Origin of the sequence: Mesorhizobium sp. CA6 (assembly GCF_020165035.1) — a bacterium.
In the GTDB taxonomy this organism is placed as follows: Bacteria; Pseudomonadota; Alphaproteobacteria; order Rhizobiales; family Rhizobiaceae; genus Mesorhizobium.
Window position 1 is genome coordinate 1 of record NZ_JAIUHI010000030.1, and the last position, 40,959, is coordinate 40,959.

Below are 40,959 nucleotides of genomic sequence, written 5' to 3' on the forward strand. Positions count from 1 at the left end.
CGTCGCGGAGGTCGTCCCCCGCTCCGTCCCGGCTTCGCCGGGCCACCTCTCCCCCGCTTTTCGCGGGGGCGAGGAACTCGCGCCAAGCTTACTCACACCACCTCGAACACAAACGTCTTCACCAGCGCGTCCGGATCGCCGATGGCATAGCAGCGGAACCACGGGCTCTCCTCGACCAGCCGCCATTTCCCCGCCTCTGCCAACTCGTCGAACACTGCCTGGAAGCCTCCGCTCTCGAAAACCTGGTCGCGCACGGTGAAGATGGCGTGGCCGCCGCTTTTGGTGATGCGCACCAGTTCATGCAATCCCGAAGCCGGCGCGTGGCCGATGGTGAAGACGCCGGTCGAGAAGAAGGCGCGGAAATGCCGGTCGGGCCAGGGCAGCGGGCCGCCGAGCATCGCCTTCTTCAGCTCGCTATAGGCCGGCCTGCCATTGGCCTGACGGCTGCCGGCGATCTTCAGCATGTCGTCGGAGAGGTCGAGCCCGGCGATGTCGCCATAGCCCAAAGCCTTCAGCGACGGCCCCGACAGGCCCGTGCCGCAGCCGGCGTCGAGCAGCGGACCTTCGCCCGCCGGCACGTGCCGCGCCACCCAGGCGGCGATGAGGAAAGGCAGAAGGTAGCCCAGCGAGGCGGTCTCGCTGTCGTAAGTCGCCGCCCAGTCGGCATAGGCCTTTGCGAGCCCTTCCGGCGAATCGGCCGAATAGACGGAATCCAGCGCCGCATTGGCTTTGTCGAAATTCATGGGCGTCTCCTCCGCCGGATGCACATGACCCAAGCTAGAGCAATTCCAGGAAAAGTGGGAACCGGTTTTCCGTCCGGAATTGCGTCAAAAACAATGAGGGAGCGCGGACTTTGCTTCCGGCTATTCCTGATGCTGGCGGCGCAGCCGCTGTTCCAGCGCCCGCAGTGCCAGCGACAGGCCGACGGTGAGGATCAGGTAGATATAGGCGACGATCGAATAGGTCTCGAAGAAGCGGAAGGAGCCCGCGGCATAGACCTTGCCCATCTGGGTGATGTCGGCGACGCCGAGCACCGAGACCAGCGAGGAATCCTTGACCATGGCGACGAAGTCGTTGCCGAGCGGCGGCAGGATGGTGCGGATCGCCTGCGGGAAGACGATCAGCCGGAAGCGCTGGACTCGGCTGAGCCCGAGCGCCTTGGCCGCCTCGATCTGGCCCTTCTCGACCGACTGGATGCCGGCGCGGAACACTTCCGAGATGAAGGCCGAGTAGCCGATGGTCAAAGCCATGATGGCGCGCCAGAGCAGCGAGACGTCGCGCACCAGCAGCTCGCCGATCAGGCCGGCGCCCCGCAGCGGCGCGGTCAGCGCATTCCAGGCGGCGACGAAGGCCGGCGCGCCGGCAAAGGCGATCCAGAACAAAAGCACCAGGATCGGCACGCCGCGGATGATCTCGACATAGAAGCGCGCGGTCTGGCGCAGCCACTGCGATCCGGATAGCGCCATCAGCGCGATGCCAAGCCCGAAGGCGGAGGCTAAAGCGAAAGCGACCGCAGTGACGAAGATGGTGATGCCGATGCCCTTGGTGACGGTGGCGAAGACTTGCGCATAGAGGTCGCTGGAGGCGATGGCGACAGCGGCGGCCAGTGCCAGAACGAGGGCGGCCGCCAGCCACCAGGGGAATTCGGGTTTGGATGTGGGTGTCGGCATCAGGTGTTGCCGGCAAGATAGTTGCGAAGGTCGCGTTCCGGCACACCCCCCTCTGCCCTGCCGGGCATCTCCCCCGCAAGGGGGGAGATTGGCAGCTTCCGCCACGGCGATTTTTCTTCAGCGCTGGCGATTAGCGAAGGTCTGCGAGATAGTCGATCTCCCCCCTTGCGGGGGAGATGTCCGGCAGGACAGAGGGGGGTGCCTGGGCGCAATGTCAGCGTGATTTTTTGTACACGCACTATTCCCAACAACAGCGCCTACTGCCCCATCTTGTAATCGAGGAACCACTTCTTGTTGAGCTTGTCCAACGTGCCGTCCGCCTTGAGCGCGGCGATGGCGGCATTGACCGGCTTCACCAGGTCCGAGCCCTTCGGGAAGATGAACCCAAAATCCTCGGTGCCGAGCGGTCCGCCGATCAGCTTCAGCTTGCCTTCGGAGGCATCGACATAGCCCTTGCCGGCGGTGCCGTCGGTGAGCGCCATGTCGACGTCGCCCGATTTCAGCGCCTGCACGGTTGCCCCAAAGGTCTCGAACAGCTTTATCCGCGGGTTCTGCTCATTGCCGTCGAGCACGCTGTAGACGGCGGTGTAGAAGGGCGTGGTACCGGGCTGGGCGCCGATCAGCCCGTCCTTGAAGGCGGCGAAGCTCTTGGCGTCGGTGAAGCGGCTTTCGTCGCCGCGCACCAGCATGAACTGCTCCGAGCGCATATAGGGATCGGAAAAGTCGACCTTCTCCTTGCGGTCGTCCTTGATGGTGATGCCGGTCATGCCGATGTTGTACTGGTTGTCGGAGACCGCCTGGATCATCGCGTCCCAGGAGGTGTTCTGGTATTCGACCTTGAAGTTCAGCCGCTTGGCGATCTCGTCCATCGCGTCATATTCCCAGCCGATCTGCTTGCCGGTCTTCTTGTCGATGAACTGCAGCGGCGGATAGGCGTTTTCCGTCACCACCACGACCTTCCTGCCGCCGAGGTCCGGCAAATTGTCGGCGAGCGCCGCGACAGGCGCGAGAAGCCAGGCCACCATGGCGGCCAGCAGCAGTTTCGACTTGGTCATGACAAACTCCCCGAAGATGATTGGCGGCGCGATGTTCACGCGCCAAGAGAAAATCCGGCGCCGACTTTAGCTTGCCGCAAGCGCCTTGCAAGCCGCTCCGCACTGCCGCGGCGCGTGAATGCGCAATCCAGTGCTCTTCAAGGATGGTTTCGAAACGCGAAGGCTTCGATCAAATTCCGCACGCTTGCGACAGCTGCACAACGAAAAAGGCGGCCGAAGCCGCCTTTCCGAAACCTGTCTCGCAAAACCTTATTCGGCCGAAGCGGCCTCGGCGGCAGCCTTTTTCTCGGCGGCTTCCTTGGCGGCCGTCTCGGCGGCCAGCGCCTGGGCGGCGGCGACCTTTTCGGCCTCGATGCGGGCGCGTTCGGCGTTCAGCGCATCGCGCTCTTCATCGTTCAGCTTGCGGGCGCGTACGCCGGTGTTTTCCGAAATGCGGGCCGACTTGCCGCGACGGTCGCGCAGGTAATAGAGCTTGGCGCGGCGAACCTTGCCGCGGCGCACGATCTCGACGCCCTCGACCATCGGCGAGTAGACCGGGAAAACGCGCTCCACGCCTTCGCCGTAGGAAATCTTGCGTACGGTGAAATTCTCCTGGAAGCCCGAGCCGGCGCGGGCGATGACGACGCCCTCATAGGCCTGGACGCGGGTGCGGGTGCCTTCGGTGACGCGCACCTGGACGCGCACGGTGTCGCCCGGCTGGAATTCGGGCAGCTTGCGCTTGGCTTCGATCTTGGCGGCCTGTTCGGCCTCGAGCTGACGGATGAGATCCATCTCAAATATCCACTTCTTGTTCTTCCGACAGTCAGAGCGTCCTGCGCTCGCCTTGCAGTTCCAATGACCGCTCGGCTATGCCCTTTGTCGAAACATCGGGCAGGGACGGCTACACCGCACTTGTTGACGGGTCCAGAAGATCGTTCTTCCGGTTCGGGCGGGCACATACAGCCATTTTGCCGCTTTGTCACGCCCTAATGCATGTCGCGCGGACGTGTGCGCGGTTCCGGGACGACGTGCACCGAAACAAGGGCGTTGCGGCATATTCCTGCGTCCATGGCCCCACGTTTACGCCGCCGTGCCGGGTTGCGCGCGGCTCGCAAGCTTCCTAAGCGGGGAAAATGACTTTTTTCGATGCCGCCTTGCTCTTTCTCTCGGGTTTTGTCTCCGGCGCGGTCAATGCCGTCGCCGGTGGCGGCACCTTCGTCACCTTCGGGGCCATGAGCTTGGTCGGCCTGCCGCCGATCGTCGCCAATGCCACCTCCTCGGTGACGCAATTTCCCGGCTACATCACCTCGACGCTCGCCTATCTCGACGACATCAGGCATTTCTGGCGCCAGGCGCTGCTGCTCTGCGTCATCTCCGCCCTCGGCGCGGTGGCCGGCTCGCTGATCCTGCTTGCGCTCTCCAACCCGTCCTTCCGCGCGCTGGTGCCCTGGCTGCTGATCGCCGCCACCGCGCTGTTCGCCGCCGGGCCGTGGCTGAAACCGGCGCCCAAGCCTGGGGCCGAAGCCAAGGTCGGCTCATTCGCCGGATCGCTCGCCCAGTTCGCGACCTCCGTCTATGGCGGCTTTTTCGGCGCCGGCATGGGCGTGATGATGCTGGCGACGCTCGGCCTGACGCAGGCCGGCGACTACCACCGGCTCAACGCGCTGAAGAACATGCTTGCCGTGGTGATCGCAGCCATCGCCATCCTGGTCTTCGTTTCGGGCGGCGTCGTCGCCTGGCCGCAGGCGATCGTCATGATCCCGGGCGGCGCGCTCGGCGGTTATGCCGGCGTCTGGATGGCCAAGCGCGTGCCGCAAAATCTCGTGCGCGGCTTCGTCGTCGCCGTCGGCCTGTTCCTGGCCTTTTATTATTTCACCAAGGGCTGAGCAGCCCTCAGCAGATCCGGCCGCCGTTCCCGCGTCAGCTTCTCGGCCTCCGCGCGACGCCATTCGGCAATCTTCTTGTGGTTGCCGGAAATCAGCACGTCGGGAATCGGTCTGCCTTCGAACTCCTGCGGACGCGTGTAGTGCGGATGCTCGAGCAGGCCGTTCTCGAAACTTTCTTCCTCGCCCGACACGGCATTGCCCATGACGCCCGGCAGCAGCCGCACCACGGCATCGAGCAGCACAAGTGCTGCCGGCTCGCCGCCCGACAGGATGAAATCGCCGACCGAGACCTCCTCCAGCCCCCGCGCCTCGATCAGCCGCTGGTCGACGCCTTCGAAGCGGCCGCACAGGATGACCGCTCCCGGCCCGGCGGCGAGCTCGCGCACACGCGCCTGCGTCAGCGGTTTGCCGCGCGGGCTCATCAGCAGCCTTGGGCGCTCGTCGCCCGGCGGCGAGGCGTGGTCGATGGCTTTGGCCAGCACGTCGGCGCGCATCACCATGCCGGCGCCGCCGCCGGCCGGCGTGTCGTCGACGGTGCGGTGCTTGTCGGTGGCGAAATCGCGGATCTGGATCGCTTCGAGCGACCAAGTTCCGGCCTCCAGCGCGCGGCCGGCCAGCGACAGGCCGAGCGCGCCCGGAAACATCTCCGGATAGAGCGTCAGCACCGAGGCGGCAAAGCTCACCGGTTGCCCCCGGCATCCTTCGGTCCGCGCGGCCGACCCTTCGGGTCGAAGCCGGCATCCCTAGGCGCTTCGTCGCCTTCTTCGTCTTCGACCAGCCCCGCCGCCTGAGGGTTGACCTCAACGAATCCGTCGGCGATCGAGACATGCGGCACCGCGGCCTGCGTGAACGGAATCAGCACGCCCTTGCGACCGGCAAGCGTGACGTCGAGTATGTCGCCGCCACCGAAATTATGCACGGCGACGACCCTGCCGATGACGCCCGTATCATCCCTGACATCGAGGCCGATGAGATCGGCGTGATAGAACTCGTCCTCCTCGCCGTCGTCGGGCAGCACCGAGCGGTCGACGAAAAGCTCGGTGCCGGCCAGCGCCTCGGCGGCGTTGCGGTCACCGACGCCTTTGAAACGCACGACCACCACAGTCCCGGCCGGCCTGATATCGGTGATCTGGAAGACGCGGCCGTCCCTGGCATAAAGCGGGCCGTAATCGGCCAGCGCCAGCGGGTCTCCGGTGAAGGTTTTCACCCGCAATTCGCCCTTGATGCCGTGCGCGGCACCGATCACGGCCATCTGTACGGGGTTTTCGAGCTTCGGCATCGGCGGCGCTTCCTTTGCCCTGCTTTAATCCCCTCAAGCCGTCATTTCAATGACGGCCTCTTCACCGCTTCCTAACCCGCACGTCCGAAACTGCCAAAAACGGAAAAAGCCTATGCAGGAATTCCTCATCCCGGCAAAACCCGACCTTCAGGCGGCGCGCGAGACCTGGCTGAAAGGGCTGGCGCATGAGCGCCGCCTGTCGCCGGAGACGGTCGAGGCCTATGAGCGCGACACCCGCCAGTTCCTGCATTTCTTGACCGGCCATTGCGGCGGCGCGCCGGGTATCTCCGACATCACGGACCTGCGGCCGGCCGATCTGCGCGGCTTCCTCGCTGCGCGGCGCAATGAAGGCGCTGGCGCCCGCACGCTGGGGCGCGGCCTTGCCGGCATCCGCTCGCTGCTGCGCTTTCTCGAAAAACGCGGGATGGTCAACGCGGCAGGCGCCGCAGCCCTGCGCGCGCCGCGCCAGCCGAAATCGCTGCCCAAGCCGCTGACGGCAAGCGACGCCAGGCAGGTCGTGGCGATGGAGGGCCAACTGGCGGAAGAGCCGTGGATCGCCGCACGCAACGCCGCCGTGCTGACGCTGCTCTACGGCTCCGGCCTGCGCATCTCCGAGGCGCTGGGCCTGACCGGCGCCGACCTCGCAACGGAAGCCGACAGTGTGCTGCGCGTCACCGGCAAGGGCGGCAAGACGCGGCTGGTGCCGGTGCTGCCGGTGGCCCGCAGGGCGGTGGCGGAATACCGCAGGCTCTGCCCTTTCCATATCGGTCCTGACGGCCTTTTGTTCCGCGGCGCCCGCGGCGGCCCGCTCAACCCCGCCATCGTCCAGCGCGAGATGGCGAAGCTGCGCTCGGCGCTGAACCTGCCCGACACCGCGACGCCGCATGCCCTGCGCCACTCCTTCGCCACCCATCTGCTCGGCCGTGGCGGCGACCTGCGCACCATCCAGGAGCTGCTCGGCCACGCCAGCCTGTCGACCACGCAGATCTATACCGGCGTCGACACCGCAAGGCTGCTCGACATCTACGAGAAAGCGCATCCAAGGGCGTGATCGCTTCTGAGGCCATTCGGAGCCCTCCGAACTCGTCATTCTAGGGCGAAGCAAGGAGCGGAGCGACGCGCGCAGACCCTGGAATCCATGCCGTGCACTCGGCCGTGGGGTGCAACGGTGCAGAATTCTGGGCCGCAGCGGCGCTTTGAAGGCACGGCATGGATCCTCGGGTCTGCGCGCGTCGCTTCGCTCCTTGCTCCGCCCGTGGATGACGACGTGATGGGCGTTTCCGCTAACCACCAAGGCGCGCCATGTCCATACGCGTCGCCAACCCGCAGAACGTCTACGCCGCAAACCAGAACCGACCGAAGACAATTTCCCCGATCCGATTAACCGTTTTGCCGCTTTTCGGCGCTAAGATGCTTCTTCATGAAACGCGTCATCGCCATCGCCGACCGCGCGGCCCTTGTCTCGTTGAAGCTGCTTGCGGCGCTCAACCTGCTGTTTTTCCTGTCTTTCCTCGTCGTTATGCTGCTCGCTGGCCGGGCGCATGCCGAAATGGCCAATTGCGTCGGCACCGATCTGTTGACAGCGCTGGAAAAGAACGATCCCGCCGCCTTCAGGAAGGTCGAGACCGAGGCGGCGGCCGTACCCAACGGCAAAGGGCTGCTGTGGAAACTGGAGAAGCCGGGCGAAAAGCCGTCTTACCTGTTCGGCACCATGCACATGACCGACACGCGCGTCACCACGCTGCCGGCCGCCGCGCAAAAAGCCTATGACGGCGCCGACACCATCGTCATCGAGACCACCGACGCGATGGACAAGGCCAAGATGATGGCCGCCATGGCCAGCGAACCCGGCCTGATGATGTTCACCGACAGCACCACCTTGTCGTCGCTCTTGTCGCCGGACGATGCGGCGGCGCTAGACAAGGGGCTGGACGCGCGCGGCATCCCGCCGGCGACGGTCGCCAAGATGAAGCCGTGGATCCTGTCGGCGATGATGGCGTTGCCGGCCTGCGAGGTGGCGCGCCAGAGCGCCGGCGAACCCGTGCTGGACGTCAAGCTTGCCTCGGACGCCAAGGCTTCGGGAAAGGACGTCGAAGGGCTCGAAACCGCCGTCGATCAATTGCGCGCCATGGCTTCGCTGCCGATCGAATTCCACATGAAGAGCCTAGTCGAGACGATGAAGCTCGGCGACAAGGTGAACGACGTCAACGAGACGATGATCGTGCTCTACCAGCGTGGCGAGGTCGGCATGTTCTGGCCGCTGTTCCGCGCAGTGCTGCCGGAGACGGCGGACGACAAGGCCGGCTATGCCGTCTTCGAGCAGACCATGATCACCAGCCGCAACAAGGTGATGGCGGCGCATGCCGGGCCGATTTTGGCCAAGGGCAATGTCTTCATGGCCGTCGGCGCCATGCATCTGCCCGGTCCGGAAGGACTGGTCGAGGATTTTCGCAAGGCAGGGTATAGTGTTACCGCCGTCAACTGAGTCGTCTGGCGGCTGGCGGACCTGAAAACGCCGGTTTTTCAGCGCTTTCCGTCCGTTCGCGTGAAACCCGATGCGGGCTCAGCGCGTTGATGGCTGTTATTTTGATGACTTTCATCCAAGGAGGACACGTTTCATGGCGAACCCTAACGATCCCTACACCCCTTCGAGCACGCCTCCCACATCGCGTGGCGGTGGTGGCGGCAGCGGGTGGCTGATCGCCCTTGTTGTCATTATCCTGGCCATTGTTGCGTATTATGTCTTCGGCAGAAGCGGCGGCGAGCACGCCCCCGCCCCGTCTGAGCCGCCGGCGGCCAGCACGCCCGCTCCGGCGCCTGCAACGCCTGAACCAGCGCCGGCAACTCCGGCTCCTGCGCCTACGCCCACTCCGGCGCCAGCCCCAGCTCCTGCACCCTCGCCGGCCCCGACTCCGGCTCCGGCGCCAGCTCCGGCTCAGTGATCGGGCTGCACCTAACAACAAACGGCCCGCCGAAAGGCGGGCCGTTTCGTTTGCGAGCTGCGTTCGCCGCCTATCGCGCGGTCAGATATGAATCGGCTTGAAGAACGTCGCCAGCGCCGCTTCCTTCACCGCTTCCGACATCGTCGGATGCGCGTGGCAGGTCCGCGCCAGGTCTTCGGACGAACCGCCGAATTCCATCAGCACCGCCGCCTCGTGGATCATCTCGCCGGCGCCGAAGCCGACGATATGGACGCCGAGCACGCGGTCGCTCGCCTTGTCGGCCAGGATCTTCACGAAGCCGTCGGTGTGCAGCATGGCGCGCGCGCGGCCATTGGCGCTGAACGGGAATTTCCCGGCCTTGTAGTCGATGCCGGCCTTCTTCAGCTCTTCCTCGGTCTTGCCGACCGAAGCGATTTCCGGGCTGGTGTAGACGACGCTCGGGATGACGTCGTAGTTCACATGGCCGGCCTGGCCGGCGATCGTCTCGGCCACCGCGACGCCTTCGTCCTCGGCCTTGTGCGCCAGCATCGGCCCCGCGATGACGTCGCCGATGGCATAGATGCCGGGAACATTGGTCCTGAGATGTCCGTCGGTCTTGACGCGGCCGCGCTCGTCCATCTCGACGCCCGCTTCCTTCAGCCCCAGGCTGTCGGCATAGGGCCGCCGCCCGGTGGCGACCAGCACGACGTCCGCCTCGATGGTTTCGGCCGCGCCGCCCTTGACCGGCTCGAAGGTGACGCTGGCGCCCTTCTTGACCTTGGAGACGCCGGTGACCTTGGCGCCGAGCTTGAACTCGAAACCCTGCTTGGAGAGCAGCCGCTGGAACTGCTTCGACACCTCGCCGTCCATGCCGCCCAGGATAGTGTCCAGGAACTCGACGACCGTGACCTTGGCGCCGAGCCTGGCCCACACCGAGCCGAGCTCCAGCCCGATGACGCCGCCACCGACCACCACCAAGCTGGCCGGCACCTTGGCCAGCGACAGCGCGCCGGTGGAGGAGACGATCACCTTCTCGTCGAAATCGACCTTGACGCCGGGAATGCCGGCGACATCGGAACCGGTGGCGATGACGATGTTCTTGGTCTCGATTTCCTCGACCTTGCCGTCCTCGCCGGTCACCGAAACCTTGCCGGCTCCGACCACTTTGCCGGTGCCGCGGAAGGAATCGATCTTGTTCTTCTTGAACAGGAAGGCAACGCCGTTGACGTTGGACGCAACCGTCGCGTCCTTATGCGCCATCATCTTCTTCAGATTGAGCTTCGGCGCGGGTAGCTCGATGCCCAGCGTATCGAAGGTATGGCCGGCTTCCGCGAACATCTCGGAGGCGTAGAGCAGCGCCTTCGACGGGATGCAGCCGATGTTGAGGCAGGTGCCGCCGAAGGTGGCGTTCTTCTCGACCACCGCCGTCTTCAGCCCGAGCTGCGCCGCCTTGATGGCGCAGACATAGCCGCCCGGGCCCGATCCGATGATAACGACGTCATAAGCCATGATGGTGTCCTTCTGGTCTGGCCCTCAGCGGCCGCCGCTCACATTCAGGATCGCGCCCGTTATATAGGAGGCAGCATCCGACAAAAGATAGAGAACCGCGCTGGCGACTTCGTCGGCCGTTCCTGCGCGTTTCATCGGCAGCAAATCCTGCATCCGCGCCACGCGATCGGGCTGGCCGCCCGAGGCATGGATTTCGGTCTCGGTGATGCCGGGGCTGACCGCGTTGACACGAATACCTTCGAGCACCACCTCACGCGCCAGACCGATGGTCATGGTGTCGATCGCGCCCTTGGAGGCGGCATAATCGACATATTCGCCGGGCGAGCCCAGCCTAGCCGCCGCCGAGGACAAGTTGACGATGGCGCCGCCCTGGCCGCCGTGTCGCGCCGACATGCGCTTGACCGCTTCGCGGGCGCAGAGAAAGGAGCCGACGACATTGATGCGCATCATGCGCTCCAGCCGCGCCGCGCTCATCTCGTCGACCCGCGCCTTGGCGTCGACGATGCCGGCATTGTTGACGAAGGCGTCGAGCCGGCCGAAGGCCCGGTCGACGGCTTCAAACATCGCCAGGACATCGGCCTCGTTCCCGACATCGCCTCTGACCGCGAAAGCATCGCCGCCGCCGGCTTTGAGCTCGGCGACCAGCATGTCCGCCGCCGCCTGGTTGGAGACATAGTTGACCGCCACCCGGTAGCCGGCCTGGCTCGCCTGCCGGCAGATGGCGGCGCCAATGCCGCGGCTGCCGCCAGTGACCAGCAGCGTCTTCCTGTCCGCGCTCATTCCTGGCAGCCTTTCAGCACGAAAATGTCCCATGGCACCTTGGAGAATCCGGCCGGACCATAGGCGGCCGACATCTCCAGCGACGCTCCGAGATCGGGAAAGATCAGGCTTTTCGGTGCGTCGGCGCCTTCGGCCGGCAGCAGGCCGATCGTGCCCTTGTCGTCGGCGCTGTAGACGACGCCTTCCCAGACCGTGCAGGCGGCAAGCTCCTCGCCGGTGACGTCGCCGGTCGGGCATTTGTACATCAGCGACCCGTGCGGCCGCGCGGCGCTGCCTTCAGTCCACATCGCGATGCCGTCGAGCACGACATTGTTGTCGAGGATCATGCGGAAGGCGTTGGTGATCGTCGCCGAGCTGCCGGCCGGCGTGAAGTCGATCTCGGCGCCACTCCGGGCCTCGCCATAGACGGCAAGCTGGATAGGGCAGGCGGCCTGGGCGCCGGAAGCCGACAACAAAACCGCCGATCTAGCCATCCACCGGATTATGGGTGAGGCAAGTATCCTCATCGATCGGCCTCGTTACGGCCATCGGCGTTTTCGAGCACTTCGAAGTCGGTCATCAGGAGCAGTGGTTCGCCGGATGCGTCCAACCCCCAGAAAGACCGATACGCGCCGTCGCCATAGCCAGTGTCGAACATGGCTACATTGATCGGGTTGCCTTCAATCGGACTGTCGATACAAAACCTGTCGATAGTGCACGCGACGTCGGCGAGATAGTCGTCAAGTTCCTCTTGGTCAGACATTATCGTCAGGAACGACTTGTCCATAAACGACGCAACCGCGTCATCAACGATAAATTCAAACTCATAGCCCGATGGACGGTCTCGAGCAAAGGTGGCCAATTCCCAACGCACCGGCAAGCCAGAGCCGAAACGCAATGCCGCCACGGCAATCTTGGTCCGAACCTGAAGCAATATGACCGGGTAGCGCCCCGGCTTTACCTTGCGGCTAAATGGCGGCCGTCCCAGTCCGGTGATGAGCGGATCGCAGGCAACGATTTCGCCGGTGGGCAATTCAAGCTCACCGATCGTGGTGACGGTGATCTTCCGTTCCGCCATCTCGGCAGAGCTGAGAGCGAAGACGCCGAGATTGCTGCTGATCTCGGAGGCCTCCCAATCGGCGGGCGAAGCGACCACGGGCAAGTCGGAGAAAAGCCAGACGCGTCCACGCCGAAGGAATCGGCGTAAGGCATCTGACCAGCCGCTCATTGCGGATCAGCTCCGATCACAGATCGAGCACCAGCCGCTCGGGATCCTCCAGGCTTTCCTTGACCCGCACCAGGAAGGTCACCGCTTCCTTGCCGTCGACAATGCGGTGATCGTAGCTGAGCGCCAGATACATCATCGGCCGGATGACGATCTGGCCGCCGACGACCATCGGCCGCTCCTGGATCTTGTGCATGCCGAGAATGCCCGACTGCGGCGCATTCAGGATCGGCGTCGACATCAGCGACCCGTAAACACCACCGTTGGAAATCGTAAACGTCCCGCCTTGCATATCCGCCACCGAAAGCTTGCCGTCGCGCGCGGCAAGGCCCAGGCGGCCGATCTCCTTCTCGATCTCGGCGATGGACATCTGGTCGGCGTCGCGCACCACCGGCACCACCAGGCCCTTGTCGGTGCCGACGGCGACGCCGACATGGGCAAAGTTCTTGTAGATGATGTCGGTGCCGTCGATCTCGGCATTGACCGCCGGGATCTCCTTCAGCGCATGCGTGACAGCCTTGGTGAAGAAGCCCATGAAGCCGAGCTTCACGCCATGCTTCTTCTCGAACACGTCCTTGTATTTGGCCCTCAGCGCCATCACCGCGCTCATATCCACCTCGTTGAAGGTGGTGAGCATGGCGGCGGTCGACTGCGCCTCCTTCAGGCGGCGCGCGATGGTCTGGCGCAGCTTGGTCATGCGCACGCGCTCCTCGCGCGGCGCATCATCGGCGGTGGACGGCGCGCGGGCCGCGGCGGGCGCCGGAGCGGCCTTCGGCGTCTCGGCCGGCTGGGAAGGGGCGCCCTTGGCGATGGCGTCGAGCACATCGCCCTTCAGCACCTGGCCGCGCTTGCCGGAACCGGACAGCTGGTCGACCGAGAGATTGTGTTCCGCGATCAGTTTGGCCGCGGCCGGCGCCGGCGGCATGGTGCGCGGCTCGACCGGACCAGCGTCGCCGGCCATCTTGGCGGTTTCGGCCGCCGCCTGCTTGGTGGTGGACGCGGCGTCCGGGCTGGAAGCCTGCGCCACCGCCTGCGGCTTGGTGGCGGGCGCTGCAGCCGCGCCGCCGGCCGAAATCGAGCCGAGCAGCGCGCCGACATTGACCGTCTCGCCCTCCTTGACCGCGATCTCGGCCAGCGTTCCGGCGCCCGCGGCGGGCACTTCCACCGTCACCTTGTCGGTTTCGAGCTCGACCAGGGGCTCGTCGGCGGCGATCGCGTCGCCGACCTTCTTGAACCACTTGCCGACAGTCGCCTCGGTGACGGATTCGCCGAGAGTGGGGACGCGGATTTCGGTAGCCATTGTGCCTGTCCGTTGTCTTCTTGAGGTCTGTTTCGTCCGGTCTGCTTACGCGCCCGGCCCTATTCGCCGAGCGCGTCGTCGAGCAGCGCCGCAAGCTGGCTGAGATGCTTCGACATCAACCCTGTCGCCGGCGAGGCCGAGGCCGGCCGTCCAGTGTAGCGCACCCGCTGATGCTTGGCGTCGATATGCGCCAGCACCCATTCGAGATAGGGATCGATGAACGACCAGGCGCCCATGTTCTTGGGCTCTTCCTGGCACCACACCATCTCGGCGTTGCGGAAGCGTGACAGCTCGGTGATCAGCGCCTTGGCCGGGAACGGATAGAGCTGTTCGACGCGCAGCAGGTAGATGTCGTTGATGCCGCGCTTCTCCCGCTCCTCATAGAGGTCGTAATAGACCTTGCCCGAGCACAGCACGACGCGGCGTATCTTGGAGTCCTTCACCAGCTTGATCGGCTGGTCGGCCAAGAGCTGCGCATCGTCCCAAAGCAGTCGGTGGAACGAGCTTTCGCCCGACATCTCCGACAGCGTCGACACCGCGCGCTTGTGGCGCAGCAGCGACTTCGGCGTCATCAGGATCAGCGGCTTGCGGAAGTCGCGCTTCAGCTGTCGGCGCAGGATATGGAAATAATTGGCCGGCGTGGTGACGTTGGCGACCTGCATGTTGTCTTCCGCGCAGAGCTGCAGGAAGCGCTCCAGCCGCGCCGACGAGTGCTCCGGCCCCTGGCCCTCATAGCCATGCGGCAGCAGGCAGACGAGACCCGACATGCGGAGCCACTTGCGCTCGCCCGATGAGATGAACTGGTCGAACACCACCTGGGCGCCATTGGCGAAGTCGCCGAACTGCGCTTCCCAGAGCGTCAGTGCCTTGGGCTCGGCCAGGCTGTAGCCGTATTCGAAGCCGAGCACCGCCTCTTCCGAGAGCATCGAGTTGATGACCTCGTATCCGGCCTGCGCCGCCGAGAGATTGTTCAGCGGGATATAGCGGGTCTCGTCGCGCTGGTCGTAAAGCACCGAATGGCGCTGCGAGAAGGTGCCGCGTTCCGAATCCTGGCCGGAAAGCCGGATCGGATTGCCGTCGAGCAGGATGGCGCCGAAGGCCAGCGCCTCGGCCGTCGACCAGTCGATGCCTTCGCCCGACTCGATCGCCTGGCGGCGGTTTTCGAGGAAGCGCAGGATGGTCTTGTGCGCCTCGAAATCCTTCGGCACCTCGGTCAGCTTCTTGCCGATCTCCTTCAGCGTGCGCACCGGCACGGCGGTCTTGCCGCGCCGCTGTTCGTCCTGGTTGTCGGCGGTGCGAAGTCCCGACCACGCGCCGTCCAGCCAGTCGGCCTTGTTGGGCTTGTAGTGCTGGCCGACTTCCCATTCGGCTTCCAGATGTGCGCGCCAGTCGGCCCGCATCTTGTCGACTTCGGCCTGGGTGACGTGGCCTTCGGCGATCAGCCGGTCGGCATAGATCTGCACCACCGTCTTATGGCTGCGGATGTTGCGGTACATGATCGGCTGGGTGAAGGACGGTTCGTCGCCCTCATTGTGGCCGAAGCGGCGGTAGCAGAACATGTCCACCACCACCGGCTTGTGGAACTTCATGCGGAATTCGGTCGCAACCTTCGCGGCATGCACCACCGCTTCCGGATCGTCGCCATTGACGTGGAAGATCGGCGCCTCGATCATCTTGGCCACATCCGACGGATAGGGCGAGGAGCGCGAGAAGCGCGGATTGGTGGTGAAACCGATCTGGTTGTTGATGATGAAATGCAGCGTGCCGGCGACGCGATGCCCGCGCAGGCCCGACAGGCCGAGGATTTCCGCGATCACGCCCTGGCCGGCAAAGGCGGCGTCGCCGTGCAAAAGCAGCGGCATGACCTTGGCGCGCTCAGACAGCGGCACGATCTCGCCGCGCTCACGGCCGGACAACTGATCCTGCTTGGCGCGCGCCTTGCCCATCACGACAGGGTCGACGATTTCCAGATGCGAGGGATTGGCCGTCAGCGACAGGTGCACCTTGTTGCCGTCGAACTCGCGGTCCGACGAGGCGCCGAGGTGATACTTGACGTCGCCCGAGCCTTCGACTTCGTCGGGAGCCGCCGAGCCGCCCTTGAATTCGTGGAAGATGGCGCGGTGCGGCTTGGCCATTACCTGGGAGAGCACGTTGAGGCGGCCGCGATGCGCCATGCCGAGCACGATTTCCTTCAGGCCGAGCTGGCCGCCGCGCTTTACGATCTGTTCCAGCGCCGGGATCAGCGACTCGCTGCCATCGAGGCCGAAACGCTTGGTGCCCTTGTACTTGACGTCGATATATTGCTCGAAGCCCTCGGCCTCGACCAGCTTCGACAGGATCGCCTTCTTGCCGGTGGCGGTGAAGGTGATCTCCTTGTCGGCGCCTTCGATGCGCGCTTGGATCCAGGCCTTCTCTTCCGGGTCGGAGATGTGCATGAACTCGACGCCGAGCGTCGAGCAATAGGTGCGGGTCAGGATATCCAGCATCTGCCGGATGGTGCCGAATTCGAGGCCCAGCACATTGTCGAGGAAGATCGGCCGATCGTAATCGGCTTCGGTGAAGCCATAATTCTCCGGCGACAGCTCGTTGTAATCCTCGAGCGGCTTGGCGATGCCGAGCGGGTCGAGATTGGCGTGCAGGTGGCCGCGCATGCGGTAGGCGCGGATCATCATGATGGCGCGCACGGAATCGCGCGTCGCCTGGTGCACGTCGGCGTCGGAAAGCATCGCGCCGTTGATGACGGCTTTTTCCTTGACCTTCTTTTCGATCGCCTTTTCGACGAGACCCCAATTGCCGTCTAGCGCCGAGACCAGCTCGCCATTGGCCTGCAGCGGCCAGGAAGGCTTCGCCCAGGACGCACCCTTGGCGTTCTTGCGGACATCGCCCGCGTCGTCCTTCAGCGCCGCGAAGAAATCCTGCCACTCCGGATCGACGGAGGCGGGATTGTCCTCATAGGCCGCGTAGAGCGCGTCGATATAGTCGGCATTGCCGCCATAGAGGAATGAGGTGAGCGAGAATTGGTCGTTGGCCTGATCTTGTCTTGCCATTTTCGTCTGCGGAGCCTGGCTCCGTCTCCTTTTTGGAGCGAATAGTGAGTAGCGAATAGCGAGTAGGGACTGCCCGGATCGCGCTGCTACTCTGTTTTTCCTATTCGCTATTCGCTACTCACTATTCGCTACTCACTTAACCCTTGATCGCCTCGACCAGCGTCGTGCCGAGCCGCGCCGGCGACGGTGACACCTTGATGCCGGCCGATTCCATCGCCGCGATCTTGTCTTCCGCGCCGCCCTTGCCGCCGGAGATCACCGCGCCCGCATGGCCCATGGTGCGGCCGGCCGGCGCCGTGCGCCCGGCGATGAAGCCCGCCATCGGTTTCTTGCGGCCGCGCTTGGCTTCGTCCTTGAGGAACTGCGCGGCGTCTTCCTCGGCCGAGCCGCCGATCTCGCCGATCATGATGATCGACTTGGTCTCGTCGTCGGCGAGGAACATCTCCAGCACGTCGATGAATTCGGTGCCCTTGACCGGGTCGCCGCCGATGCCCACCGCTGTGGTCTGGCCGAGGCCGACATTGGTGGTCTGGAAGACTGCCTCATAGGTAAGCGTTCCCGAGCGCGAAACAACGCCGACCGAGCCCTTGCGGAAGATGTTGCCGGGCATGATGCCGATCTTGCATTCGTCGGGCGTCAGCACGCCCGGGCAGTTCGGGCCGATCAGCCGCGAGGTGGAGCGGTCGAGCCGCGCCTTGACCTTGACCATGTCCATCACAGGGATGCCTTCGGTGATGCAGACGATGAGCGGGATCTCGGCCTCGATCGCCTCGATGATGGCTTCACCGGCTCCCGCAGGCGGCACGTAGATGACGGAGGCGTTGGCGCCGGTCCTTGCCTTGCCCTCGGCGACGGTGGCAAAGATCGGCAGGCTTTCGCCTTTCGAACCGGTCCAGGTTTCGCCGCCCTTCTTCGGGTGGATGCCGCCCACCATCTTGGTGCCGTGATAGGCCAGCGCCTGCTCGGTGTGGAACGTGCCGGTCTTGCCGGTCAGACCCTGAACCAGCACCTTGATGTTCTTGTCGACGAGAATGGACATGGGTGGGAACGCCTCTGAATTCAGCGATTACAAGAAAGGATTGACGGCCCGGACCGAGCCATAGACCTGGTTGTGGTTGAGATCTTCGGTGTAGAAAATCGGCGCGCCGAGCCGTTCCGCGGCTGCAAGCAACGCCGCGTCGTAATATTTGAGCTGATAGCGACGCGCGAGATGAAGCCCCGCGATGACATAGGCCTGATCGACCGGGACAAAAGGAAGCGTGCCGAGAAAGACCAGCCATTGGTCGACCACAGCATCGGCCGAGACCGACTTCCGCCTTGCCACGTTGGCGAACTCTGCCAAGGTCTGGCCAGAGACGCCGAACACGGTCCCGAGGACAAGGCCTTGCGCGATATCGTGGCGGCGAGGATCACTCGTCCTCTCCGAAGCCGCGTACAGGAGGACGTTCGAGTCGAGAAAGCATTCTATCCTCTCGTTCGGCATAGATCTCGTCCCGGTTCCATTTGTATGCAGGGCCTAGATCGAGCGGCGATTCTTTCATCAACCTGCGCATGCCTTCCCGCGCCCAGGCGATCCGGTCTTCCTGCTCGACCTCATGCGCGAGCAGCGTGCGAATAAGGGCATTGAGCGTCGTCTGGCGACGCCCAGCGAGGCCGCGCGCCTTTTCAAGGAGGGCCTCGTCAATGGCCAAGGTGACGTTCTTCATTGTCCGTCTCCACATAAATACACAGGTACAATATGTGTGATTATGTGTGACCCTTCAACCGTCCTGATCTCCATCGCTCAGCCTTCCTTCATCTCGGAAGGCGAAACGCGCCGGTAGAGGCCGCTCACCATGTCTTGCCACGCATCGCTGCCGGCGGGCTTGAACTGAAGTTTCATGCGGTAGGCGTCAGTGCCGTCAAAGCTGTACGCCATGCGTGCGGCGCCGCGCGGCGACGACCGTTCCAGCATCAGCTCGTTGCCGTTCCACGTGCCGGTAGCCGGTGACATCGGCACAAATCCCATCGAGTCGAACTGATGCATGGAGACGAGGCCGTTCTGCTGGTCGAAACCGAACACATTATGCGCGCCGAACGAAACTGTGCCGTCCCGGCGCTGGCGATAGCGCTGCACCACGAACAGGCCGCCGAACTCAGCCTCCGCCAGCACTTCCGAAGTCGCCGCACCGGCGTCGGTCCATTGCGTGGCCGCGACCTCTTCCTCGCCGCGCCACGCGCCGACCAGCGCCTGCAGGCGTTGGTGACCGTCAGAGAGGGAAGAGAAGGGTGACGCGTTCATGGCTCAGAGCCGCTTCAGGTCGGTGACGGTGAGGTCACTCCGGGCGTTGCCGGTGTTCAAGGTCGTCGCCGGCTCGAACATCAGCACCACCGGCTCCTTCGTCAGCGAGCGCGGCCGATGCTCGACGCCGCGCGGCACGACGATGAAGTCGCCCTCGCCGAGCTCTACCGGCCCGTCGCGGAAATCGATGGCGATCCTGCCGCGCAGCACCAGGAAGGCCTCGTCCTCATTGTCATGCGCATGCCAGTCGAAAACCTCGCCGAACTTGGCGACCTTGGCCTGGGCATCGTTGACGTCGCCGGCGATATGCGGATCGAACACCTTTGCGATCTTCGCGTCCGCCGCCTCGATCAGGTTTATCTTGCGCGGAGGCATCCGCTTAGCCCTTCACCGCCGCCACGATCTTCTTGGCTGCGTCGTCGAGATCGTCGGCCGACACGACATTGAGGCCGCTGTCGTTGATGATCTTCTTGCCGAGCTCGGCATTGGTGCCTTCCAGCCGCACCACCAGCGGCACCTTGAGGCCCACCTCCTTGACCGCGGCGATCACGCCCTCGGCGATGACGTCGCACTTCATGATGCCGCCGAAGATATTGATCAGGATGCCTTCGACGGCCGGATCCTTGGTGATGATCTTGAACGCCGCCGTGACCTTTTCCTTGGAAGCGCCGCCGCCGACGTCGAGGAAGTTAGCCGGCTCAGCACCATACAGCTTGATGATGTCCATCGTCGCCATGGCAAGGCCGGCGCCGTTGACCATGCAGCCGATATTGCCGTCGAGCGCGACATAGGCGAGGTCGTATTTCGACGCCTCAATCTCCTTCTCGTCCTCCTCGGTCGTGTCGCGCAATTCCATCACGTCCGGGTGGCGGAACAGCGCATTGTTGTCGAACGACACTTTGGCGTCCAGGACGCGCAGATGGCCGTCCTTCATGACGATCAGCGGGTTGACCTCGAGCAGGCTCATGTCCTTCTCGACGAAGGCCTTGTAGAGGATCGGGAACAGCGAAGCACCGTCCTTGGCCGCATCCCCGTCGAGCTTCAGCGCGGCGTTGAGCGTCTTCACGTCATCCGCCGTCACGCCGTTTTCCGGATCGATGGCGACGGTGACGATCTTTTCCGGCGTGTCGTGCGCGACCGTCTCGATGTCCATGCCGCCCTCAGTGGAGACGACGAAGGCGATGCGGCCGACCGAACGGTCGACCAGGATCGACAGATAGAGCTCGCGGGCAATGTCGGCACCATCTTCGATATAGAGGCGGTTGACCTGCTTGCCGGCCGGACCGGTCTGCTTGGTGACCAGCGTGTGGCCGAGCATCTCGTTGGCATTGGCGACGACTTCGGCCGCCGACTTCGCCAGCCGCACGCCGCCCTTGGCGTCGGGGCCGAGCTCCTTGAACTTTCCCTTGCCGCGGCCGCCGGCATGGATCTGGCTCTTCACGACATAGAGTGGACCGGGCAGCGCTTCTGCCGCGGCTTTCGCCTCGCCGGCCTTGAACACCGGAACGCCGCTTGCGACTGGCGCGCCAAACGTCTTCAGCAGCGCCTTGGCCTGATACTCATGGATGTTCATGGGCTTGGTCTCCGGGGAGGGTTGCTTGCCGCGGGATTACTTGCCGGCGAGGTGCGGGGCGATCTTGGTGCAGGCCTCGGTGAGGCCCTGCACGGCCGCCACCGAATTGTCGAACATCTTCTGCTCGGCCTTGGAGAGGTCGATCTCGATGACGCGCTCGACGCCGCCGGCGCCGATCACCACCGGGACGCCGACATAGGTATTCTTCACGCCATACTGGCCCGAGAGATGCGCAGCACACGGAAGCACGCGCTTCTTGTCCTTGAGGTAGGATTCGGCCATCGCGATCGCGGAAGCCGCCGGCGCGTAATAGGCCGAGCCGGTCTTCAACAGGCCGACGATTTCGGCGCCGCCATCGCGGGTGCGCTGCACGATCTGGTCGAGCTTCTCCTTCGATGTCCAGCCCATCTTGACGAGGTCGGGCAGCGGGATGCCCGAGACGGTCGAATAGCGGATCATCGGCACCATGGAATCGCCGTGACCGCCGAGCACAAAGGCGGTGACGTCCTCGACCGAGACCTTGAACTCTTCGGCCAGGAAATAGCGGAAACGCGCGCTGTCGAGCACACCGGCCATGCCGACGACATGGCTGGTCGGCAGGCCGGAGAACTTCTGCAGCGCCCACACCATGGCGTCGAGCGGGTTGGTGATGCAGATGACGAAGGCCTTCGGCGCATATTTCTTGAGGCCGGCGCCAACCTGTTCCATCACCTTCAGGTTGATGCCAAGAAGGTCGTCGCGGCTCATGCCGGGCTTGCGCGGCACGCCGGCGGTGACGATGCAGACATCCGCGCCCTCGATGCCGGCATAGTCGTTGACGCCGGTCAGCCGGGAATCGAAGCCGTCGACCGGCGAAGACTGCGCGATGTCGAGACCCTTGCCCTGCGGAATGCCCTCGGCGATATCGAACAGCACCACGTCGCCGAGATCCTTGAGGCCGATCATATGGGCGAGCGTGCCGCCGATCATGCCCGAGCCGATGAGCGCTATCTTGTTGCGTGCCATGTGAGGATGTTTTCCTTTGTCTGTGACGAAGTCGTGACGGGCCGGAGGGGCCGAAAGGATGCGGGAAACCGCGAGATTTGGCCGCACCGAATAACTCCGGCGCGAAAGAAATTCAAACGATTATTTTCAGCCTAACGTTTTCAATCGGTTAGATGCATCGGGAATTACGTAAACGTCAAAATTTATGAGCCGACTGAGGAGAATTTACACAATGAACGTCGAAATCAGAAGGCTTCATCCGGGCGATGACGCGGTTGTGATGCGGGTGGCCGAGGAGGGTTCGACGAGCCGGTGCGACCGGACCGTCTCGCTGCCTATCTCAACTCGCCCGGCCATTTCATGATCGTGGCGATCGTCGACGAAATCGTGGTCGGCCAGTGCGCCGCCGTCGTTCATCGCCATCCCGACAAGATGAGCGAGCTCTATATCGACGAGATCGGCGTGGCGCCGGCCTTCCAGCGGAAGGGCATCGCGCGAAAGATGCTCGGCGCGACGTTCGAGATCGGCCGTGAGCACGGCTGTGAGGAAGCCTGGGTCGGCACCGAGCCCGACAACGGACCGGCGCGGGCGCTTTATGAAACGAGGGAGGAGCCGCATGGGAAGGCGGAGGATTTCGTGATGTATGTATATCGGCTTTCGAAGTTGGCCGAAACTGCATCTTCCTCCTAGGGCGGTTGACGGAGCCGTCCCTTCAAGTCGTCATTCTAGGGCGGAGTAAGGAGCGAAGCGACGCACGCAGACCCTAGAATCCATTCCGTGACATAAAAGCGATACCACGAGGCAGAACGATCTGACAGAGAGGCGTCCACAAGAGTCCCATTCTGAACCGCTGCATTCCATGTCCTAAGTCACGGAATGGATTCTAGGGTCTCCGCGACGCTTTGCGTCGCTCCGCCCTAGAATGACGAAGGTAACCCCCTTCTACCCCTTCGCCTGCCTCACCTCTGCAGCCGCCACCTCCTTTTTTCGCCGTTCCGCCCAGCCGTCCAGCCAGTCGCGGCTCTGCATCTCGACCAGGCGCGAGGCTGTACGCTCGAATTCGAACACTTCCGTGCCGCGCTTGGCCGTATAAAGCCGTTCGGGCGGCGCCGCCGCGCTCATCACCAGCCGCATGCGGTGGTCGTAGAGCGTGTCGATCAAAAGGATGAAGCGCTTGGCCTCGTTGCGCTTGCCTTCGCCCAGCACCGGCACATGGTCGATGAAAACGGTCGAGAAGCGGCCGGCGATCGCCAAATAGTCGCGCGCGCCGAGCGGCTTTTCGCAGAGGTCGGCAAAGGAAAAGCGCGCCGCGTCGCCGGCGGCGCGCGGCACGACGAGCTGGCGGCCTTTCAGCGTCAGCGTCACCTCGCCGATCGGCTGGCCATGCGTCATCGCCTTCCAGGCTTCGTCGAGCGCGCGCTCGGCTGCGGCGTCGTCCGGCGTGACATAGACCGGCTGGCGGTTGAGCTTTTCCTGCCGGTAATCCTTCTCGGCATTCAGCGTCATCACATGTGCATTGCGCTCGAGCAGCGAGATGAACGGCAGGAAGAGCTGGCGGTTCAGCCCGTCGCGATAAAGGTTCTCCGGCGCTACATTGGAGGTGGCGACCAGCACCACGCCGTTGGCGAACAGCGCCGAGAACAGGCGCGATAGGATCATCGCGTCGGCGATGTCGGTGACGGAGAATTCGTCGAAGCACAGCACCCAGGCTTCATCGGCGAGCGCCCGCGCCACCGGCGGGATCGGGTCGTCTTCCTTGACGTCGCCATTCTTGCGCGCCTGCCGGTGCTTCTGGATACGATCCTGCACATCGGCCATGAAGTCGTTGAAATGCACGCGGCGCTTGCGCCGGACCGGCAACAGCTCGAAGAACATGTCCATCAGCATGGTCTTGCCGCGACCGACGCCGCCATGGATGTAGAGGCCCTTGACCGGCTCGCGCGGCTGACGCTTGGCCGCGAACAGCCAGCCCAGTGCGCTCGATTTATGCGCCAGCCTTTTGGCCGAGATCTCGTCTATCAACCGGTCGAGCGCAGCGACGATCCGCTCCTGCGCCGGGTCGCGCTCGGCCGCGCCGCTTTGGACGAGATGCTCGTAGCGCTGCCTGACGGTCGCGTGGGTCTGGATACCGTCGCGCAGATGCATGGGTAAGTCATTCCAGAGCAATCCGGGGGAAACGGTTCCCATCCGGAATTGCGTAAACAGGGGCGGTTTCGCGTTATCTTGTAAGCGAGATCGGCTGCCCGTTGGAAGTCTGGCCGTCGAACTTTTCGCCGCCGGACGAATAGAGCCGAGCCAGCGTGCCGCCGTTTTCGTCGTAAAGCGTCAGCTGCTTGCCGGCGACATTCCACGACTTGATGCCGTCGATCGGCGCCGGGCAGTGCAGCGGACCGGCGCGGTAGCCGGCGCCGAACTTGGTCTGCGGCGTCGCCACCTTGCAGCTCTGCCCGGAGACATTGACGTTCCAGACGCCGGCGACGCTGGCCGCGGTGAGATCGGTGGCGCCGGCGGGCGCCGTGCCGTCCGGCGGCAGCGACGCGACCTGAGTGTTCTTCGGAGCGGTCGGAAATTGCGACGGATCGGCGGCGCCGGGGGAAGCCGGCGGCGGCAGCTGATTCTGCGTCACCGTGCCGGAGGGTGCCGGGGTCAGCGGTGTCGGCTGCTGGTCGTCCATCGACGAGAAGCGCGAAGTCGAGCAGCCGCTCGCAACGAGCGCGGCCAGCGATACGGCCACAAGGCCAGTCCTTGAAAAATGCATTTACCACCTCCGTCGGATCTGGCCGGGGGGAGCCATCCGCGTAATCTCCGCTTCACCAAGACGGCGAAGGTGGCAGAATTTCAACCCGATATGGTTAAAATAGGGTTTTCGAAATGGCTGTTGCAAATTTATCGCAGCGGAGGGCCACAGTCGGGAAGCCGCCATTGAAAACCTTGTAATCTATTGAAATATCAATATTAAATCCTGGTGCTCGGCACGAACACATAACCATCTGGGCCGACGATGTAGCATTCGCGCAAGCCATGCGGCTTGTCGATCGAGCCGGCCAGCACGATGTGGCCGAGCGCGGCCGCCTTTTTCTCGACCGAGTCCGGATCGGCGCCGTAAAGGCGCAGTTCGATACCGGCCCCGCGAGTCTCGGCGCCTGCGGTGACGCCGATCATCGGATTGTCCAGATAGGAATGATCGGCGTGCAGCATGAAGATCGAGCCCAACAGCTCGATCGCCGCGAAATCCTGGTCGCCATAGATGATCCGGGCGCCAAGCACGTCGCGGCAGAAAGCCTCCATCGCCGTCAGGTCGGTAACCAGCAGGTTGATGCCGACCCCAGGCGGCAGCGAGCGGCCGAAATCCTCCGCCTTCATCCACGGTGTCTTGGTTCGCTTCATTACCATGACGATCACCCCTGTCCGATCCTAGACGAGCCCGGCTTCGGCCATTGGCATTCGGCGGCAAAATGCTTGCGCCAGGCCGGCGCGTCCTTATCTCAGGAGACGACACAAGCGGGCGGGAGACAGAATGGCCGCGAGGAAAGGAACCGCCAACCGCTACTACAGCGGGCCGCCCAGCGATCATTTCGACGGCACCCTGTTCTTCAATCCCGGCGGCAGGCCGCCCGGGAGCTTCACCGATCTCCTCAAATGGCAATTCGGCGGCGGGCGGGCGAAATGGCCGGCTTCGGTTCCGAGCCCGTTTCCCCCGGCGAAGCCGGATAGACGGGTGGAAGGCAGCGCGCTGAGACTCACCATGGTCGGCCATGCTTCGCTTCTCATCCAGACGGCGGGGTTGAATATCCTGACCGACCCGGTCTGGTCGGAGCGCGCCTCGCCTTTCGCCTTCGCCGGGCCGAAAAGGGTCAATGCGCCGGGGATTGCCTTTGCCGACCTGCCGCCGATCGACCTGGTCCTGATCAGCCACAATCACTACGACCATCTCGACCTCGCCACACTGAAGCGGCTGAGGGAGAGACACGATCCGCTGGTGATCGCGCCGCTCGGCAATGACGCCATCATCGGCCGCGCGGCGCCCGGCATGCGGCTCAGCGTGCATGATTGGGGCGACAGGCTCGATGCTGGCACGGCCGCCATCCATGTCGAACCGGCGCATCACTGGTCGGCGCGCGGCGGGCGCGACCGCCGCATGGCGCTGTGGGCGGGCTTCGTCATCGAGACGATGGCCGGCAATATCTATTTCGCCGGCGACACCGGCTTCCATGACGGCATCAACTACCGGCTGATGGCGCAAAAGCATGGCGGCTTCCGCCTCGCCATCCTGCCGATCGGAGCCTATGAGCCGCGCTGGTTCATGGCGCCGCAGCACCAGAATCCGCAGGAGGCCGTTCAGGGCATGAAGCTGTGCAACGCCGCCTTCGCCGCCGGCTGCCACTGGGGCACCTTCCACCTCACCGACGAGCCGGTCGATGAGCCGGCCCGGAAACTGGCCGAGGCTTTGGCCGCCGAAGACCTGCCGCCAGAGCGTTTCCGTGCCATGCGACCGGGAGAGCTATGGGACGTGCCGGCCATCTACAAAGGAACCCAAACCGGCCAAACGCGTTGATCGGACGACGCAAACCGCTGGAGCTTCCCCATGATCAGGTGGATCATCATCCTTCTCATCATTGCCGCCGCCGCGAGCCTGCTCGGCATGCCGGCTTTGGCAGGCGCGGCCGCCACCGGCGCGCGCATCCTCATCGGCATCGTGCTGATCATCTTCCTGCTGATCGTGCTCGGCGTCTTCGCGGTAACATAAGCGCGACCACTTGGTCGTCGCTGGCGCGACCGCCAGGTCGTCGCTGGCGCGACCACTTGGTCGTCGCTGCGCGACCGGTCGCTGCGCGGCCTCTTCTTCGTCGTCGCCAGAGCCACGCCGGACTGGTAATTCCCGCCCGTTTCCGCCATATAGCGCCCAAACGGATTGGCCAATGGATTGGAACGACCGGTTAGATGGCAGGCAGCGCCCCCTTCGCCAAGATGAACGGCATCGGCAACGAGATCATCGTTGCCGATATGCGCGGCCGCGCCGACAAGGTGACGGCGGCGGCCGCGATCGCCCTCAATGGCGACGCGGCGACGAAGTTCGACCAGATCATGGCGATCCACGACGCGAAGACGCCGGGCACGGCCTATTATATCGACATTCTGAACTCCGACGGCACCAGCGCGCAGGCCTGCGGCAACGGCATGCGCTGCGTCGTGCAGGCTTTGGCCGCCGAGACGGGCAACAAGAGCTTCACCTTCGAGACCCGGGCCGGCGTCTTGAACGCGCAGGAGCATGCGGACGGTCTTATCTCGGTCGACATGGGCAAGCCGCGCTTCGGCTGGCAGGAGATCCCGCTGGCGGAAGAATTCCGGGACACCCGCATGATCGAGCTGCAGATCGGCCCGATCGATGCCCCGGTGCTGCATTCGCCCTCGGCCGTGTCGATGGGCAACCCGCACGCGATCTTCTGGGTCGACAACGACGTCTGGTCTTATGAGCTGGACCGCTTCGGCCCGCTGCTTGAGAACCATCCGATCTTCCCCGAGCGCGCCAACATCACCATTGCCCAGGTGACTTCGCCCGAAACCATGATCATCCGTACCTGGGAGCGCGGCGCCGGCCTCACCAAGGCCTGCGGCTCGGCGGCTTGCGCCGCCGCGGTCGCGGCGGCCCGTACCAGGCGCACCGGCCGCAGTGTCTCGCTGCTCGCGCCCGGCGGCGGCGAGCTCAATGTCGAATGGCGCGACGACGATCACGTCATCCTGACAGGTGCCGCCGAATGGGAATTTTCCGGCAGCTTCGATCCCTCGACCGGCGCCTGGGCCCGCGACACCGAAAGCGCCGCCTGATGTCCGCCCTTCAAAAAGGCGTGGTATCCCAAGCCTCCACCACGACAGGTATCGACGTCGTCACCTTCGGCTGCCGCCTCAACACCTATGAATCGGAAGTGATGCGCCGCGAGGCCGAAAGCGCCGGCCTGGGCGAGCTCAATGGCGGCGCCTTCATCTTCAACACCTGCGCCGTCACGGCGGAAGCGGTGCGCCAGGCCAAGCAGGCGATCCGCAAGGCACGCCGCGAGAACCCTTCGGCCCGCATCATCGTCACCGGCTGCGCGGCGCAGACCGAGCCGCAGAATTTCGCCGCAATGGACGAGGTCGACCTGGTGCTCGGCAATGAGGAGAAGCTCAAGGCGAATTCGTACCGCGCGCTGCCCGATTTCGGCGTCAACGACACCGAGAAGGCGCGCGTCAACGACATTTTTTCGGTGCGCGAGACGGCAAGCCACATGGTCGACGCCATCGAGGGCCGCGCGCGCGCCTTCGTGCAGGTGCAGAATGGCTGCGATCATCGCTGCACCTTCTGCATCATCCCTTACGGCCGCGGCAACTCGCGCTCCGTGCCTATGGGCGCGGTGGTGGAGCAGGTCAAGCGGCTGGCCGGCAACGGCTATGCCGAGATCGTTTTGACCGGCGTCGACATGACCAGCTTCGGCGCCGACCTGCCGGGCGCGCCAAAGCTGGGAAAGCTGGTGAAGACGATCCTGCGCCAGGTGCCCGACGTGAAGCGGCTAAGATTGTCCTCCATCGATTCCATCGAGGCCGACGACGACCTGCTTGACGCCATCGCCACTGAACAGAGGCTGATGCCGCATCTGCATCTGTCGCTGCAATCGGGCGACGACATGATCCTGAAGCGCATGAAGCGCCGGCATTTGCGCGACCAGTCGATCCGCTTCTGCGAGGACGTGCGCAAGCTGCGTCCCGGCATCGTCTTCGGCGCCGACATCATCGCCGGCTTTCCGACCGAGACCGAGGCGATGTTCGAGAATTCGGAGAAAATCGTCGAGGAATGCGGCCTGACGCATCTCCACGTCTTTCCGTTCTCGCCACGCGAAGGCACGCCGGCCGCGCGCATGCCGCAGGTCCGCCGTGAGGTGGTGAAGGCGCGCGCCGCCAGGCTGCGCGCCGCCGGCGAGGCCGCCTATCGCCATCATTTGTCGTCGCTCTCCGGCACACGGCAATCGATCCTGGTCGAGCGCGACGGGCTCGGCCGCACCGAAGGTTTTACGCTGGCCGCGATCGACGCCGGCGCGCCCGGCGAGATCGTCGATGCCATGGTCGCCGGCCATGACGGCGCCCGGCTGATTGCGGCCCCGCTTGCCGCGCAAGCCGCCTGAGAACTGCGAGACGTATGGCTGGTTTCTTCAAGAAGATATTTTCGTTCGGCAAGAAAGAGGTCGTCGAGGAGCGCGTCGACGAAGCGCTGCCGCCGATCAAGTGGGACGCGCTGGACGCGCTGAAGCCGGAGACTGAGCCTCAACCGGTTCCCGAAGAGCCGAAGCCCGAGCCTGCTCCATCCATCCCGCCGGTGCCAGAGCCCACCATTCCCGCCGAGCCGGAACCGCTGCCGCAGCCAGAGCCGGAAGAAGAGCCGCAGCCGGCGCCCGAGAAGCCGGAGCCGCCGGCCCCCGAGGAAGTGCCGCCGGCACAACCCGAGCCTTTACCTGCACCGACGCCCGAACCTGCTCCGCAGGAAGTGCCCGCACCTGCGCCGACGCAACCTGACATCGAGCCTTCGCGTCCGGAACCGCTGCCTGAGCAGCCACCGGTCGAAGTGCCGACGCCGCCTGCCGAAGTCCCGGTCGAAACGCCAGTGCCCATCGAGGTGCCACCAGCGGCGCCGCCCTCCGTGGAACCATCCGCCGAAGCCGTAGCGGAAATCGCGCCTCCTATTCGACAGCCCGCGCCCGTCGAGCTGCAGCCGATCCATGCCGAGATCGCACCGGAGCCGGAGGCTTTGACGTCGCCGCCGACACCCGCGCCCTCTGCCGGCAAGGTAACGGTCTCAAAAAAGGTCGAGCAGAAGGCCGAGCCGGTGAAGGCGCCGGAGCCGGCGCCGCGGCGCTCCTGGTTCCAGCGCATGCGCGAAGGGCTTGCCCGCTCATCGCGCGAGCTCACCGGCAACATCGCCGGCGTCTTCACAAAGCGCAAATTGGACGAAGACACGCTGCAGGACCTGGAGGACGTGCTGATCCGCGCCGATCTTGGCCTGGAAACCGCCCTGCGCGTCACCGATTCGCTTGCCTCCAGCCGCTACGGCCGCGACGTCTCCGACGTCGAAGTCCGCGCCGTGATGGCGGCGGAGGTGGAGAAGGTGCTGGCGCCGGTCGCCAGGCCGCTCGAGCTCGACCTCAGCCACAAGCCGCATGTCGTCCTGGTCGTCGGCGTCAACGGCACCGGCAAGACCACCACCATCGGCAAGCTGGCCGCCAAGCTCACCGATGGCGGCCTCAAGGTGATGCTGGCCGCCGGCGACACGTTCCGCGCCGCCGCGATCGAGCAGCTCAAGATCTGGGGCGAGCGCACGAAATCGCCGGTCGTCGCCTCCAAGCTCGGCGCCGATGCGGCGGGCCTCGCCTATGACGCCTTCGAGAAGGCGAAGGAGGCCGGCTCCGACGTGCTGATCATCGACACGGCCGGGCGCCTGCAGAACAAGACCGAGCTGATGGCCGAGCTGGAGAAGATCGTGCGCGTGCTGGGCAAGCTCGATCCCGAAGCGCCGCACACGGTGCTGCAGACGGTCGATGCCACCACCGGCCAGAACGCGCTGAACCAGGTTGAGATCTTCCGCAACGTCGCCGGCGTCAACGGCCTGGTGATGACCAAGCTGGACGGCACGGCGCGCGGCGGTATTCTGGTGGCGATCGCCGCCAAGCACCGGCTGCCGGTCTATTTCATCGGCGTCGGCGAGCAGGTCGACGACCTTGAACCGTTTTCCGCCAGCGAGTTCGCGAGAGCCATCGCCGGCGTGGCTTGAGCAAGGCGCGATCCTGCAAGGCCGCCTGCTTTTCGGCCAGATCGTGCGTAAGAAGGGCTTTTATGAACATCATCGAGCGCGACCCGTCCGATCCACGCCGCAAGCCGATCAACCCCGGCTTGAAGTTCCTGCTCGAGCTTGGCCCTGGCCTGGTGTTCTTCTTCACCACCATTCGCGGCGAGTGGCTGGCCGAGAAATTCCCGGTGCTCGCCCATCTCGGCGAGCCGATCCTGATCGCCACCGCCTTCTTCATGGTCGCGACGGCGCTCTCGCTCGGCGTCTCCTGGCTGCTCACGCGCAGCCTGCCGCTGATGCCGCTGGTCTCGGCGATCGTCGTGTTCGTCTTCGGCGCGCTGGCGCTTTACCTGCAGGACAAGACCTTCGCCTTCATGAAGCCGACGATCATCAATTCGCTGTTCGGCGTCACATTGCTTGGCGGGCTGCTGTTCGGCCGCTCGCTGCTCGGCTACGTCTTCGATTCCGCCTTCCAGCTCGATGCCGAAGGCTGGCGCAAGCTGACCTTCCGCTGGGGGCTGTTCTTCCTGTTCCTCGCCGTGCTCAACGAGGTCGTGTGGCGCAACTTTTCCGAGGCGACCTGGCTTTATTTCAAGGTCTGGGGCACGATCCCGATCACTTTGCTGTTCACCTTCAGCCAGATGCCGCTGATCATGCGCCACTCGCTGGAGGAAAAAGCCAAGGAAGAGAAGGCCGGGAATTAAAGCAATTCCAGGGAAAGAGTGCAGCGGTTTCCGTCCGGAATTGCGCCAGAATGAGGGGCAGCATGGAATTCCTCACCACGCATGACGAGCTGAGGACGATCTACAAGACGCCCCGGCCGACCGACGGCTCTATCCGCAAGGAGCTCAAGGCTCTCGACGGCCATTGCCGATCCTTCATCGGCAAGAGCCCCTTCGTGCTGATCGGCTCCTCTGACGGCGCCGGCAATGCCGACGTGACGCCGAAAGGCGACAAGCCCGGCTTCGCCGCCATCCTCGACAACGCCACCATCGCCATTCCCGACCGTCCCGGCAACAACCGGCTGGACACGCTGGAAAACATCATCCGCAACCCATCGGTCGGACTGCTCTTCCTCATCCCCGGCATGAACGAGACGCTACGCGTCAATGGCGATGCCCGCATCACTGTCGACCCGACCTTGCGCGAACGGCTGGCCGTCGACGGCAAGGAGCCGCAGAGCGTGATCCTGGTGACGGTCAAGGCCGCCTATATGCACTGCGCCAAGGCCTTCATGCGCTCCGATTTGTGGAAGCCGGAGACCTGGTACGACCGCGCGACCCTGCCGACGCTCGGCCAGATCATCCGCGACCAGCTGGCGCTCAGCGAAAGCGCCGGCGAGATCGACCGCGAGCTGGACCACGATTACCGCCAGACCATGTGGTAGGCTTGCCGGACGACTCAACCCTTTGTCCGGCTCTCCCTTGATCGAGATCATCGCCATATCGGGCAGCCTGCGCGCCGCCTCGACCAACTCGGCCCTGGTTGCCGCATTGGCTGCCAACGCGCCCGCGGCCTACCGTGTCCAGGCCTATGATGGCCTCGGCCGCTTGCCGATCTTCAACCCCGACGACGAGGGCGAGCGCACGCCGCCCGAAGCGGCTAAGTTGATCGAGATGATCACCCGCGCAGACGGTGTCATCGTCTCCTGCCCGGAATACGCTCATGGCGTGCCCGGCGGCATGAAGAATGCGCTCGACTGGCTGGTCTCGCGCGACGCGGCGGTGGGCAAGCCGGCGATGCTGGTCCACGCCTCGCCCCGCTCGCTCTATGCGCGGGCAGCACTTGCCGAGATCATGCGGACGATGTCCTTCGCGATGGATGAGGAGGGGACGCTGGAGATCGCGCTGCTGGGCAAGAAGCCGGCCGAGGTGGAGGCAATCCTCAGCGAGGACACGAACCGGCAGGCAATGCGCGAGGCGATCGAGGCTTTCGTGGGGTTTGTTGGCGGACGATGAGTGGCGCGTCTTCCCCTTCTCCCCCTTGTGGGAGAAGGTGGATCGGCGCGCAGCGCCGAGACGGATGAGGGGTGTTCCAGCGGAGTGAGACGACGGCAACCTCATCGCTGGACAAACGGCGTCGCCAAGCTGGAACACCCCTCATCCGACCTCGCTTCGCGAGGCCACCTTCTCCCACAAGGGGAGAAGGAAGAGCCCTACCCCTTCCTCCGCGTCTCGACATCGGTCTTGCCGACATACCAGTCGCGGGCGTTGACCTCCTCGAACACCACCCAGACGTCGTCGTTGCCGAGCCCGGTGGCGTCCATGATGGCCGCAGTCACCTTCTTGGCGATGTCAGCCTTCTTGCCGACCGGATCGGCGGCGATCACTTCCTTGACGATGCGGATGTTGACGAACGGCATTTTTCTCTCCCGCTGATATGCCTCGCTGTCAGTACGTCTTAGCCCCGTTCACCATGAGCCGCACCATGTAGAGCGAGGTAGTGCCGGCGATGTAGAGGCAGTTGAGTTTGTTGCCGCCGAACACGCAGTTGGCGGTCACCTCCGGCACCTTCACCTTGCCGATCAGCGTGCCGTCCGGGTCGTAGCAATGGATGCCGTCGGCAGCACTTGTCCAGATGCGCCCGTCCGCATCGAGCCTGAACCCGTCGAACAGGCCGGCGGTGCAGTCGGCGAAGACCTTGCCGCCGGAAACCTTCTTGCCGTGCTTGCCGACATTGAAGACGCGCATATGCGCCGGATTCTTCTCGCCATGCGTGCGGCCGGTATCGACGACATAGAGCAGGCTTTCGTCGAGCGAGAAGGCGAGCCCGTTCGGCCGCACCATGTCGGTGATGACCGCCTCGACATCGCCGGTCTCGGGATCGACGCGATAGACATTGCAGGCGCCGATCTCGCTTTCGGCCTTGTCGCCCTCATAGTCGGTGTCGATGCCGTAGCTCGGATCGGTGAACCAGATCGAGCCGTCGGAGCGCACCACCACGTCGTTGGGCGAGTTCAGCCGCTTGCCTTTCCATTTGTCGGCGATGGTAGTGACCGAGCCGTCGAATTCCGTCCGGCTGACGCGGCGGCCGGAATGTTCGCAGGTCACCAGCCGGCCCTGCCGGTCGACCGTGTTGCCGTTGGAATTGCCGGACGGCTGGCGGAACACGCTGACGCTGCCGTCGGTCTCGTCATAGCGCAGCATGCGGTTGTTCGGGATGTCGGACCAGACGACATAGCGGCCGGCGGCGAACCAGGCCGGTCCTTCTGCCCAGCGGCATCCGGTGAACAGCTTCTCCACCTGCGCGCTGCCGTTGAACAGGCGCGCGAAGCGCGGATCTAGAACTTCGTAATAGTCTGCGGCCGCCATCAATTTCCTCCCGGCATCAGGTGACGCGCGGATCAAGCCAGCCCGCAGCCGTTCTGGCAAGACGGCACGCCAGCAATTTGTATGACAAAAACGGATGAGAACTGCGTGAAGCGGACCGGTCTCGTATGCCACGCCGGACGCATGGCCCGTTAGCTTGCGGTTAACCGGCTATGCGCTGGTTGCAATGGTGCATTGCAACATCTTTCTTTTGCAACGCACCATTCCTATGTCATGCTCGCAATTGTCAGGGAGGAACAACCGGCCGCGCCAATGCGGCATGAAAGGAACCCTGTCATGTTCGACAATCTTGTCTCCCGCGCCCGCGCCAGCATCGCCAAGCGCCGTCACTACAACCGCCTCGTCGCCGAAATCGAGAACCTGTCCAGCCGCGATCTCGCCGATCTGCGCGCCGACCGTTCGGAAATGCTCTACCAGATCCACAAGCAGATCTACGGCTGAGCTTCGACGCTTTCGTCATCCTCGGGCTTGACCCGAGGATCCATGCCGTGACCTTCGAGCGCCGCAGCGGTGCAGGCACGCGCGCCCACAAGCGCCAGTTCTTGACCGCGGGGTTCTACGATCAACGTAACGGAATGGATTCTAGGGTCTGCGCTGCGTCGCTTCGCTCCTTGCTTCGCCCTAGAATGACGACGGACGGGAGGCGCCTCAGCCCGGCGCCGACAGCGCTTTCTCGATCTGCGGCAGCAGCAGGTCCCGCGCCGACTCCGGCGTCAGCGGCCCGACATGCTTGTAGGCGATTTTGCCATCCTTGCCGATGACGAAGGTCTCCGGCACGCCATAGACGCCCCAGTCGATCGCCGCGCGCCCGGCCGGATCGGCGCCGATCGCCTGATACGGATTGCCGAGCTCGCCAAGGAAGCGGCGGGCGTTTTCCGGCTGGTCCTTGTAGTTCAGCGCGGCGAGCGTGAAGCGCTTGTCCTGCGACAGGCCGAGCAGCACCGGATGCTCCTCGCGGCACGGCGCGCACCAGGACGCGAATACGTTGACCAGCGTCACCTTGCCGGCAAAGTCTTTTGACACGAGCCCCGGCAGGCTCGTCCCTTCAAGCGGCGGCAAGTCGGTCTGTGGCGCCGGCAGGCCGATCAGCGCCGAGGGGATTTCCGAGGTGTCGCGGCCCGAGAGAAGTTGCGACAGGAACAGCCCCGCCAACCCCAGGAACACCAAGAGCGGCAGAAGCACGAACAGGCGGCGGCGCGGCGCTTCGGTTTCGAGGCTCATGGCTTGATGGCCTGATCGGAACGCCGCCGCACCCCGGCCGCTTCCAGCGCTGCAAGCTCGCGCTTGCGCGCCCGCTGGTCGAGCAGGATCCAGCCGATCAGTCCGGCCAGCACAACGGCGGTGATGGCATAGGCGGCAGTGACGAACAGGGCGTGCGCGCTCATAGCGACCGCTCCCTGCTCGTAGCCATGTCAACCGTTCCGATCATGTCTTTCCATAACCCCGCGTCGGCCGGTCCGCAATTTGCCGCGGTGCCGCAGTGAGGCAACGTCTTCGTCGCCTCAATCCGTCCCGTGCCGCAACGCCAGCGCCGCCGCCAGTGGACCGAGCACCGCAAGAAACAGCGTCAGCGCGGCAAGAATGAGGAAAGGCTGCAGGAACGGCGCCGGATCGGCCGCCGCGCCATAGCTTGCCGAAACGCCGAAGATCAGCACCGGAATGGTCAAAGGCAGCACCAGCACCGAAATAAGCAATCCGCCGCGCGGCAGCGCCACCGCCACCGCGGCGCCTGCCGCGCCGATGAAGGTGATGGCCGGCGTGCCGACGAGAAGCGTGAGCGCCGTGGCGCCGATGCCCAGCGGCGCCATATTCATGAACAGGCCGAGCAGAGGTGCCGCGACCACCAGCGGCAGCACGCTGCCCGTCCAGTGCGCCAGGCATTTCGTCAGCACCGTCAGCGCCAGCATGTGGCGGTCGTTGTTCAGCACCAGGAGATCCAGCGAGCCGTCCTCGCGGTCGGCCTGGAACAGCCGGTCGAGCCCGAGCAGGCAGGCAAGCAGCGCAGCGATCCACAGGATGGCCGGGCCGATGCGCGACAGGAGGTTGAGATCGGGACCGACGCCGAACGGGATGGTGACGATCACGGCGAGGAAAAAAATCACGCCGATCAGTGCCCCGCCGCCGGCACGGATGGAAAGGCGCATGTCGCGGAGGAAGAGGGCTAGCATGATTTGAGATGCCCGCGCCCAGGCCCCCCTCTCTGGCCTGCCGGCCATCTCCCCCTCAAGGGGGGAGATTGGATGTCGCCTCGGCTTTCGCCAATCTCCAGCGTAGCAAGGCAAATGGGGCGCCTGAGCTGCTGATCTCCCCCCTTGCGGGGGAGATGCCCGGCAGGGCAGAGGGGGGTGCCTCGCGCCGACATCAATCGCCCATCCTCAACACCTTCGCCCCTTCCAGCCCCAACGGCAGATGCGTCGCCGCCACCACGATCCCTCCATCGTCGAGATGCCTCCGCATCAGCCCCGCGAACCGCTCCTCAGAGGCCTTGTCCAGTCCCGCCGTCGGCTCATCGAGCAGCCAGACCGGCCGACGGCTCACCAAAAGCTTGGCGATCGACGCGCGTCGTCTTTGCCCCGTCGACAGATAGCCGAAGGGCAGATGCCCGAGACCGGCGAGCGCCACCGTCTCCAGCGCCTCTTCGACGTCCAGCCCCGGCTCGCCCTGGAAGGCGCGCCAGAAGCCGAGATTCTCCTCGATGCTGAGCGCCGTCTTCATTGCGTTGAGATGGCCGAGATAATGCGAAGCCGAGGCGACCGTCGGGAAAGCCTCGCCGCCGCCCTCGACAAACACCTTGCCTCCGGCGGCCGGCAGCAGCCCGGCGACGATTCTCAGCAGCGTTGATTTGCCCGCGCCGTTCGGCCCGGTGACGATAAGCGCCTCGCCTTTTTCCAGCGCGAAGCTGATGTTGGAGAAAACCGTCTCGCCGCCGCGCTCGCCGCCCAGATTTTCGGCGATCAGCCGCATTCTTGCCCGTCCCGAAAGCACCGTTCCGCGGCCGTTTCCGGCTCACGCAAAATCGTCTTTCGACTGTCTAGAACTATTCCGGGAAATTCTCTATATGCGGTTCATCCGTGCCAGCGGTCGGCGCGGGATCAGAATTAGCGCCGAACCAGCGCACGCGCCGCCTTGAACGGCTCGGGTTGCTTGGGAGCGGACAGCGGAAATGGCCGTACCCGCACCTTTGCGCGTGATTGCATGCCAACGGCGTCCGTTCCCTTTCAGGCTGAACAGACAAGGACGGATCGCCGTGACGAAATCCCTCGACAGTTTCAATTGCCGCCGCACCCTGACCGCAGGTGGCGCGGACTATGTTTATTTCGACCTCGTTGAGGCCGAGAAGAACGGCCTCACCGGCATCGCCCGGCTGCCCTATTCGATGAAGGTGCTGCTGGAGAACCTGCTGCGCAACGAGGATGGCCGCTCGGTTACCAGGGAATCGATCCAGGCGGTCGCCGCCTGGCTGACCGACAAGGGCACCGCCGGCGTCGAGATCGCCTATCGCCCGGCCCGCGTGCTGATGCAGGATTTCACCGGCGTTCCGGCCGTCGTCGACCTCGCCGCCATGCGGGACGGCATCAAGGCGCTCGGCGGCGACCCGGAAAAGATCAATCCGCTGGTGCCGGTCGATCTCGTTATCGACCACTCCGTCATCGTCGACGAGTTCGGCACGCCGATGGCCTTCGCGCGCAATGTCGAGCTCGAATATGAGCGCAACGAAGAGCGCTACAAGTTCCTGAAATGGGGCCAGCAGGCCTTCCGCAATTTCCGCGTCGTGCCGCCCGGCACCGGCATCTGCCACCAGGTCAACCTCGAATATCTCGGCCAAGTCGTGTGGACCAATTCGGAGGACGGCGAAACCACCGCCTATCCCGACACCTGCGTCGGCACCGATTCGCACACCACCATGATCAACGGTCTCGGCGTACTCGGCTGGGGCGTCGGCGGCATCGAGGCCGAGGCCGCGATGCTCGGCCAGCCTGTCTCCATGCTTTTGCCCGAGGTCATCGGCTTCCGCCTCACCGGCAGGCTCAAGGAAGGCGTCACCGCCACCGACCTCGTGCTCACCGTCACCCAGATGCTGCGCAAGAAGGGCGTCGTCGGCAAATTCGTCGAGTTCTTCGGCCCCGGCCTCTCCAACATGACGCTGGCCGACCGGGCCACCATCGGCAACATGGCGCCGGAATATGGCGCCACCTGCGGCTTCTTCCCGGTGGACTCCGAAACCATCCGTTACCTCACCATGTCCGGCCGCGAGGAAAACCGCATCGCACTGGTCGAGGCCTACTCCAAGGCGCAAGGCATGTGGCGTGACGCCAGCTCGGCCGACCCGGTCTTCACCGATCTGCTCGAGCTCGACCTCGGCGATGTGGTGCCGTCGATGGCCGGCCCGAAGCGTCCCGAGGGCCGCGTCGCCCTGCAGGACATCCCCGCCGGCTTCGCCAAGGCGATGGAGACCGAATACAAGAAGGCCGCCGAGATCTCGAAGCGCTACGCCGTCGAGGGCACCGATCACGATCTCGGCCATGGCGACGTCGTCATCGCCGCCATCACCTCCTGCACCAACACCTCTAACCCGAGCGTGCTGATCGGCGCCGGCCTGCTGGCCCGCAACGCCAACCGCCGCGGCCTCAAGCAGAAGCCGTGGGTGAAAACCTCGCTCGCTCCCGGCAGCCAGGTGGTGGCCGAATATCTCGAAAAGTCCGGCCTGCAGAAGGAGCTCGACCAGATCGGCTTCAATCTGGTCGGCTTCGGCTGCACCACCTGCATCGGCAATTCCGGCCCGCTGCCGGCGCCGATCTCGAAGACCATCAACGACAAGGGCCTGATCGCCGCCGCGGTCTTGTCCGGCAACCGCAACTTCGAAGGCCGCGTCTCGCCGGACGTGCAGGCGAACTACCTCGCCTCGCCGCCGCTGGTCGTGGCGCATGCGCTGGCCGGCACGGTGACCAGGGATCTGACGACCGAGCCGCTCGGCGAGGGCAGCGACGGCAGGCCGGTCTATCTCAAGGACATCTGGCCGACATCGTCCGAGATCCAGGAGTTCATCGAGAAGAACGTCACCCGCGAGCTGTTCGCCCGCAAATATGCCGACGTCTTCAAGGGCGACGCCTATTGGCAGAAGGTCAAGGTACCGGAAGGCCAGACTTACGCCTGGGACGACCACTCGACCTATGTGCAGAACCCGCCCTATTTCGCCGGCATGGGCCGCGCCTTCGGCAAGATCGGCGACATCAAGGGCGCGCGCGTGCTCGGTCTCTTCGGCGACAAGATCACCACCGACCACATCTCGCCGGCCGGTTCGATCAAGGCCGCTTCGCCGGCCGGCAAGTATCTCACCGAGCATGGCGTCGGCGTCGCCGACTTCAACCAGTACGGCACGCGGCGCGGCAATCATGAGGTGATGATGCGCGGCACCTTCGCCAACATCCGCATCCGCAACCACATGCTGGGCGAGAACGGCCGCGAAGGCGGCTACACGATCCACTATCCTTCGAAGGAGGAGATGTCGATCTACGACGCCGCCATGGAATACAAGCAGGAAGGCGTGCCGCTGGTGATCTTCGCCGGCGTCGAATACGGCAACGGCTCCTCGCGCGACTGGGCGGCCAAGGGAACGAATCTCCTTGGTGTCCGCGCCGTCATCGCCCAGTCCTTCGAGCGCATCCACCGCTCCAATCTGGTCGGCATGGGCGTCATCCCCTTCGTCTTCGAGGACGGCACCTCATGGGCCTCGCTCAATTTGAAGGGCGACGAGCTGGTCGAGATCGACGGCCTGGACACGATCAAGCCGCGCCAGAAGATGATCGCCAAGGTGACCTTCGGCGACGGCACGGTGAAGAACGTGCCGATCATCTGCCGCATCGATACGCTGGATGAGCTCGACTACTTCAAGAACGGCGGCATCTTGCAGTACGTGCTGCGGGATCTCGCTGCTTAACAGCAGCAAGGGAGTAGGGCTTAGGCAGTAGGCAGTAGGGAAACAGGACACCTACTGCCTACTGCCTACTGCCTACTGCCTACTGCCTACTGCCTACTGCCTTCGCCTTCCCAACTCGCCGTCGCCGCCAGCAGTCCCGCGGCAATGAAAGCCAGCTTGGTCGAAGCATTGGCCGGCTCTGCCCAAAGTCCAGGCCCCGACCGTTCGCAATAGAGATCGACTGGGGTCAGGAGAGTCTGCCACATGGCGAGGACGCTGCTCCCGAATCGAACCGCGCCGTGAAATGCAACCGCCTCTCCTATTGCGCCCTTACCTGCTGCTGCAACATCAAAAATTTCACCGCAACGTGACTTCCCGTTGACTGGCGCTTCTGCCACATATTTTGGCAATCAGAACAAGGCCGGCGTCACCGGCGGGAATTGGAAAGTCATGGCAATTCAAGGACGATTGCGGCTTGCGGCACTGGCGCTGGCCCTCACGGCGTTGGCCGGCGCGGCCCTTGCAGCCGAGCCCGCCAAGGCCGTGACCAGCAAGCCTCAGACCGACAAGCCCTTGGGCGTGATCGAATTGTTCACCAGCCAGGGCTGCAGTTCCTGTCCGCCGGCCGACGAGTTCTTTGCTGAGCTCGCCGGCAAGGACGACATCATAGCGCTCGCCTACCACGTCAATTACTGGGACTATCTCGGCTGGCAGGACACGCTGAGCACCAAGGAAAACACCGAGCGTCAATATGACTATATGCGCGCCTTCGGCAGCCGCTCGGTCTACACGCCGCAAGCCGTCATCAACGGCCGCAGCCACGTCAACGGCGCCAGCCGCAAGGATGTCGACGGCGCCTTGGCCCGGATGGACCGGACCGGCGAGGGCATGCGGGTCGGCATCAAGGTGAGCCGAACCAGCGACCGCGTCATGATCGACGCGGGCGACGCCGGCAACGGCCCGAGCGACGCTCATGTTGTGATTGTCTATTTCGATCCGCCGCAGACGGTGAAGATCGGCCAGGGCGAGAACAGCGGCCGCAGCCTGACCTACTGGAACGCCGTTTCCGACATCCAGACCGCCGGTATGTGGCACGGCAAGGCGCAGCGTTACGAACTGCCGATGACCGAGATCGCAAAGAAGGGCGGCTGCGCGGTGCTGCTGCAGTCGGTCGGCAAGGACGGCATGCCGGGGCCGATCCTCGGCGCCGCCTTCATCCGCAAACCGGACCGGCTTTAGCTTCCCGTTCTAGCAATTGGCTTTTCGTCCGCTAGCGCGGACCGCTTCTCACCACAAGGCAGGCAATCTCTGGGAGTTCGGATAGCCGGCATGGCCTTGATCGGCGTGATTGATCGGCTGAAGGCTTGATTGCCAGGTGGTTCCCCCAATCCGTCGCTGCTTCGCAGCGCCACCTTTCCCCCCTCCGGAGGGAAAGG

44 protein-coding genes are annotated in these 40,959 nt (G+C 64.4%); 15 read left to right on the forward strand and 29 right to left on the reverse strand.

The annotated features are described in order from the left end of the window. Window positions 1-92: 92 nt before the first annotated feature. The 4 genes from LB526_RS28500 to rplS all read right to left on the reverse strand — a co-directional run bounded on the left by LB526_RS28500 (window position 93) and on the right by rplS (window position 3,496). Window positions 93-743, reverse strand: coding sequence for a class I SAM-dependent DNA methyltransferase (locus LB526_RS28500; RefSeq protein ID WP_224532138.1), 651 nt, complete (start codon window positions 741-743; stop codon window positions 93-95). Between the two features lie 120 nt (window positions 744-863). Continuing rightward, entirely contained in the window at window positions 864-1,670 is an 807-nt protein-coding gene (locus LB526_RS28505) for an amino acid ABC transporter permease (protein WP_224549889.1), read from the reverse strand. 257 nt (window positions 1,671-1,927) lie between these two features. Next, complete coding sequence (locus LB526_RS28510; RefSeq protein ID WP_224630535.1) at window positions 1,928-2,725, reverse strand: transporter substrate-binding domain-containing protein; 798 nt, start codon at window positions 2,723-2,725, stop codon at window positions 1,928-1,930. Window positions 2,726-2,974: 249 nt separating this feature from the next. After that, on the reverse strand, window positions 2,975-3,496 hold the full coding sequence (gene rplS, locus LB526_RS28515; protein ID WP_095769549.1) for a 50S ribosomal protein L19: 522 nt from the start codon (window positions 3,494-3,496) through the stop codon (window positions 2,975-2,977). Between the two features lie 341 nt (window positions 3,497-3,837). Here rplS and LB526_RS28520 point away from each other — a divergent pair, with 341 nt between their 5' ends. Next, window positions 3,838-4,590: a sulfite exporter TauE/SafE family protein gene (locus LB526_RS28520; RefSeq protein ID WP_224630536.1), complete on the forward strand. Its 753-nt coding sequence runs from the start codon at window positions 3,838-3,840 to the stop codon at window positions 4,588-4,590. On the opposite strand, the gene trmD is transcribed toward LB526_RS28520, so the two are convergent. Together trmD and rimM are read right to left on the reverse strand one after the other, a co-directional pair. After that, window positions 4,572-5,273 carry a tRNA (guanosine(37)-N1)-methyltransferase TrmD gene (gene trmD / locus LB526_RS28525; protein WP_224630537.1) on the reverse strand — a complete coding sequence of 234 codons (702 nt, stop codon included), beginning with the start codon at window positions 5,271-5,273 and terminating at the stop codon, window positions 4,572-4,574. The two genes, LB526_RS28520 and trmD, sit on opposite strands and share 19 nt — an antisense overlap. Continuing rightward, on the reverse strand, window positions 5,270-5,869 hold the full coding sequence (gene rimM, locus LB526_RS28530; RefSeq protein WP_224630538.1) for a ribosome maturation factor RimM: 600 nt from the start codon (window positions 5,867-5,869) through the stop codon (window positions 5,270-5,272). Before rimM ends, trmD begins: the two co-directional genes overlap by 4 nt. Before the next feature lie 112 nt (window positions 5,870-5,981). On the opposite strand from rimM, the gene LB526_RS28535 reads away from it, so the two are divergent. Next, the gene (locus LB526_RS28535) at window positions 5,982-6,920 is read left to right on the forward strand and encodes a tyrosine recombinase XerC (RefSeq protein ID WP_224630539.1); all 939 of its coding nucleotides are present in this window, start codon (window positions 5,982-5,984) and stop codon (window positions 6,918-6,920) included. Window positions 6,921-7,289: 369 nt separating this feature from the next. Then, the gene (locus tag LB526_RS28540; RefSeq protein ID WP_224630540.1) at window positions 7,290-8,354 is read left to right on the forward strand and encodes a TraB/GumN family protein; all 1,065 of its coding nucleotides are present in this window, start codon (window positions 7,290-7,292) and stop codon (window positions 8,352-8,354) included. A gap of 538 nt (window positions 8,355-8,892) precedes the next feature. Here the strand turns inward: LB526_RS28540 and lpdA are convergent. From lpdA to mdh, 13 genes are all read right to left on the reverse strand, one after another. Next, window positions 8,893-10,299 carry a dihydrolipoyl dehydrogenase gene (gene lpdA, locus LB526_RS28545; protein WP_224630541.1) on the reverse strand — a complete coding sequence of 469 codons (1,407 nt, stop codon included), beginning with the start codon at window positions 10,297-10,299 and terminating at the stop codon, window positions 8,893-8,895. A 24-nt stretch (window positions 10,300-10,323) separates the two neighbouring features. Continuing rightward, window positions 10,324-11,079, reverse strand: a complete 756-nt coding sequence (locus LB526_RS28550) for an SDR family oxidoreductase (RefSeq protein ID WP_224630542.1) — start codon at window positions 11,077-11,079, stop codon at window positions 10,324-10,326. Next, window positions 11,076-11,552: a hypothetical protein gene (locus tag LB526_RS28555; protein WP_411968289.1), complete on the reverse strand. Its 477-nt coding sequence runs from the start codon at window positions 11,550-11,552 to the stop codon at window positions 11,076-11,078. Before LB526_RS28555 ends, LB526_RS28550 begins: the two co-directional genes overlap by 4 nt. A gap of 29 nt (window positions 11,553-11,581) precedes the next feature. Beyond that, window positions 11,582-12,286 (reverse strand): DUF4241 domain-containing protein, encoded by a 705-nt coding sequence (locus LB526_RS28560; RefSeq protein ID WP_224630544.1) that lies wholly within the window; start codon window positions 12,284-12,286, stop codon window positions 11,582-11,584. A gap of 16 nt (window positions 12,287-12,302) precedes the next feature. Then, on the reverse strand, window positions 12,303-13,583 hold the full coding sequence (odhB, locus tag LB526_RS28565; RefSeq protein WP_224630545.1) for a 2-oxoglutarate dehydrogenase complex dihydrolipoyllysine-residue succinyltransferase: 1,281 nt from the start codon (window positions 13,581-13,583) through the stop codon (window positions 12,303-12,305). A 59-nt stretch (window positions 13,584-13,642) separates the two neighbouring features. After that, complete coding sequence (locus LB526_RS28570; protein ID WP_224630546.1) at window positions 13,643-16,630, reverse strand: 2-oxoglutarate dehydrogenase E1 component; 2,988 nt, start codon at window positions 16,628-16,630, stop codon at window positions 13,643-13,645. Window positions 16,631-16,766: 136 nt separating this feature from the next. Then, on the reverse strand, window positions 16,767-17,669 hold the full coding sequence (gene sucD / locus LB526_RS28575) for a succinate--CoA ligase subunit alpha (RefSeq protein ID WP_224630547.1): 903 nt from the start codon (window positions 17,667-17,669) through the stop codon (window positions 16,767-16,769). Window positions 17,670-17,696: 27 nt separating this feature from the next. Continuing rightward, on the reverse strand, window positions 17,697-18,113 hold the full coding sequence (locus LB526_RS28580) for a PIN domain-containing protein (protein WP_224601868.1): 417 nt from the start codon (window positions 18,111-18,113) through the stop codon (window positions 17,697-17,699). Continuing rightward, entirely contained in the window at window positions 18,040-18,336 is a 297-nt protein-coding gene (locus LB526_RS28585; protein WP_140846351.1) for a hypothetical protein, read from the reverse strand. The genes LB526_RS28580 and LB526_RS28585 overlap by 74 nt, the downstream gene beginning before the upstream one ends. Before the next feature lie 77 nt (window positions 18,337-18,413). Beyond that, window positions 18,414-18,911, reverse strand: coding sequence for a DUF1579 family protein (locus tag LB526_RS28590; RefSeq protein ID WP_224630548.1), 498 nt, complete (start codon window positions 18,909-18,911; stop codon window positions 18,414-18,416). Between the two features lie 3 nt (window positions 18,912-18,914). Continuing rightward, window positions 18,915-19,286 carry a cupin domain-containing protein gene (locus LB526_RS28595; RefSeq protein WP_224630549.1) on the reverse strand — a complete coding sequence of 124 codons (372 nt, stop codon included), beginning with the start codon at window positions 19,284-19,286 and terminating at the stop codon, window positions 18,915-18,917. A gap of 4 nt (window positions 19,287-19,290) precedes the next feature. Then, entirely contained in the window at window positions 19,291-20,484 is a 1,194-nt protein-coding gene (sucC, locus tag LB526_RS28600; RefSeq protein ID WP_224630550.1) for an ADP-forming succinate--CoA ligase subunit beta, read from the reverse strand. Window positions 20,485-20,520: 36 nt separating this feature from the next. Then, window positions 20,521-21,489 carry a malate dehydrogenase gene (gene mdh, locus LB526_RS28605; RefSeq protein WP_095769532.1) on the reverse strand — a complete coding sequence of 323 codons (969 nt, stop codon included), beginning with the start codon at window positions 21,487-21,489 and terminating at the stop codon, window positions 20,521-20,523. Between the two features lie 291 nt (window positions 21,490-21,780). On the opposite strand from mdh, the gene LB526_RS28610 reads away from it, so the two are divergent. Then, window positions 21,781-22,158 carry a GNAT family N-acetyltransferase gene (locus tag LB526_RS28610; RefSeq protein ID WP_318013292.1) on the forward strand — a complete coding sequence of 126 codons (378 nt, stop codon included), beginning with the start codon at window positions 21,781-21,783 and terminating at the stop codon, window positions 22,156-22,158. A 252-nt stretch (window positions 22,159-22,410) separates the two neighbouring features. Here LB526_RS28610 and zapE read toward each other — a convergent pair whose 3' ends face one another. The 3 genes from zapE to LB526_RS28625 form a co-directional block, all read right to left on the reverse strand. Then, a complete protein-coding gene (gene zapE, locus LB526_RS28615) occupies window positions 22,411-23,613 on the reverse strand; it encodes a cell division protein ZapE (protein ID WP_224630551.1) in 1,203 nt (400 codons plus the stop codon). Between the two features lie 73 nt (window positions 23,614-23,686). Beyond that, window positions 23,687-24,226, reverse strand: coding sequence for a protease inhibitor Inh/omp19 family protein (locus LB526_RS28620; protein WP_140846345.1), 540 nt, complete (start codon window positions 24,224-24,226; stop codon window positions 23,687-23,689). Between the two features lie 197 nt (window positions 24,227-24,423). Beyond that, window positions 24,424-24,861 (reverse strand): VOC family protein, encoded by a 438-nt coding sequence (locus LB526_RS28625; protein WP_224630552.1) that lies wholly within the window; start codon window positions 24,859-24,861, stop codon window positions 24,424-24,426. Between the two features lie 124 nt (window positions 24,862-24,985). Here LB526_RS28625 and LB526_RS28630 point away from each other — a divergent pair, with 124 nt between their 5' ends. The 8 genes from LB526_RS28630 to LB526_RS28665 all read left to right on the forward strand — a co-directional run bounded on the left by LB526_RS28630 (window position 24,986) and on the right by LB526_RS28665 (window position 32,235). Continuing rightward, window positions 24,986-26,023, forward strand: a complete 1,038-nt coding sequence (locus tag LB526_RS28630; RefSeq protein WP_224630553.1) for an MBL fold metallo-hydrolase — start codon at window positions 24,986-24,988, stop codon at window positions 26,021-26,023. 30 nt (window positions 26,024-26,053) lie between these two features. Continuing rightward, entirely contained in the window at window positions 26,054-26,215 is a 162-nt protein-coding gene (locus LB526_RS28635) for a DUF1328 family protein (protein ID WP_031195454.1), read from the forward strand. A 194-nt stretch (window positions 26,216-26,409) separates the two neighbouring features. Next, window positions 26,410-27,294, forward strand: coding sequence for a diaminopimelate epimerase (gene dapF / locus LB526_RS28640; protein ID WP_140846342.1), 885 nt, complete (start codon window positions 26,410-26,412; stop codon window positions 27,292-27,294). Further along, window positions 27,294-28,622, forward strand: coding sequence for a tRNA (N(6)-L-threonylcarbamoyladenosine(37)-C(2))-methylthiotransferase MtaB (gene mtaB / locus LB526_RS28645; RefSeq protein WP_224630554.1), 1,329 nt, complete (start codon window positions 27,294-27,296; stop codon window positions 28,620-28,622). The genes dapF and mtaB overlap by 1 nt, the downstream gene beginning before the upstream one ends. Window positions 28,623-28,636: 14 nt before the next feature. Further along, window positions 28,637-30,262: a signal recognition particle-docking protein FtsY gene (ftsY, locus tag LB526_RS28650; RefSeq protein WP_224630555.1), complete on the forward strand. Its 1,626-nt coding sequence runs from the start codon at window positions 28,637-28,639 to the stop codon at window positions 30,260-30,262. 62 nt (window positions 30,263-30,324) lie between these two features. After that, window positions 30,325-30,981: a septation protein A gene (locus tag LB526_RS28655; protein WP_224532117.1), complete on the forward strand. Its 657-nt coding sequence runs from the start codon at window positions 30,325-30,327 to the stop codon at window positions 30,979-30,981. Window positions 30,982-31,043: 62 nt separating this feature from the next. Next, complete coding sequence (locus LB526_RS28660) at window positions 31,044-31,664, forward strand: pyridoxamine 5'-phosphate oxidase family protein (RefSeq protein ID WP_224630556.1); 621 nt, start codon at window positions 31,044-31,046, stop codon at window positions 31,662-31,664. 37 nt (window positions 31,665-31,701) lie between these two features. Further along, a complete protein-coding gene (locus tag LB526_RS28665) occupies window positions 31,702-32,235 on the forward strand; it encodes an NADPH-dependent FMN reductase (protein WP_224630557.1) in 534 nt (177 codons plus the stop codon). A 197-nt stretch (window positions 32,236-32,432) separates the two neighbouring features. Here LB526_RS28665 and LB526_RS28670 read toward each other — a convergent pair whose 3' ends face one another. Further along, complete coding sequence (locus tag LB526_RS28670; protein WP_224630558.1) at window positions 32,433-32,639, reverse strand: tautomerase family protein; 207 nt, start codon at window positions 32,637-32,639, stop codon at window positions 32,433-32,435. Window positions 32,640-32,667: 28 nt separating this feature from the next. Continuing rightward, window positions 32,668-33,588, reverse strand: coding sequence for an SMP-30/gluconolactonase/LRE family protein (locus tag LB526_RS28675; protein ID WP_224630559.1), 921 nt, complete (start codon window positions 33,586-33,588; stop codon window positions 32,668-32,670). A gap of 294 nt (window positions 33,589-33,882) precedes the next feature. Here LB526_RS28675 and LB526_RS28680 point away from each other — a divergent pair, with 294 nt between their 5' ends. Then, window positions 33,883-34,047, forward strand: a complete 165-nt coding sequence (locus tag LB526_RS28680) for a hypothetical protein (RefSeq protein WP_224532113.1) — start codon at window positions 33,883-33,885, stop codon at window positions 34,045-34,047. Between the two features lie 207 nt (window positions 34,048-34,254). Here LB526_RS28680 and LB526_RS28685 read toward each other — a convergent pair whose 3' ends face one another. The 4 genes from LB526_RS28685 to ccmA form a co-directional block, all read right to left on the reverse strand. Then, a complete protein-coding gene (locus LB526_RS28685) occupies window positions 34,255-34,827 on the reverse strand; it encodes a DsbE family thiol:disulfide interchange protein (RefSeq protein WP_224630560.1) in 573 nt (190 codons plus the stop codon). After that, the gene (gene ccmD, locus LB526_RS28690) at window positions 34,824-34,991 is read right to left on the reverse strand and encodes a heme exporter protein CcmD (RefSeq protein WP_224630561.1); all 168 of its coding nucleotides are present in this window, start codon (window positions 34,989-34,991) and stop codon (window positions 34,824-34,826) included. Before ccmD ends, LB526_RS28685 begins: the two co-directional genes overlap by 4 nt. Window positions 34,992-35,108: 117 nt before the next feature. Beyond that, on the reverse strand, window positions 35,109-35,774 hold the full coding sequence (ccmB, locus tag LB526_RS28695; protein WP_224630562.1) for a heme exporter protein CcmB: 666 nt from the start codon (window positions 35,772-35,774) through the stop codon (window positions 35,109-35,111). A gap of 193 nt (window positions 35,775-35,967) precedes the next feature. Continuing rightward, entirely contained in the window at window positions 35,968-36,570 is a 603-nt protein-coding gene (gene ccmA / locus LB526_RS28700) for a heme ABC exporter ATP-binding protein CcmA (RefSeq protein ID WP_224630563.1), read from the reverse strand. A 283-nt stretch (window positions 36,571-36,853) separates the two neighbouring features. On the opposite strand from ccmA, the gene acnA reads away from it, so the two are divergent. Continuing rightward, the gene (gene acnA / locus LB526_RS28705; RefSeq protein ID WP_224630564.1) at window positions 36,854-39,544 is read left to right on the forward strand and encodes an aconitate hydratase AcnA; all 2,691 of its coding nucleotides are present in this window, start codon (window positions 36,854-36,856) and stop codon (window positions 39,542-39,544) included. A gap of 86 nt (window positions 39,545-39,630) precedes the next feature. On the opposite strand, the gene LB526_RS28710 is transcribed toward acnA, so the two are convergent. Next, the gene (locus LB526_RS28710; protein WP_224630566.1) at window positions 39,631-39,789 is read right to left on the reverse strand and encodes a hypothetical protein; all 159 of its coding nucleotides are present in this window, start codon (window positions 39,787-39,789) and stop codon (window positions 39,631-39,633) included. A gap of 184 nt (window positions 39,790-39,973) precedes the next feature. Here LB526_RS28710 and LB526_RS28715 point away from each other — a divergent pair, with 184 nt between their 5' ends. Next, window positions 39,974-40,762 carry a DUF1223 domain-containing protein gene (locus LB526_RS28715; protein ID WP_224630565.1) on the forward strand — a complete coding sequence of 263 codons (789 nt, stop codon included), beginning with the start codon at window positions 39,974-39,976 and terminating at the stop codon, window positions 40,760-40,762. Window positions 40,763-40,959 lie beyond the last annotated feature (197 nt).

Excerpts from the sequence above, each read along its gene's own strand:
- LB526_RS28685 (WP_224630560.1), bottom strand. The coding sequence starts at position 34,827 with ATGAGCCTCGAAACCGAAGCGCCGCGCCGCCGCCTGTTCGTGCTTCTG.
- ftsY (WP_224630555.1), top strand. The coding sequence starts at position 28,637 with ATGGCTGGTTTCTTCAAGAAGATATTTTCGTTCGGCAAGAAAGAGGTC.
- ccmB (WP_224630562.1), bottom strand. The coding sequence starts at position 35,774 with ATGCTAGCCCTCTTCCTCCGCGACATGCGCCTTTCCATCCGTGCCGGC.
- rplS (WP_095769549.1), bottom strand. The coding sequence starts at position 3,496 with ATGGATCTCATCCGTCAGCTCGAGGCCGAACAGGCCGCCAAGATCGAA.
- LB526_RS28620 (WP_140846345.1), bottom strand. The coding sequence starts at position 24,226 with ATGCATTTTTCAAGGACTGGCCTTGTGGCCGTATCGCTGGCCGCGCTC.
- LB526_RS28635 (WP_031195454.1), top strand. The coding sequence starts at position 26,054 with ATGATCAGGTGGATCATCATCCTTCTCATCATTGCCGCCGCCGCGAGC.
- ccmA (WP_224630563.1), bottom strand. The coding sequence starts at position 36,570 with ATGCGGCTGATCGCCGAAAATCTGGGCGGCGAGCGCGGCGGCGAGACG.
- LB526_RS28555 (WP_411968289.1), bottom strand. The coding sequence starts at position 11,552 with ATGGCTAGATCGGCGGTTTTGTTGTCGGCTTCCGGCGCCCAGGCCGCC.
- LB526_RS28500 (WP_224532138.1), bottom strand. The coding sequence starts at position 743 with ATGAATTTCGACAAAGCCAATGCGGCGCTGGATTCCGTCTATTCGGCC.
- LB526_RS28670 (WP_224630558.1), bottom strand. The coding sequence starts at position 32,639 with ATGCCGTTCGTCAACATCCGCATCGTCAAGGAAGTGATCGCCGCCGAT.
- LB526_RS28590 (WP_224630548.1), bottom strand. The coding sequence starts at position 18,911 with ATGAACGCGTCACCCTTCTCTTCCCTCTCTGACGGTCACCAACGCCTG.
- LB526_RS28715 (WP_224630565.1), top strand. The coding sequence starts at position 39,974 with ATGGCAATTCAAGGACGATTGCGGCTTGCGGCACTGGCGCTGGCCCTC.
- mtaB (WP_224630554.1), top strand. The coding sequence starts at position 27,294 with ATGTCCGCCCTTCAAAAAGGCGTGGTATCCCAAGCCTCCACCACGACA.
- LB526_RS28660 (WP_224630556.1), top strand. The coding sequence starts at position 31,044 with ATGGAATTCCTCACCACGCATGACGAGCTGAGGACGATCTACAAGACG.
- LB526_RS28580 (WP_224601868.1), bottom strand. The coding sequence starts at position 18,113 with ATGCCGAACGAGAGGATAGAATGCTTTCTCGACTCGAACGTCCTCCTG.
- LB526_RS28510 (WP_224630535.1), bottom strand. The coding sequence starts at position 2,725 with ATGACCAAGTCGAAACTGCTGCTGGCCGCCATGGTGGCCTGGCTTCTC.
- LB526_RS28505 (WP_224549889.1), bottom strand. The coding sequence starts at position 1,670 with ATGCCGACACCCACATCCAAACCCGAATTCCCCTGGTGGCTGGCGGCC.
- ccmD (WP_224630561.1), bottom strand. The coding sequence starts at position 34,991 with ATGAGCGCGCACGCCCTGTTCGTCACTGCCGCCTATGCCATCACCGCC.
- LB526_RS28585 (WP_140846351.1), bottom strand. The coding sequence starts at position 18,336 with ATGAAGAACGTCACCTTGGCCATTGACGAGGCCCTCCTTGAAAAGGCG.
- LB526_RS28595 (WP_224630549.1), bottom strand. The coding sequence starts at position 19,286 with ATGCCTCCGCGCAAGATAAACCTGATCGAGGCGGCGGACGCGAAGATC.
- LB526_RS28680 (WP_224532113.1), top strand. The coding sequence starts at position 33,883 with ATGTTCGACAATCTTGTCTCCCGCGCCCGCGCCAGCATCGCCAAGCGC.
- mdh (WP_095769532.1), bottom strand. The coding sequence starts at position 21,489 with ATGGCACGCAACAAGATAGCGCTCATCGGCTCGGGCATGATCGGCGGC.
- LB526_RS28560 (WP_224630544.1), bottom strand. The coding sequence starts at position 12,286 with ATGAGCGGCTGGTCAGATGCCTTACGCCGATTCCTTCGGCGTGGACGC.
- LB526_RS28625 (WP_224630552.1), bottom strand. The coding sequence starts at position 24,861 with ATGGTAATGAAGCGAACCAAGACACCGTGGATGAAGGCGGAGGATTTC.
- LB526_RS28535 (WP_224630539.1), top strand. The coding sequence starts at position 5,982 with ATGCAGGAATTCCTCATCCCGGCAAAACCCGACCTTCAGGCGGCGCGC.
- LB526_RS28550 (WP_224630542.1), bottom strand. The coding sequence starts at position 11,079 with ATGAGCGCGGACAGGAAGACGCTGCTGGTCACTGGCGGCAGCCGCGGC.
- lpdA (WP_224630541.1), bottom strand. The coding sequence starts at position 10,299 with ATGGCTTATGACGTCGTTATCATCGGATCGGGCCCGGGCGGCTATGTC.
- rimM (WP_224630538.1), bottom strand. The coding sequence starts at position 5,869 with ATGCCGAAGCTCGAAAACCCCGTACAGATGGCCGTGATCGGTGCCGCG.
- zapE (WP_224630551.1), bottom strand. The coding sequence starts at position 23,613 with ATGCATCTGCGCGACGGTATCCAGACCCACGCGACCGTCAGGCAGCGC.
- LB526_RS28655 (WP_224532117.1), top strand. The coding sequence starts at position 30,325 with ATGAACATCATCGAGCGCGACCCGTCCGATCCACGCCGCAAGCCGATC.
- LB526_RS28710 (WP_224630566.1), bottom strand. The coding sequence starts at position 39,789 with ATGTGGCAGACTCTCCTGACCCCAGTCGATCTCTATTGCGAACGGTCG.
- sucC (WP_224630550.1), bottom strand. The coding sequence starts at position 20,484 with ATGAACATCCATGAGTATCAGGCCAAGGCGCTGCTGAAGACGTTTGGC.
- LB526_RS28675 (WP_224630559.1), bottom strand. The coding sequence starts at position 33,588 with ATGGCGGCCGCAGACTATTACGAAGTTCTAGATCCGCGCTTCGCGCGC.
- dapF (WP_140846342.1), top strand. The coding sequence starts at position 26,410 with ATGGCAGGCAGCGCCCCCTTCGCCAAGATGAACGGCATCGGCAACGAG.
- LB526_RS28630 (WP_224630553.1), top strand. The coding sequence starts at position 24,986 with ATGGCCGCGAGGAAAGGAACCGCCAACCGCTACTACAGCGGGCCGCCC.
- odhB (WP_224630545.1), bottom strand. The coding sequence starts at position 13,583 with ATGGCTACCGAAATCCGCGTCCCCACTCTCGGCGAATCCGTCACCGAG.
- sucD (WP_224630547.1), bottom strand. The coding sequence starts at position 17,669 with ATGTCCATTCTCGTCGACAAGAACATCAAGGTGCTGGTTCAGGGTCTG.
- LB526_RS28570 (WP_224630546.1), bottom strand. The coding sequence starts at position 16,630 with ATGGCAAGACAAGATCAGGCCAACGACCAATTCTCGCTCACCTCATTC.
- LB526_RS28520 (WP_224630536.1), top strand. The coding sequence starts at position 3,838 with ATGACTTTTTTCGATGCCGCCTTGCTCTTTCTCTCGGGTTTTGTCTCC.
- LB526_RS28540 (WP_224630540.1), top strand. The coding sequence starts at position 7,290 with ATGAAACGCGTCATCGCCATCGCCGACCGCGCGGCCCTTGTCTCGTTG.